We start from the raw sequence: 55,616 nt of genomic DNA on the forward strand, positions 1-55,616 counted from the left end.
CGACCGGCACGGAGTCCGGGTCGTCGCCAAGGTGGCTTCCAATCCGGACGCGACTCCGGCACTTCTCCACGCGTGTCGCGTGGGGCGGCCGGTCCTCGGCGGCGGGCCGGGCTATGCGTGCGGGCGGTGCGTGCGGCTCAGCCGAACTGGCCCACCTGGTAGTCGCCGGCCGGCATCCGCACCATCACGTTCAGCCGGTTGTAGGCGTTGATCAGGGCGATCAGCGACACCAGCGCGGCGAGCTGCTCCTCGTCGAAGTGCTTCGCGGCGTCGGCCCACACCTCGTCCGGGACGCCCCCGGCCGCGTCGGCGACGCGGGTGCCCTCCTCGGCGAGCGCCAGGGCGGCCCGCTCGGCCTCGGTGAAGACCGTCGCCTCCCGCCAGGTCGCCACCAGGTGCAGCCGGGCGTGGCTCTCCCCGGCCGCGACGGCCTCCTTGGTGTGCATGTCGGCACAGAACCCGCACCCGTTGATCTGGCTGGCGCGGATCTTCACCAGCTCCTGCGTGAGGACCGGCACCGACGAGTCGGTCACCACCTTGCCGGCCGCGCCGAGGCGCTTCACGAAGCTGCTCGCCACCGGACTGGCGAAGGGGTTCATGCGCGGTTCCATCTCGGTCTCCTCCGGATCGTGTGGACGCTTCACCACACCGACGGAGGGAGGACGACGAGATGTGACATCAGGCGGATGTGACCTGTGCCACCTCAGTACTGGTTCTGGTTCTCGCTCTGGATCCGCTTCATCTCCTGGACCTGCTGGGACTGGGTGTCGATGATCGACTGGGCCGCGTCCTTGGCCGGCTGGTACTCACCCTGCTCGGTCTCGGTGCGGGCGAGCTCCAGGGAGCCCTCGTGGTGCTCGATCATCAGGGTGAGGAACTGCTGGTCGAAGTCGGCGCCGGTGGCGTCGCGGAGCTGGTCCAGCTCCTCCTGGGTGGCCATGCCGGGCATGTTCCCGCCGGTCGGGCTGGGGCTGGGGCTGCCGGCCGGGCTCTCCGTTCCGGTGGGGCTCTCGGTCCCGGTCGGGCTCTCCGTTCCGGTGGGGCTGGCCTCCGGTACCGGCTCGCCCCAGGAGGTGAGCCACTGGGACATCTGGTCGATCTGGGTCTGGTTCTCCTGCTTGATGTTCTGCGCCAGGGTCTTGACGTCCTGGGACTCGGCCCGCGTCTCGGCGAGGTCCGCCATCTCGATCGCCTGGCGGTGGTACCGAATCATGCCCTGCGAGAACGACACGTCCTGGGCGTCGTGCGCCTGGCCGGCGCCCGTGGGCGAGGGGGACGCGGTCGGACTGCCGGTCGGGGTGGGACCCGAGGTCGAGGCGCTGTCGGTGCCGCAGGACGCCAGCGACAGGGCGGCGACGACGGCGACGGCCACGGCGCCGGACGCGCGGGCCGGGGAACGGTGCGTGCTCATGGTGGTGCGGCTCCTTGGACGGCCCCGGTTCGGGGCGCGGGACGGGGCGGCCGGCCGGGCGGCATCAGCGTACGCAGCGCCCTTGCGCCCCGGCCCGTCCTGGTACGCCACCCGTGTCCCGCGCACCCGGCCGGGTCAGCCGCGGGCCGCCTCCAGCTCGTAGGCGACCTCCAGCAGGGTCCGCTCCTCGCCGTCGCGGCCGGAGAGCATGACACCCACCGGGAGGCCGTCCGGCGTCCGGGCCGGACCCGGGAGCGAGATCGCAGGACTGCCGCACACGTTGTTGATCGGCGTGAACGCCACGTACGTCCTCAGCCGCGTGATCAGTTCCGGGAACGGAACCGACGGCGACAGGTGCCCCAGCCGCGGCGTGGTGTGCGCCAGGACGGGGGAGAGGATCACGTCGTACCGGGCGGCCGAGTCCTCGTAGGCCTCCCGTGCCGCACGGCGCAGACGCCGCACCACGGCCGGGGTCGTGTGCCACTGGCGCAGGTACAGCTCTCGCAGACCGCGGCTGAGGCCGTCCATCCGGCGGCGGTCGAAGCGCCGGTCCATCAGCAGCTTCCCCGTCGCACCCGCCAGGAAGGCCAGCAGGCCCCAGTAGGTGACGAAGTCCTCCTCGAACCGGGCGTCCAGCGGCATCCGGTACTCCTCCACCCGGTGTCCGAGGCCCTCGAGCACCGTGGCGGTCGCGGTGACCGCGGCGCGGGTCGCCTCGTCGGTGACCGTGCCGGTGGGGGAGTCCAGGAGCAGGCCCACGCGCAGCCGCCGCTCCCCGGGGCCCTCGACCCGGCCGACGGGCGGCAGTTTCGCCGCCGGACGGGCCTGCTCGGCGGCGGCCAGGAAGGCCGCGGTGTCGCGCACGGTGCGGGTGACCGCCCCGTCGACGACCACGTCGATCGGCAGGCTGCGGCCCGTCTCGTTGGCGGCCATGCGGCCCCGGGTCGGCTTCAGCCCGACGAGGCCGCAGCAGGCGGCCGGGATGCGGATCGAGCCGCCGCCGTCGTTGGCGTGCGCGATCGGCACCGCGCCGGCCGCGACCAGGGCCGCGCTGCCGCCGGAGGAACCGCCCGCGGAGAACGCGGTGTTCCACGGGTTGCGGACCGGCTCGGCGTCCTCGAACTCGGTGCTGGCGTTGAACCCGAACTCCGGCAGCCGCGTCTTGCCCAGCACGGTCATCCCGGTGGCCGTGAACTGGCGGGTGAACGGGGCGTGCCGGGTGGCCGGACCCGGCACGGCGGCGGCCGTGCCGTTGCCGGTGGGCAGTCCCGCGTAGGTGGTGTTGTCCTTCACCAGCGTGGGGATGCCGGCCAGCGGCCCCCGGGCGCCCGCCCGCGCGGAGGCGATCCCGGCCTCGAAGATCGCCGTCTGCACGGCGTTGAGCCGGCCGTCCACGGCGCGTATCCGCTCCGCCGCGGCCCGCGCCAGTTCCTCCGCGCCCACCTCGCCGGCCTTCAGCCGGGCGAGCAGGCCCACCATGTCGTCCCTGCCGAGCGCGTCGTCGCAGAAGGCGAGCACGGGGGCCGGCGCCCCGTCCTCCGCCGGATCGACTGACGTGTCCGCTGTGGTCATCGGGCTCTCCATCGGTCGGCGCGGGACCCCTGCCTCCGGGGCAGGGCGAGCGTACTCGGATCATGAGAAGGCCCGGAAGTGCCTGGCAGGACGCCTTTTCCGGGGACCGGGAACCACCGGCGCGGTTCCGGCCCTCTGGACCGGCATGCGTGTGACGATGATCCTCCCGGCACTGACCGAGGCGACCAGCCCGCTGTTCCGGCCCGTCAAGTACTCGCTCTTCCCGCCCCTGGGGCTCGCCACCCTGGCCGGCTACCTGGACCCCGACGACGAGGTCACCCTGCTCGACGAGCACGTCGAGCGGATCGACCTGGAGGCCCTGGAGAGTCCGGACCTCCTGGTGGTCCAGCCCTACATCACCTCCGCGCGGCGCGCCTACGAGATCGCCGACCACTTCAGGGCGCGCGGCGTCCACGTCGCCATGGGCGGCCTGCACGTCACCTCGCTGCCCGAGGAGGCGGCCGCGCACGCGGACACCGTGTTCACCGGACCCGGGGAGGACACCTGGCCGGTCTTCCTCGCGGACTTCCGCGAAGGCACGCCCGCGCGCCGCTACGACTCACGGCTGCGCACCCTCGAAGGGCTGCCTCCCGTCCGCCGGGACCTCATCAAGCGCCACCTGTACCTGGTCCCCAACTCCCTCGTGGTCACCCGGGGATGCCCGCACCACTGCGACTTCTGCTACAAGGACGCCTTCTTCGAGGGCGGCAGATCCTTCTACACGCAGGCGGTGGACGACGCCCTGGCGGAGATCGACCGGCTGCCCGGCCGCCACCTCTACTTCCTCGACGACCACCTCTTCGGCAACCGGCGTTTCGCCGAGGCCCTGTTCGACGGGATGGCCGGGACCGGGCGGCTGTGGCAGGCCGCCGCCACCGTCAACTCGGTCCTCAAGCCGGGGCTGTTGGAAAAGGCCGTGGACGCCGGGCTGCGCTCGCTGTTCGTCGGCTTCGAGACGGTCAACGAGGCGAACCTCGCCGAGCGGCGCAAGAACCAGAACATCGGAGCCGACTACGCGGCGGCGGTCCGCCGGCTGCACGACGCCGGCGTGATGGTGAACGCGAGCTTCGTCTTCGGCCTCGACCAGGACGGTCCGGACGTCTTCGACCGCACGGTCGCCTGGGCCGTCGAGCAGGGGATAGAGACGGCCACCTTCCACATCATGACTCCCTACCCGTCCACCGGGCTGTGGCGGCAGATGGAGGGCGAGGGGCGCATCCTGCACCGGGACTGGGACCTGTACGACACCCGGCACGTGGTCCACGAGCCGCGGGGCATGACCGCCCGGCAGCTCGAGGACGGGTACTGGAGGGCCTACCGGGACTTCTACCGCTGGTCGAACATCTGGCGCGGCTCCGCCGCGCAGCCGGGTCGCCCGGAGCGGCTCCGGCACCTCGCCTACGCGGGCGGCTGGAAGAAGTTCGAGCCCGCCTGGGACCTGCTGATCCGCTCCCGCCAGGTGGTCCGCGCGCTTCCCGCGCTGGAACGCACGCTGAGCGCCTTCGGCGGGAGACCGCCCGTCGAAGGCGGCTCGCGGAACGCCCGGGTGAGCGCGTCGGGAGGCGGAAGGCACGTCCACCCGGCCGCGCCGGGCGGAACGGCCGGACGGTAGGTTCCGAGCACCCGGCACCGGCCGGGCGAACCGAGGAAGGGGCGCGGATGACGAAGGTCGACCTGGTCGAGGACGAGGGCCGCTGGACGCTGACACTGGACGACCCGGACCGCCGGAACTGTCTCGACGAGACCATGTGCCGGGAGCTGGGGGAGGCCGTCGCCACCGTGGCCCACGACCCGGACGCCCGCACCCTGGTGGTCACCGGAGCCGGATCCGCCTTCTGCGCCGGGGCCGACCTGCCCGCGCTGTTCGGGGACGCCGGCCGCCCGGTCGCCGAGGTGCGCGAGCACCTGCACCGCGTGTACGAGAGCTTCCTCAGCCTGCGGGCGCTGCGGATCCCGACCGTCGCCGCGGTCCAGGGGCCCGCCGTGGGCGCCGGCTTCAACCTGGCGATGGCCTGCGACGTCCGGGTGGCCGGCCCGGACGCCCGGTTCGCGGCGACGTTCACCCGGATCGGGCTCCACCCGGGCGGCGGCTGCACCTGGTTCCTGGTCGACGCACTGGGAGCACAGAAGGCCCTCGCCCTGTTGCTGGACGGCGGCACGCTCGACGCGCAGACCGCGGTACGGGAAGGGGTGGCGCTGCGCGTCGCCGAGGACCCGGTGGCGGCCGCGCACGACATGGCCGGGCGCTGGGCCGCCGTGGACCCGGCGCTGGTGCGGGACATCAAGCGGGCGGTGGGCATCGCCAGGACCGGTGACTTCGGCGCGACGCTGGAGTTCGAGTCCTGGGCCCAGGCGTCCACCGCCACCGGTGAGGAGATCCAGCGGGCGGTCGAGCGGTTCCGCAAGAACTGAAACGGCGCCCCGGGCGCCGGCCGGGCTGTGCCCCCGTCGGTGCCCGGGGCGGCGGTGCTGGGCGGCGGCACAGTTCTCCCGGAGGCGCCCTTGCCGCCCTTCCCCGGGGCTCGGGACGGTGGCGGACGAACGCATTCCCCGCATCCCGCACGAGAGGTGGAGCACCGTGTTACCCAGCACCCCGCCCTCCAGCACCCCGCCCGCCGGTACCGGGCCCGGCCGTGCCGATCCCCCCGGCACCGGATCGCCGGACGCCGTGTCACCGGACGCCGTGTCACCGGACCCCGCGCCGCTGGGATCTGCCCGGACGTCACTCCTGGCGACCACGTCGCGCGGCCCGGTCGGCCGGATCGTCACCCTGTTCACCGCGCTGCTCATGCTCTGCGCCCTTCCGGCGCCCGCCCTGGCCGGTGACCACGGGGCCGGTAGCCACCGGGCCGCGGGCACCGGAACCCTCCGGCCGGTGATCTTCGTGCACGGCTCGAGCGGATCCGGCGGGCAGTTCGAGACCCAGGCCCGGCGGCTGACCGGCAACGGCTTCCCGGCCCAGCTGATCGAGACCCACGAGTACGACTCGACCTTCGCCACCACCACCCCCGACGCCGTCTACGCCGCCCTGGACCGGCGGATCGACGGGCTGCTGGAGCGCAGCGGCGCCGACCGGGTCGACCTGCTCGCCCACTCGCTGGGCACCCTGCTGATGCAGGCGTATCTGCGCAGTTCGCCGGAACGCGCCGCCAGGGTCGCCCACTACGTCAACCTCGACGGACGGACCTCGCCCGACCTGCCCGGCGGCGTCCCCACCCTCGCCGTCTGGGGCGAGGGCGACCCGGCCCGCGCCGTCGGCGGGGCACGCAACGTGTACCTCCCCGGCCAGGCCCACACCGAGACGGTCACCTCCGAGGAGACCTTCGCCGAGTTCTACCGGTTCTTCCACGGCCAGGAGCCGCGCACCACGCGGATCGTGCCGGAGCTGTCCATCACCCTCGCGGGCCGGGCCCAGCTCTTCCCCTCCAACGTCCCGGTCGAGGGCGTGCGGCTGGAGATCCACCGCGTCGACCCGCTGACGGGGGCGCGGATCGGCAGCAGGCCCGAGGCGGTGCAGGTCCTGGGGGCGGACGGCGCCTGGGGGCCCGTGCGGGCGTGGGGGCAGGCCCACTACGAGTTCGCGCTGGTGTGGGACGAGAAGCACACCCACCACCTGTACTTCCCGCCGTTCCAGCGCTCCGACCACCTCGTGCGGCTGCTCACCGGCCGGCCCGGGGAGGGCATCTCCGGACAGGTGGAGACCGGCGACGGCCACGCGGCGCTCACCGTCACCCGCCAGAAGGAGTGGTGGGGCGACCAGGGCGAGGCGGGGGACACCCTCTCCGTCGAGGGCGTCCAGGTGCTGAACGCGGCGAACGCGCCGCGCACCAAGCGGACGATCGGGATGTTCGTCTTCGACGCGGGCTCGGACAAGGTCACCGATCTCTCCGCGCCGCTGCAGCCGTTCTTCCAGACGCCGTTCCTCACCGGGATGGACGTCTACCTCCCGGCGACCGCGCGCCGGGACCGGCCGCTCACCCTGGTGTCGCGCCCGCGCGGCGAGGGCGGCCGCGTCGACGTGCTGAGGGTGCCGGCCTGGCCGTCGAGCACCGACCGCGTCACGGTCCAGTTCGACGACCACTGATCCGACGCCTCACGCGGCCCCGCCCCGGTCCCGCCCCGGCGGACCACCCGGACAGCGCGGGGCCGCACGAGTCCGCGCTTCCTCACCCTCAACTCCGCGAAGAGAACCATGCGTTGCCGGCCCGGCCGGGCTCGAGCGCCTCCCGGCCGGGCCGCCGTGCGTCCAGTGTTCGGCGAGCGGGCCGACCGACAGGCGCGCGGCGCGGCACGCGGAGACGATCTCGGGCAGGGCCGCGAGCGCCGCCCGCCAGCAGCCGGGGGCGGCCGTCCGGTCGGTGTCGTGCAGGAGCACGGTCCCGCCGCCCCGCAGGTCGGCGGCGACCTGGGCGGACACCGACGCTCCCGTCGCCGTGGGCGTCCAGTCCCGGCCCCAGGCCGTCCACAGCACGGTCCTGAGACCCGCCGTACGGGCGGCGGCCAGACGCCCGGACGTCAGGATGCCGTAGGGCGGCCGGTACCAGCGCGGGCGACGGCCGGTCAGGTCCTGGATCGCGTCGGCCGTACGGAGGAGCCCACGACGGTCGGCCAGCGGGGCGGGCAGCCAAGGGCGCTCGTGGCCCCAGCCGTGCACCCCGAGTTCGTGTCCCCGGCCGACGGTCTCGGCCACCAGGGAGGGATGCCGGACCACGCCGTCCCCCAGGACGAAGAAGGTCGCCCTCACCCCGAGCTCGTCCAGGGCGTCGAGGAACAGGGGGGTGGACAGCGGATCCGGCCCGTCGTCGAAGGTCAGGGCCACATGGTCCGCGCGGCCGATACCGGCCAGACGGGGGAAGCAGGTACGGCGTACCGCGGGCAGCCAGGTGGCGGCCGGGGCGATGTGCGCCGCGGCGCAGGCGAGCGCGGGAACCAGCACCGCCGCCGTGGTCCGGACGGCCGAAGGGCCCGGGGACGCGTTCACAGGTCGTGCTCCTCACGGTCGGGGGCGCCGCCGGTGTCCGGACCGCCCCGGTGACGAGGGCCGGCGGGCGGTGCGCCCTTCCGGCCGGCCGCTCCCGTGTCCCAGCCTCCGGCCGTCGGGAGGGCCCGCGCCAGCCCGAGACTGCCGGCGCCCATGAGCAGCACGCCCATCAGCGCGGGCGCCACACGGGCTCCGAGCGCGATCCGCTCACCGAACAGCACCCACCCCAGGGCCACGCTGGTCAGGGCGTCGCCCAGGGTCAGCGCGGGCTGCGAGGCGGCCAACGTCCCCGCCCGCAGCGCGTACTGGAGCAGCAGGAAGGCGGCGGTCCCGACGACGAGCGTCGCGTACGGGGGCCAGGTGGACATCAGGGCCCCGAGGCCGTCGCCGAGCTTCCCGGTCGTCTCCTTGAGGAGCGCGGCGGTCGCGGCGAAGCACACGGCCGACGCCAGTCCGAGCAGGGCGGCGCGCGGCGCCCCCCGTACCGTGCGGGCGGTCAGCGCCAGACCGGCCGTGACCACCGTGACCGCCAGTGCGGTCGGCAGCCACCGCCCCCCGTGGGCCGTGCTGCGTCCGGCGGTCGGAGAGGCCGCCGCGAGGAACACCGCGAGCCCGGCGGCCAGGGCGAGGAACGCCAGGCAGGTCCTGGGCGCCGGACGCCGCCGGAAGACCAGGGCGCCGACCGCCAGCGTGAAGAGCAACTCGGTGGCCAGCAACGGCTGGACGAGGGCGAGGCCGCCCAGGCTCAGGGCCCAGGCCTGGAACACGGTGGACAGGGCGAGCAGGCCGGCGCCGGCCACCCAGGCGGGCCGCCGCAGCACGCGGAGCAGCCACCGCGCGTCCTGCCGCAGCCCGGTGCCGCCCTCCGGCTCGTCCGCCGCCGCCCGCCGCTGGAGCACCGAGGCTGAGGCGTTCGACAGCGCGGCGAGCAGGGCGAGGACGACGGTGAGCACCCCGGACCGCCGTCACCCGAACACGGACGACAGGCGCCGGAACAGGGCGGGTGCGGCTCCGTGCACCCGGGCCGGAAGCCGCAGCCACCCCGGGACGTAGATCTCGTCCCGCCCCCGGGAGACCGCCGTCCACACGGCGTCCGCGACCCGTTCGGGCGGAACCGGCCGGGGCGCCGACCGGCGGTACGGGGCCCCGCGCCGTTCGAAGAACGGCGTGTCGACGACGCCCGGCACCACATGGCTGATCCCGACCCCGGTGCCGCGCAGTTCGTACCGCAGGGCCTCGGAGAAGGCGCCCAACGCCGCCTTCGCCGCCGAGTACACGGCCTCCGCCCGTACCCCGACCACCCCCGCCAGGGATCCGACGAGGACGACACGCCCACGGCCCTCCCGCACCATGTGGGGCACGACCTGCCGCACCAGACGCAGCGTGGCCAGGAGGTCCGTCTCGACGACCTCCTCGAGGGCGGAGGCGGGCATGGTGACGAACTCCCCGGCCCAGCCGACGCCCGCGCCCGCCACCAGAAGGTCCACCCGCCCCACCCGGTCGAGGGCGAAAGAGGTCAGCCGCTCCTCCGCCCCGGGCGTGGTGAGATCGGCCGGGAAGTACGAGGCCCCGGTCGGCCGTGCGACCTCCCGAAGGCGTGCCGCGTCCCTCCCGTTGAGGACGAGGTCCCACCCTTCGGCCGACAGACGACGCGCCACCGCGGTGCCGATCCCGGAGGAGGCGCCGGTCACCACCGCCGTGTGCGCCCGCCCGGCCGGGGCGGGGCGCTCCGCCGAGGGACGCGGCCACGGCCCACGTATCGAGGTGGACGTGATGTCGCCGGTGCCTGCCTGGGGTGCGTGGGACATGGCTGGACCTCTGTGGTGGGAAGGATGCCCGAGGGTGCCAGGACGCGTCGGCGACCGGGCGCGGGCGATCTCCGAGCGGCCTGGATCTTCTCCGCCAAACCTAGACCAAGTGTCGCATGTGTGGGAATCCGGGCATTCTGCTTCTCGTGCGTACCCCACACCTTTCGCGGCACCGCCGTCCCGCGCCGGAGCGCGAGGCGCTGCGGCTACTGATCCTCAGCGCGGGCATGGGAGCCGGCCACGACACCGTGGCCCACGAACTCGCCCGCCGTGCCCGCGAGCAGGGGCACCAGGTCCAGGTCCTCGACCTGCTGCGGTTGTTGCCTCTCGGGACGGGGGCCGCGCTCCGCGTCTTCTACCAGGCGGTGGTGCGGCACGTCCCCTGGGTCTACGCCGCCCTCTACCGCGTGTTCCTGCGCCCCGGACCGGGGCGCCGTCCCAGCGGCGTCCCCCTCGCCCGTCTGGCCGCCACCCGCCTGACCGGCATCGCGCGGCGGACGGGCGCCGACGTGGTGGTGCCCGTCTTCCATCTGGCCGCACAGCTGACGGGTCACCTCAGGGAACGGGACGCCCTGTCCTGCCCCAGCGTGGTCCTGCTCGTCGACTTCGCCGTCCACCGGCAGTGGCTGCACCCCGGCAACGACCTGTACCTCTGCCTCACCGAACGGGCCGCGCGGGAGGTGCGCGGGAGCGTCGACGTGCCCGTCCGGGTGACCGGACCCGTCGTGGCGCCCGGCTTCCGCGAGCCGGCCGCCGGCGCTCCGCTCTGGCGTCGGCGCTTCGACGACCACGCGCCCGGACGACCGCCCGTCCTGCTCTCGGCCGGCGCCTGGGGAGCCGCCGAGGGCATGGAGACGACCGCACGGCGGCTGGCCCGCGCCGGCTTCCTGCCGGTCGTCCTGTGCGGGCGGAACGAGCGTCTGCGGGAGCGCATGGCCCGCGTGCCCGGCGTACTGGTCCTCGACTGGGTCACCGACATGCCCGGACTGCTCGGCGCGGTCCGCGTGCTGGTCGACAACGCGGCCGGTCAGACCGCCGTGCAGGCCCTGGCCACCGGACTGCCGGTGGTGGCGCACCGACCCCTGCCCGGTCACGGCGAGGCGGGCGTACGGCGCATGGCCCAGCTCGGCGTGGCGGTCCACGCGCCCGACGGCGCGGCCCTGCTGCGCGCGGTGGAGCGGCTGTCGCGGGACGGCGCGGAGCGGGACCGCCTCGTCGCGCGGGGCCGTGCGCTATTCCGGGAGGACGCCCTGGCGCGGGTGGTGTCCGCGGCCCGAGCCGTCACCGCCTGAACGGCCCCCGCGCACAGGCCCGCTGGGTACCCGTCAGCGGGTCCCTGACTGCCGACCCACCCGGGCGGCAGGACGGCCCGGACCGAACGGCCCGCCCGCCCCCTGACGGCGCGCGCCCCTGACGGCGCGCGCCCACCGCCCCCGGACGCGGCGCGGGGGCCGGTCCGCCCGACGGCGGTCCGGCCCCCGGCACCGGGAACCACGGCGGTCAGCCGCGCTTGCGGCGGACGACCATCCAGACGAGGGCGACACCGGCACCGGCCATGACGGCGGTGCGGTAGCGGCCCACGAGCATCGCGGTACGCACCGCGGTGACGGCCTGGGTGGCACCCGTGCGCACCGGGGCGGGCACGGACTGGCCTACCTTGCCGGTGACGCCGGCCGCACGGGTCTTCAGCTCGCCCGCGCGGGCGGAGACCTGCGGGGCGAGCTCGGCGGCCTTCTCCCGCGCCTTGGCCGTGGTGCCCGAGAGGGCGGCCGTGGCGCGCGCGGTCGACGCCTGGGCCGTGCGGCCCAGCTTCTTCCCGCCCTCACCGGCCTGCCCGCCCAGGCCCTTGAGCCCGGAGGTGAACCGTTCCTTCTGCTGCAACCTGCTCACGAGCGGCACTCCGATCACTGTGGGTGGATGATCCGGGGAGGCCCGCCGGCCTGCGCCGAGGGCACCCCCTTCATCCCCTCATGGCCGCGATTGCCGCGCTCACACCCGTCAGGACCGGACACATCGACTCAGTACTGCGGCAGCGCGGGGGCCCTGCGGTGGGCGAGCACGTCCGCGCGGGCCGCCATCAGGTGCCCGCCGAACTCGTCGTTCAGCAGGTAGAACTCGCCCTTGGCGGACTGCTCGAAGAAGATCCGGGCCGCCTCCAGCGGGTCCATCGCGGTGTCGTTCAGCTGAAGCATCTGGGCCCGGTGACCCTCCGCCGCCGCGACGTCGCCGCTGTCCTCGGCGCCGCCCGCCGCCTGGAAGATGTTGGACGCGACGGCCCCGGGCAGCACCGCCTGGACGTGGACGTGGTCCCCGTGGCCCGCCGCCTGGACCTCCAGGCTCAGGCACTCGGTCAGCGCCAGCACCGCGTGCTTGCTGACGATGTACGGCGCCTGCAGCGGCGCGGCGCCCACGCCGCCGACCGAGGAGAGGTTCCAGACCCAGGACTGCCCGGGCTCGGCCATCAGGTGGGGCAGGAAGGCGCGGACGCCGTGGAAGGCCCCGTCGACGTTGACGGACATGACGCGCCGCCAGTTCTCGACCGGGGTGTCCCACAGGTACCCGAACTGCTCGACGCCCGCGTTGTTGACCAGCAGCCGCACCGGACCCGCCTCCGCCAGCGTCCGCTCCGCCAGCCGGGCGACCGCCTCGGCGTCCCGGACGTCGCACTCGACGTCGATCGCCCGGGCCCCGGCCGCCTCCAGTTCCTCGCGCAGCGCGGCTACGGCGCCCGCGTCCACGTCGGCCAGCACCACGGTCATGCCCAGCTCGGTGGCGGCGTAGCGGGCCAGCCCCGCGCCGATCCCCGAACCGGCCCCCGTGATCACGGCGACCCCGCCGCCGAACAGCTCCTGAACGCTCATGCTTCCTCCCCTTGTCCGGTGTCCGCTTCCCCGCGCCCGAACTGTAGATCATGGAAATCGCCGTCCGCCGGACGGGTGAACCGAGGGTGCGGCCGGGCTGTCCGGGGCGCTGCCGGGTAGTCGGCGCCGCGTGCAGACCTTCCTCCCGTACCGGGACTTCCGGCGGTCCGCGCTGGCTCTCGACCGGCGCCGGCTCGGCAAGCAGCGGGTCGAGGCCCTCCAGGTCTTCCGCGCCCTCACGGTGCCGGGGTACGGCTGGCAGCACCACCCGGCGGTCCGCATGTGGACGGGCTACGAGGAGGCCCTGGTCCGCTACGGGCTCGAGGTCTGCCGGGTGTGGCAGGAGCAGGGCCGGCCGGACACCTGCGCCGACTCCCTGACCGCCGAGTACGCCGCGTTCCGTCCGGACGCCCCGCGGGCCCGGGTGCAGAAGGTGCTCGCCGAGGCGGGCGAACTCCCGCCCTGGCTGGGGGACAAGGCCTTCCATCGCAGTCACCGCTCGGCGCTGCTGCGCAAGGATCCGCAGGAGTACGCGGAGCGGTTCCCCGGCGTCCCCGACGACATCCCGTACCTGTGGCCCGGATCCGACCGCGACCCTAAGCGGAATGGATCAACAGGCGCATGACAAAAGGAGAGTGACGGGGCGGCGGGTCCGGCCGCGGCTCTTCGCGATCTTGTTGTGATGTGCGCTACGCGGCTGCTACGTCCTCGTATGCCCTGAAGTGGGGGCCCTTGTGGAGGTAGTTGGTACCTCCATCTACTGCTAGGGTGACAGCTCCTTCGCCGGTTGACGGTGTGTCAAACGGAATGGACCGTGCGGCCGCAGGACCGCTGTCAGGAACGCGACGTGAAGAGAGTCGGATGACGTCTTTGCTCCGGGATCCACTCCTGTGGATCCTGCTGGTGGTGCTCGCGGTCGCCGCAGTCGCGGTCACCCGGGCGCGTCGGACCAACATGGCGCTGCGCGTCCAGGAGGACGCCCTCCGGCGTGAGCTCGGGGCGGAGAAGGCCGAGCGGGCGCTGCTGCGCAACGAGACGACGGCGCTCGAACACCGTCACCGCGAGGCGCTCGCCGAGGTCCGCCAGGAGGCCGAGGAGGAGACCAAGTCCGTCCTCAAGGCCGCGATGCGCACCCTTCAGGTGCTGGCCGACGAGCAGCAGCTGATCATCGACCGCACCCAGAAGAACTACGGCGACGACCCCGGCGTGGTGGCCGACCTGATGGAGATCGACCACGCCAACAGCCAGTTCAACCGCCGCGCCCAGGGCATCGCGGTGCTCTGCGGCGGCTGGCTGGGACGCCGTGAGCACCCGGCCTCGGTCTTCGACGTGGTGCGCAGCGCCCAGGGCCGCGTCCGCCACTTCGACCGGGTGGAGATCAACGCCCAGGTGAACGTGACGGTCGTCAGCAAGGCCGTGGAGCCCCTGGCGGTGGTGCTCGCCGAGCTGCTGGCCAACGCCACCAACTACAGCGCCCCCGAGACGCCGGTCGTGGTCGGCATCCAGGCGGTGCCCAACGGGGTCTGCCTGATCGTCGACGACTACGGCGTCGGCATGAGCCAGGAGGAGAAGGACCGCGCCGCCGCTCTGCTCTCCCCGCAGGGGCCGGTGGACCTGCTCGCGCTGGGCAACCCGCCCAAGTTCGGCTTCGCCGTCTCCGGAGTCCTCGCCGCCCGGTACGGCTTCCGCGTCTCCGTCGACACGCCCTCCCCGTACGGCGGGGTGCGCGCGGTCGTCCTGCTGCCGGGAGACCTCCTGACCTCCGACGACGCCGCCCCCGCCACGGCCGGCGGAGCGCGCGGGAAGACCCCGGTGGTCGCCCCCGGGCGCCAGCGCGACCCCGCCCCCGTAGTCGTCCCGACCGCGGCCACCCGCCCGGTGGGCACCACCGCCGGAGGCCTGCCCAAGCGGCGCCGCGTGGCGGCGGAGCGGACGACGGCGCGCACCCCCCTGACCGACGCCGGCCCGCCCGGGCCGCCGGATCAGCCGCGGCACGACGACCCGGCCGGCGACAGCAACGAGACCACCGCCTCACGGCTCGGGGCCTTCGCCCGGGGCACCGCGCGCGGACGGGACACGACCAACTCGGAAGGATCGGAAGAGCAGTGAACGACCAGCTTTCCTGGGTGCTGGACGACGTCCTGACGGTGCGCGGGGCCCGGCACGCGATCCTCGTCTCCGCCGACGGACTCCTGATGGAGCGGTCAGGCGGCATCGAGCGGGACGACGCGGAGAAGAACGCGGCCGCCATGAGCAGCATGCAGTCCCTCAGCCGCGCCGTCGCGCCCTTCGTCGGCGGCGGCGACGGCACCTGGAAGCAGACGCTCATCGAGTACGACGGCGGCTGGATCTTCCTCATCGCGGCCGGCAGCGGCGCCTACCTCGCCGCCTCCGCCGCACTCGACGTGGACATGGAGACCATGTCCTTCCGGATGCAGAAGCAGGTCGCCGCCCTGGGGAAGGCCATGACCTCGCCGGCGCGCCAGGACGCCGGTGCCGAGGCATGACGAGGCCCCCCGAGGACGACCTGGTGACCGGGGACTTCGTCCGGTCCTACGTCATCACCGGTGGGCGGCGGCTGCCGGCCTCGACGGACCTGTCGCTCCACACCCTGGTCACCCTGGCGCCGGACCGGGAACTGCCCCGGCGGGCCGGCCCCGAGGTCCGCGCCATCTGGGACATCTGCGGCGGCGGCTACCTCTCGGTGGCGGAGGTGGCCGCCCACCTGGGCCTGCCGACCGCCGTCGCCCGGCTGCTGCTGACCGATCTCGCCGAACAAGGGCATCTGCTGCGCCGTGCCGCACCGCCGCCGGCCCAAGCCGTTGACCGAGGGACCCTCGAAGAGGTGCTGCATGGACTCCACGCGCTGTTCGGCTGACCGGCCGGCCGCCACGTACCTCCCGGCCGGCGTCCGGAGGGCCGTCAAGATCGTCGTCGTGGGGCACTTCGGCGTCGGCAAGACGACCTTCATCGGCAGCCTCTCCGAGATCGAGCCGCTGCGCACCGAGGAGCGGATGACCGCTGCCTCGGCCCCCGTCGACGACCTCAGCGGGGCGGGCGCCAAGCAGACCACCACCGTCGCCCTGGACTTCGGCCGCATCACCCTCAGCGAGGAACTGGTCCTCTACCTGTTCGGCACCCCCGGCCAGCAGCGGTTCGTGCAGTTGTGGGAGGACATGACGGTGGGGGCCCTCGGGGCGCTCCTGCTGGTCGACCCGGCGCGCCTGGAGGCCACCTTCCCGGTCATCGACCTGGTGGAGAGCTTCGGCCTGGAGTACGCGGTCGCGGTCAACAGCTTCGACCCGTCGGTCCGTTACGAGGCGAGCGAGATCAGGGAGGCACTCGACCTGCTCCCCGACACGCCCGTCGTCCACTGCGACGCCCGGGACGTCGCCTCCTCCGCCGAGGCGCTCATGGAACTCGTCCGACACCTGCTCAGCCGCACGCGCTGAGCGGGAGCACGCTTCTTCCCCGTCCCGTCCCAGACCCGGTCCGCGAGGACGCCGGGCCGCCGAAGGAACGCACCATGGACTTCACGCCCGCCGCCGACGGCGGCACCACCGCCCGCTGCCCCATGCACGGCGCGGACTTCGCGGCCGCCCCGCACGACGTCTACGACCGGCTGCGCGCCGAGGGCCCGGCCGGCCCGGTGGAACTCGCCCCCGGGGTGGAGGCCACCCTGGTCGTCGGCCACGAGGCCGCGCTGCGGGTACTGCAGAACGACGCCCTCTTCGCCCGCGACTCCCGCCACTGGGGCGCCCTGCGCGAGGGCCGGATCGCCCTGGACAGCCCCGTGCTGCCGATGATGATGTTCCGGCCCAACTGCCTGTTCACCGACGGGGCGGAGCACCTGCGGCTGCGCAAGGCGGTCACCGACAGCCTGGACGCGATCGACGTCCGGCAACTGGCGCGCGACGTGCGGCAGATGGGCGACTTCCTGATCGACCGCTTCAGCGAGCGCGGCCGCGCCGACCTGATCGACGAGTACGCCAAGGTGCTGCCGCTGCTGGTCTTCAACAAGATGTTCGGCTGCTCCGCGGACATCGGCGACCGGCTCACCACCTCGATGGCGGCCATCTTCGAGGGCCGGGACGCCCTCCGCGCCGACCAGGAGCTGACGGCGTGCCTGATGGAGCTGGTGGCCCTCAAGCGCCGCGAGCCGGGCGACGACCTCACCAGCCGCCTGGTGCGGCACCCGGCCGGGCTCACCGACACCGAGCTCAAGGACCAGCTGGTGATGCTGATGGGCGCCGGGGTCGAACCCGAGCGCAACCTCATCGGCAACACCGTGCTGCTGATGCTCTCCCCGCAGGGCTCCGGCCTGCTCATCGAGGAGGCGATGGAACACGTCCTGTGGGACAACCCGCCCATCGCCAACTACGCCACCCACTTCCCCAGGCAGGACGTCGACCTGGCCGGCATCCGTCTCGCGGCGGACAGCCCGGTGGTGATCAGCTTCGCCGGGGCGAACGCGGACCCCTCGCTGCACCACGCCCGCCGCTCCCGCAGCCAGGGCGCCCACCTGTCCTGGGGCGCGGGCCCGCACAAGTGCCCGGCCTCCTCGCCCGCCCAGGTGATCGCCCTCACCGCGGTCGAGAAGCTCTTCAACGAACTCGACGACCTCGCCCTGGAACTGCCCGCCGAGCAGCTCGCCTGGCGGCAGGGGCCCTTCCACCGCGCCCTCGCGGCGCTCCCGGTGCGCTTCGCCCCCTCCCCGGCCGGCCGGGTGGCCGCCGCCACCGGACGCCACCCGCTGCCGGCCGCCGTGCCCGAGCAGACGCCCCAGGCCGTCGGCGAACCGGCCGGGCAGCCCGCCGCACCGGCCCGCAGGAAGGGCTTCTGGGGCACCTTCCTCGACGTCTTCCGTCTCTGAGGCCGCCGGCTCCGAGGCCGCCGGCTCCGCCCGTGAGCAGCAGCGAGTCAGCAGCAGCGAGTGAGGAGAGAAGGTTGAGCACAGTCGCCGGTCGTCCCGTCGCCGGCAGCCCGGCAGGCTGCCCGGCCCACCCGGAAGCGTCCGGCCCGCGTCCGGGCGCGCCCTCGCCCCCGCCCGCACCGGGGGTCCCCCGCCAGGACGGCGCGCGACCGGCCGCCGGCCCGCGCCGGGCGGTCGGTCGGCGCGAGGTGATCGCCCTGGTCCGCCGTCTGCGCTCGCCCGAGGGCCTGCGCGACCCGCTCCCCGTCTACCGTGCCTTCCGGGAACTCGGGGACGTGGTCCCCGCGCCCTGGGGCGGACACTTCGTCACCGGGTTCGACGTGGCCGACGAGGTGCTGCGCGGCCGCGGCTGGCTCGCCCCGGACATCGCGTGGCAGGAACGGCAGCCGGACCCCGCACGCTGGCACGCGCCCGCCACCCGGGAGATGAGCCACACCCTCTCCCGTCTCAACGCGCCCGAGCACACGCTCCGGCGCCGCGCCCTGGGCAACCCCTTCGCCCGCGGCGCCCTGGAGGCCGCGCGGCCCGTCGTCGAGGAGCACGTCGAGACCCTGCTCGACGACCTGGAACGGGAGTCGCGGGCGCACGGCAGGGCCGACTTCGCCGCGGTCGTGGCGGACCGCCTGCCGATCCGGACCGTCGGCGGATGGCTCGGCCTCCCGGAGCGGGACCACGACCGCGTACTCGACTTCACCCACCGTCAGGTCTTCGCCCAGGAACTGCTGCCCACCCGAAGCGAGCTCGCCGTCTCCGAGGCCGCCACCCTGGAGATGCGGGCGTACTTCACCGCCCTGCTCGAGCACCGGCGCGCCCACCCCGGCGAGGACGTGCTCTCCGACTGGATCCGGTTCTGGGACCAGACGCACGCGGGCGACCGCGCCGCGGCCGACCAGGTGCTCTACCACTTGACGATGTTCGTCACCATCGCCTCCCTGGAGACCACCGCGACGCTCCTGTCCACCGTGGTCTCCCTGCTGCTCGCCGACCCGGCGCGGTGGCGATGGCTGCGGGAGCACCCCGAGCACGTCGACGACGCCGTCGAGGAGGCCCTGCGGTACGACCCGCCGATCTGGCTGAACAGCCGGATCGCCGCCGAGGACACCGTCCTCGGGGGAGTGCCCGTCGCCAAGGACGGCCTGGTGCACGTGCTGTTCGGCGCCGCCCACCACGATCCGCGGCGCAACCCCGACCCGGCAGCCTTCGACGTCCTGCGCCGCGGCGCCCATCTCGCGTTCGGCGGCGGCGTGCACTACTGCCTCGGCGCGGGGCTGGCCCGGCTGGAGGCGAGAGTGCTGCTCACCGGACTGCTGAAACGTTTCCCCACCTTGCGGTCGGCCGCCGACGGGCCCGTGTACGTGCCCCGGCTGGTCTTCCGCCGCATCACCTCCCTGGAAGTGACCACATGACGGCCGTCGACCGGTACAAGACCCTGCGCGTGCGGCGCGACGCGGACGTGCTGCACGTCGAACTCCACCTGCCGGAGCGCGGCAACGCCGTCTGCGAGGCGATGCTGGACGACCTGCTGGAGGTCCTCCACCGGCAGGAGCCCTCGGTGCGGGTGCTCGTGCTCTCCGGCGCGGGCGAGGACTTCTGTCTCGGCGGCGACCGCGCGGAGTTCGAGGAGCAGCTGCGGCAGGACCCCGACGGGGCGGGGATACGGATCTCGGGGGACAAGGCACGCCGGGTGTGTCAGGCCCTGTCCCGCAACCCGGCGGTGACGGTCGCCAAGGTGCGGGGGCGCGCCGTCGGCGCGGGATTCGCCCTCGCTCTCGCCTGCGACCTGCGGATCGGGGCGGAGAGCGCCACCTTCCGGCTGCCGGAGGCGGCGCTGGGACTGCCGGTCGCCTGGGGCGGGCTGCTGCCGCGGCTGCTCGACGAGGTCGGCACGGCCCGGGTGCGCGACATGGTGCTGACCGGGCGGCCGGTGGGGGCGGAGGAGGCCCTGCGCTGGTCCGTCCTCCAGCGGGTCGAGCCGGACTCCGCACTCGACGCGGCGGTCGAGGCGTGGGTGCGGCCGGTGCTGCGGCGGCCGCGCGGCGGACTGCGGATGACCAAGGCCCTGCTCGAGGCGCACGGGACGGCCACGCGGATGGCCGACGCGTCCGTGCTGGACGGCGAGCTGATGGCCGCGGCCCTCGTCGCCGCGCGGCACGGCGGGCGGTGACGGCGACCGCCGCGTCCCTGCCCTGGGCCGCCGCGTCCTCGCAACGGGGGCCGCGCGCTCCCGCTGCGGGGTTGCGTGCCCTCGGTGCGGGCCCCGGCCGGAGCTCCCGGGCCGCACCCGCTCCGGCAGCGGCCGGCGGGTTCGCCCGGTCAGCGGTTGCGGCGGGCGATGGAGGAGCTGAGGGCGGTGGCGAAGAGGCACCAGCCCGCGTACGGGAGCAGCGCCGCGGCGGCCCTGCGGTCGCTGCGCGCCACCCGGCGGATCAGCTGGAGGTTGCTCGCGTCCAGCAGCAGCGCCCCCCACACGCCGTCGGCGGGGCTGCGCCGGCCGAAGAACAACCAGGTCCAGGCCGCGTTCAGTGCCAGGTTGGCGCCGAAACGAGCGGCCAGGGCCCGCCTCTCGCGCCCCCGCGCGCGGTTCAGCGCCCGCCCGGCGCTCCACGCGATCGTGCCGTACAGCGGGGTCCACACCGCCGGGAAGGCGGCCGCAGGCGGCTGCCACGACGGTTTGTCCAGCCCGGCGTACCAGTCGTCGGAGGGGCCGGCGGCCCGCGCTCCCACCCAGGCGCTCAGTCCCACGGCGGTGCTCGCGGCCAGGTAGGGCCACCGGTCGGTCGTGGCGCTCCGGGCGCCCTTCGGTGCGTCGCTCATCCGCGCCGGGTACCCCGTCGGCGAGGAACGTGACCGTGCGGGGCACGGAGGGCGTACCCGGCCGCGCTGTGACGCCCGTCGCGCAGGAGGGGCGCACGGCCAGGTGTGTGGCGGGGCGGACCGGTAACGCGTAGGGAATGAACGAGGAACAGCCCAGACTTCCCGCCCGTCAGGCCACCGGCTCGCCGGGTGCTCAGGAGCGCTGGCCTGGCTCTTTCGGGACACCGCCGCGCGTCGCGGCGAACGCCCGCGCGCTCGAGCCCCGCCGGGACGGTGAGGGCAGCCTCGCCCATGTGGTGGAGACCCTCCTCGACAAGGGCCTGGTGCTCAACGCCGACATCATGGTCTCGGTGGCCGGCGTCGAACTCCTCGGCATCCGGCTGCGCGCCGCTCTCGCGTCCTTCGAGACGGCGTCCCGGTACGGCCTGGAGTTCCCCGCCGGAACCGACACCGACACCGCCGCGTGGCGCGAGGCCAAGGAGGAGAAGGAGGCCTGCCCGCAGTGCGACAAGAAGGTGCCCACCAAGCAGCTGCTGGAGGAGTGGTGCCCCTGGTGCGGCTGGCGCAGCGCCCAGGCGCTCGCGACCGCCGAGCAGGGCGGCGACGCCACCGCGCAGCTGGAGCGCACCGACAACCCCGGTGAGTCCGAGCGGCCGGAGAAGGCCCAGCGGCCGGAGAAGACCGAGAAGGCCGACCGGCCGGAGAAGACCGAGAAGGCCGACCGGTCGGAGAAGGCCGGGACGCCGGAGGACTCCGAGGAACCGGACGAGCCCGAGGAACCGGCCAAGCCGGCGCGGCGCGCCCGCACCATGCGCCGCTCCCGGACCACCGGCACCCGCAGCACCGGGACGCGCCGCACCGCCCGGAAGGAGGAGGAGACCGAGTGACCGAGCCGCGGCCCGCGATGAAGCCGACCCGCGACCCCAGGGTCACCCTCGACGACCTGGTCGAGGTGCTGCTGAACAAGGGCGCCGTGCTCCACCTCGACCTCATCGTCGCGGTCGCGGACATTCCCCTCATCGGCGTCAGCCTGCGCGCCGCCATCGCCGGCATGGAGACCATGCTGGAGTACGGCATGCTCCGGCAGTGGGACGAGTCCACCCGCGCCTGGGCGGAACGTTCCGCCGGACGGCGCGACCTCGACCTGCGCGCGGGGGAGGAGCTGGTGACCCGGATGCCCGGTGGCCACCTGCTCGAGGAGGGCGTGTACACCGGGTGGCGACCCGGCGGTGTCCACCTCACCGACCAGCGGCTGGTGGTGCTGCGCCGCGACCCCCGGGAGGTCCTCTTCGAGGCCGGCGTCCGCGACCTGCGCACCGTCCAGTTCGAGACGGAGACCACCGTCGGCGGCGAGCAGCGCACCCGGCTGCGGGTGGCCACCCTCGACGGCCGCACCGCCCTGCTCTCGGCCGCCGACCCGCACGGTCTGCACGAGGCGCTGAGGGGCCTCAACCCCGGCCTGACCGCCCTGCCCGCCGCCCCCGAGGCCGCGCCCGCGGACGAGGTGGAGGAGCATCTCTGGTACCAGGAGCCGCGCCGCAGCGGTCCGCTGTGGCGGGGCGGCAAGGGCCGGCTCGGCCCCACCGGGCTGATGTGGAAGTCGCCGCTGGACGCCCGCCCGGCCCTGGTCGTGCCGCTCGGCGAGATCCTTGGCGCGCACATCGAGCCCGGCCGCAGCCCCGCCGGCGACGGACTGGTCATCGTGCTGGAGACGGTGTCCCAGGGGAGGGTCACCCTCGCGTCCGAACAGCCCCGGCGGTGGGCCGACGCCCTGGCCGCGGCGGCCGCCCCCGACATGCCGCTCGCCCCGGACCTGCCGGACACCCCGGCCCCCGTGGCGTGACGGCGAGCACCGCAGGACAAGGAGACGACAACACATGGCTCTCACGGTCGACGAGAAGAGTCTCAAGCACGGCGTCCTCGCCCTGGTGCTCACCCTGGTCGAGGTGATCCAGGAGGCGCTGGAACGCCAGGCGCTGCGCCGGATGGAGGGCGGGGACCTCACCGAGGAGGAGCTCGAACGCCTCGGCGACGCCCTGCTCGAACTGGACGAGGCGCTGGAGGAGATCAAGGAGGACCACGGCATCACCACCTCCGTGGCCGATCTCCACCGCGGCCTCGACGAGGTGGTGGACGACGTGGTGGACAAGCTGGTCAACCCGGCGCGCTGGGCGGAGGAGGCGGGCCGATGAACGACTCCGCCCTCTACGTCTACGCCCTCCTGCCCGACGTCCCCGGCGACCCGGCCGACGGCGTGACCGGTCTCGACGACCGCACGCTGCGCGTCGTGCGCGCCCCCGGCACGGGCCTCGCCGCACTGGTGCACGACGGCCCGGCCGAGCCCTTCGAGGGCGGCGACGAGACCGTGCGCCGCTGGGTGGTCGAACAGGACCGCGCGGTGGTCGCCGTCTGGGAGAGGACCGGCGCCGTCCTGCCGATGACCTTCAACGTGCTGGTCGCGCCGGGCGCGGAGGCCGGTGCCGAGGAGCGGCTGTGCGCCTGGCTCGGCGAACGGGCGGAGGAACTCTCCGGCCGTCTGCGCGAACTGGACGGCCGCGCCGAACTGCGCGTCGAGCTCACGGTGGACCGCGAGGCGGCCACCGGGGACGACGAGCGGGCCCGCGCGCTGGAGGCCGAGATGGCCGACCGCTCGCCCGGCATGCGCCGGCTGCTCGCCAAGAAGCTGGAGGGTCTGCGCAAGGAGGCGTCCGAGCGGCTGGCGGACAGCATCCACGCCGACGTCCGCCGCCGCCTCGCCGCGGTGGTCGAGGACATCCGGGACCGCACCCGCAGCGTCCGCGACCCCCGCGAGGCGGAGGTGATGTCGGCGGCCCTGCTGGTGCCCGCGACCGAGATCGAGACCGTCGGCACGGTGCTGGCCGACGTCCAGGACAGCCACCCCGCGGTGCGGGTGCGCTTCCTGGGCCCCTGGCCGCCGTACTCCTTCACCGAACTGCCCGCCGGCCCCGGCGCCGCGGAGGACATGACACCGGCGGGATAGCGTGCCGGGCATGAGCGACGCCCCGTCCCCCCGTCCCGCCCCGCCCTCCCGCACCTCCCCGTCCGGCCCCGCCCGCGCCCGCGAACTCGGCCTGCCCTGCGGGCCGTTCCCCGTCGGCCCGCACAACGCGATCACCGACGTGGCCGGGGTGCGGGTGGGGCACACCACGCTGTGGGAGCCGCCCCGCGTGCACAGCGGCGTCACCGCGGTCGTGCCCGACGGCGTCGGACCGGAGAACCCGCTGCCCGCCGGGCTGTTCGCGGGCAACGGCTACGGCAAGCTGATCGGCGCGACGCAGATCGCCGAACTGGGGGCGATCGAGACCCCGGTGCTGCTCACCTCGACGCTCTCCGCGTTCCGGGTCGCCGACGCGCTGGTCGGGTGGGTGCTGGAGCAGCCCGGCCGCGAACAGGTGCGCAGCCTCAACCCCGTGGTGGGGGAGTGCAACGACGGACTGCTCTCGGACATCCGCTCCCGTCCGGTGCGCGAGGAACACGTCCGGGCCGCGCTGGACGGGGCGGCCGGCGGGCCGGTGGCCGAGGGATGCGTCGGCGCCGGCACCGGGACCACGGCACTGGGTTTCAAGGCGGGCGTCGGGACGTCCTCCCGCGTGGTGCCCGTGGGCGGGCAGGACGCCGTGGTGGGAATTCTGGTGCAGGCCAACTTCGGCGGCACGCTGCGGGTGCTGGGACGTGAGGTGACACCCGCCGACGTCGGGGTGCCCGCCCGGCCCCCCGAGCCGGACACGGGCTCGTGCATGGTGGTGACCGCCACCGACGCGCCGCTGGACGCCCGGCAGCTGGCCCGCGTGGCGCGCCGGTCGGTGTACGCCCTGGGGCGGGTCGGCGCGTCGTTCAGCCACGGCAGCGGCGACTACGGCCTGGCCTTCGGGACGCGGACACCGCACGGGCCGGTGCCGGACACCGCACTCGACCCCCTGTTCCGGGCGGTGCTCGACGCCGTGGAGGAGGCGGTGCTCAACGCGCTGCTGGCCGCGCGGACCACCCTCGGCGTCCGCGGCGACGTGCTGCACCCGCTGCCCGGGCAGGCGCTGCGGGAACACCTGGGCGGGTTTCGAACAAAGGCGGAGTGACCCCTTCGGGGCATTGCGGGCGCGGAGCCGGTCGGCTTGACTGGGCGGCGCGCGGCCCGACCCGCCGCGCGGCCGGGGGAGGGCACCCATGGAGAACACCACAGCACGGCGCCACGCCTTACCGGGCCGGAGCCGCCGCCGGGCCGGACTCGCCGCCCTGATCGGCATCCTGCTGCTGGTCGGCGCGGGCACCGGGCTCGGCTTCGGCGCCGGGGGCGACCGCGACACGTCCTCCTCCGCCGCCGCGGCGCGCGACCCGCTGCCCTTCGACCTGCCGTCCACCGAGCGGCTGCGCTCGAGCGACCGGCTGGTGTTCGCGCACTACTTCACGCCCTACCCGCTCTCCCTGGACAACCGCCCCGCCGACGAGGACTACTACGCGCGCAACTACCTCACCGCAGACGGCGAGAGCGGCAAGCACGCCGCGTACGGCGGCCTGCTCCGCGACCGGCCGCTCCCGGTCGAACCGGCCTCGGGCGACTGGCGTTCGGCGCACTACCGCCAGGAGGTCCGCACCGCCGTGGCCGCCGGGATCGACGGCTTCAGCGTCGACCTGCTCTCCCTGGAAGGGCCCAACTGGGAGCGCGTCCAGCTGCTGATGCGGGCCGCCCGCGAGGAGGACCCGGGCTTCCGCATCATGCTGATGCCCGACATGAAGTCCCTCGACGCCGACCCGGCAACCCTCGCCCGCGCCCTCGCCGAGCTGGGAGCGGCGCCCAACGCGCACCGGCTCGACGACGGCCGGCTCGTGGTGTCCCCGTTCAAGGCGGAGGAGAAGCCGGCCGGCTGGTGGCGCGAGGTGCTGGACACCCTGCGCACCCGGCACGGGGTCCGCACCGCCTTCGTCCCCGTCTTCCTCGACCTGACCTCGCACGCCGACGAGTTCGCCCCGCTCGCGCACGGCTTCTCCACCTGGGGCAGCCGCAGCCACACCGCCCTCGGCCACTACTCGGAGCACGCGGAACTGGCCCGCAGGCACGGCAAGCTCTGGATGCAGCCCGTGGCGGTGCAGGACGCCCGGCCCAACCAGGGCGTGTACGACGAGGCGGGCAACACCGAGACGCTGCGCGGGAGCTGGAACCACGCCATCGAGGACGGCGCCGACTGGGTGCAGCTGACCACCTGGAACGACTACTCGGAGAGCACCCAGTTCGCGCCCTCGCTGCACAACGGGCACACCTACCTCGACGTGAGCTCCTACTACCTCGCCCGGTTCAAGACCGGCTCCTGGCCGCGCGTCGTCCGCGACACGGTCTACCTCACGCACCGCGTCCAGCCGCACGACGCCCGGGCCGCCGACCAGCCCGAGCTCATGCGGTCGCGCCCCGGCTCGGCCCCCGCCCGGGACACCGTGGAGGTGCTCACCTTCCTGACCCGCCCCGGGGCGGTGGACGTCACGGTCGGCGACCTGCACGAGCGGTTCACCATGGAGGCGGGGGTGCGGGCGGAGCTGCTGCCCCTGCGGCCCGGGCGCACCGCCGCGGAGGTCACCCGCGGCGGGAGAACGACCACCGAGGCCGTCACCCGGTTCGCCGTCACCACCTCTCCCGAGGTCCAGGACCTCCAGTACTACGGGGTCACCGGAGGGCGCCCGGCCGAGCGGCCGTGAGCGCGGCCTGCGGTGAACCCGGAAGGTGACCGCCCTCACCTAGAGAAATAATCATTTTGCCTAAAGGTATTAGGCGGCCTAGCCTCGGTGGCGTGCGACAGATATCCGAGACCGACATCCGCAACAGCTTCGTGAACTGCTCCAAGGGCGAGGCCAAGCGCCTCGGGCTGCCCCGGGACCTGGCGGAGCGGCCCTGGGAGGACCTGGACTTCCTCGGCTGGCGGGATCCGGGCGCCCCCGACCGCGCCTACCTGGTCGCCGAGCGGGAGGGCGGCGGGCTGCTCGGCCTGTCCCTGCGGGCGGTCTCCGCGGGCGCCGCGCGAGGCTTCACCGCCCGGTCCCTGTGCTCGCTGTGCCTGACCACCCACGTCCGCGGGGACGTCGTGCTGATGTCCGCCCGCCGCACCGGTGAGGCCGGGCGGCAGGGCAACACCGTCGGCCAGTACCTCTGCGCAGACCTGGCCTGTTCGCTCTACCTGCGCGGGCTGAAGGAGAGCGCGGCCGGACGCGGCTTCGAGGAGAGCCTGGGGCTGGAGGGCAAGGTCGCCCGCATGCGGGACAACCTCGACGCCTTCCTCCGCATGGTCACCGCCTGACCGCGGGCCTCGACGAGGAATCGGCCGCGGCCGACAGGCACTCGGCAGGACAGCCTCGTCGGAGGGAGCGGAAAGCGGCGATTGCGGTTCCCCGAACCACCTCCCAGGCTGCCGCTGTTCGCCCCTGCTCCCGGAAGTTCCACTCCTGTTGGGCCCGACCGGGCGTTGCTTCCGGAGGAGACGGCACTGAGAAGACACACCGTGCGGCGGTCGACGGGGGTCGTCGCGTTCGCCCTGACGGTCCAACTGCTGAGTGGCTGCGCCATCGACAAGGGTGACGCCCTCGCCGAGGAGTTCGAAGAGGACTGGCGCGGAACCCCCGACGTCGCGCGGGTCGACACCCACGGGCAGAAAACCCTCCCCTTCCTGGGGGACGCGCGGGGCACACTCGTGCTGGAGGACCACACCCCGGCGGACCGCGTGTCCGAACTGACCGGCGAGCTGCGGGACTACCTCGCCGCGAACGGCTCCTACACCGGAAGCATCCAGGCCGACGACATCACCTTCTCCGTGGTCGAGGACAAGGGCGTCGACATCACGGTCGTGGCCCTATGGAAGTCGCCGGCGGCCGACGACCGCGTCGTCGCGGGTGAGATCACCGACTCGCCCCGGATCAGCGGCCACGCATGGGGCGCCTACGTCGAGACGGCCGAACCCGCCGACGCCGTGAGGGTCGCCGACGCACTGGTCTCCGAGGGCAGCGGCTACCGGGCCTCCCCCGTGACCTATCTGACGGTGTACACGACGCTCGGAGTGACACCGGAGGTCCGCGTCTTTCCGGGGGAGGAACCCGGCGACCTCGACGAGGCACTGGCCGCCTACCAGGCCGTGGCCGCCGAGCAGTCCGTCGTCCGCGCGACGCTGGACCACGGGAGCGTGTACCTCTCCATGGCGGCCGGGGCGGACCTGGAGGCCGCCCGGGACCTCGCCCGCGAGGCGGCGCCGTCCCTGCGGAGCGTCGAGGTCGCCCCCGGCATCGGTACGGCCACGGCCACGGCCACTGCCACCGGGGAGGCTCCGCCTCCGTGAACCGTAGCTGAGGCGAACACCTCGACCACGTCCTGGGCGTAGCCGTCCAGCGAGCTGTGGCGCTCGCCTGTCCGTCCGGCCTCCCGACCGCCCGACCCTTGGGTCAGGTGGGAGGTCCGTCCGCGGTCGGCGGTGTCTGCCGGGCCGGTCGTCCCGCGTGACGGACACTGAGGGGCATGTCCGACATCGCTCCCCACCATCCCCTTTCCCGCCGGTTCGCCCCGCGCCCCGAGAGCGTGGGGGAGGCCCGGAGGTTCGTGCGGAAGGTCCTCGGCCAGGACGCCGGGGAGACCCGCGAGGTCGCCGAGCTGCTGGTGGACGAGCTGGTGAGCAACGCGGTGCTGCACGCCAGGAGCGTGGTCGAGGTGACGATCCGGGCACGGGAGGACCGGACCGAGGTCAGGGTGAGCGACGAGCGGCCTGGCCTCGGCCTGATGCCGCAGCAGGAGTTCCACCCCTTCGCGGCCACCGGGCAGGGACTCTCCCTGGTCCAGCGGCTGGCCACCCGCTACGGCGTGGAGTCCGGCGGGGGCCGCAAGACGGTGTGGTTCGAGGTCGGCCCCGCGAGTACGCCGCCGGTCCACTCCGGCTGGGGGACCACCGCCCAGGACCCGGGGTCGCGCAGGACCGTCACCCTGATCGACCTGCCGGGCTCCCTCTACACGGCGTCCCACCGCAACCGGCACGAGCTGCTGCGGGAACTGACGCTCGCCGCCTTCGGCGGCGACACCCTCGGCGTCCGCCCCGAGGACCTGGCCGTCGCCCACGACGCCAACCACATGATCAGCGTCTGGGTGACCGCGGCGCTCGACCGGCAGCCGCCCTCCGAGGTCGGCACCAGCACCCTCACCCTGTCGGTGCCGGCCGACGCCTCGCCGTCCGTGCTGGTCCTGCGCCAGGTGCTCGACCAGGCCGAGGAGGCGGCCCGCGACGGACGGATGCTGGCCCGCCCCGCCGTTCCGGCGGTCCGCGCCCTGCGGAGCTGGCTCTTCGGCCAGATCGCCGGGCAGCTGGCCGGCGGCCACCCGACCGCCTGGACGGTCATCCCGCGCGACCCGAAGCCGGGTCCGCTGGAGACGGTGCCCTTCGACCCGGTCCAGGTGCGCGACAGCAGGACCCCGACCGTCGCCGCCGACGAGGAGAACCGGATCGTCGCGGTGAACGCGGCGGCCGCCGGGATGCTGGGCTGGGAGCCGGGCGAACTGGTGGGGCGCCGACTGCTCACGATCATCCCCGAGCACCTGCGGCAGCGGCACAAGGAGGCGTTCACCTCGCTGCTGTTCACCGGACGGGCCCGGATCCTGGGCCGGTCCGTCCCGCTGCCCGCGCTGCACCGGGACGGACGGCAGGTGCCGATCCGTCTGGTCATCCAGACCCAGCACACCGCCGACGGCCGCACCCTGTTCGTGGCCCATCTGATCCCGAGGGCCGGAGAGGCCGCCTCGGGGGTGCGCGAGCGGGCCGGGGAGGAGACGGAGGCCCAGCAGCCGCACCCCGAGGCCCGCCCCGTCGTCACCCCCGAGGCCCAGCCGGAGGACGCCCAGCCGGAGGACGCTCGGCCGGAGGACCCGCGGGCCGCCGCCCCCGTGGGCAGCGAGGCGATGGCGCGCCTGGCGATGATCGTGGACACCGGGCGGGCCGTCACCGACTCCTCCGACCCCGACGGCGGGCTGCGCGAGGTGTGCCGGATCCTCACCGGACGGTTCGCCGACTGGTGCGTGATCGACCTGTTCGGCCTGGACGGAACGGGGGAGCGGGTCGGTGTGGTGCGCCGGGACCGCCACGGACGACCGGCGGCGGGTTTCGAGGGCGCCCTCCCGCCGCTCTCGGAGAGCGCGCGCGGGCCACTGGCCCGGGTACTGCGCGGCGCGGGTCCCCTGCTGCTCCCGGGGAGCGGGGCCGACGAGCCGCCGGGCCAGGTCGGCAGCCCCCTGGACGCCCGCCACCGGGCCCTGTTCGAGACGCTGGGGGCGGACAGCGCGGTGGTGGCCGCGCTCCGGGCCCGCCGTGACGTGCTGGGCGCGATCACCCTCGCCCGCACCACCCCCCACCGGCCGTTCACCGAGGCCGACCTCGCTTTCGTCGACGACCTGGCGCACGGCATCGCGGTCGGCCTGGACAACACCCGCCTCTACGAGGAGACCCGCGGCATCGCCGAGCAGTTGCAGCGCTCGCTGCTGCCGGTCCTGCCCGAGCTGCCCCACCTGGAGGTCGCCGCCCGCTACGTCCCGTCCTCCGTCACCGCGGAGGTCGGCGGCGACTGGTACGACTGCTTCGTGCTGCCTCGCGGCGACTTGGCGGTGACCATCGGCGACGTCGCCGGGCACGACCTCGCGGCGGCCGTCGCCATGAGCCAGTTGCGCTCGATGCTCCGGGGCATCGCCGTCGACCGGGAGGAGCCGCCCGGCGAGGTGGTGCGACGCCTGGACATCGCCAACCACACCCTCTACCGGGAGGCCACCGCGACCTGCGTGTACGGACTGGTCCGCGGGCCCGAGCAGGGGCCGTGGGAGTTCGTCCACTCGGCGGCAGGGCACCTGCCCCCGCTGATCACCACCGAGGACGGCGAGACCCGCTACCTGGAGGAGGGCACCGGCCTGATGCTGGGCACCGGCTTCGACATGCCCCGCCCGGCCACGGCCGTGGCGCTGCCTCCCCGGGCCACCGTGCTGCTCTACACCGACGGGCTCGTCGAACGCCGGGACGAGGGACTCGAGCAGTCCCTCGCGCGGCTGCGCCGGCACACGGCCGACCTGGCGCGCGAACCGCTGGACGTGTTCCTGGACGAGCTGCTGATCCGGCTCGGCGCGGACGGGGCGGACGACATCGCCCTGCTGGCCCTGCGCCCCGTCCCACCGGAGCGCTGAGGCCCCCTGACGTCCCTCCGGCCGCCGACCGGCGTGCGCCGCCCGCGTGCCTCCCGCGCGGCGCGGCGCACACCCTCGGCGGCGGGACCGGCCTCAGCTGCCCGGACGGGCGGGCTCGATCAGCGTCTCCGCGCCGATCACGGTGAACCCGGCGGCCAGGAAGGCGCGCAGCGAACGGGCGTTGCCGGGCGCGACCGCGGCGAACACCGGCGCGTTCACCGGCAGCAGGGTGAGCGCGTCGGCCAGCAGGGACCTGCCGTACCCGCGCGAGTGCTCCGCGGCCGGGGAGAGCTCGACGCTCAGCTCGGTGCGCCCCGCCGGCCCCTCCGCCAGGGTGACCAGACCCCGCTCGTCGCCGAACACCCGCACGTCGCGCCGCAGTGCGCGGGCGTGCCGCACCCGGGGATGCTCGGCCAGCCCGTTCAACGGGCCGAGCCGGGCCGGTCCTCCGGACCCGCGGGCGACCATGACGGCGTCGACGGTGCCGACGCGGCCGGAAGGCCCCGCCACCGCGCGCAGGAAGTCCGGCGCCAGCGACCCGCCGAAGCCGTCGGGGCCCAGGGCCTCCACCCGCTCGGCCGACAGTGAGGTCGCCACCACCGCGTGGCCGGTGAAGGCCACCGAGCACTCCGGGCCGTGCGGCGGCCGGGGCAGCACGGTGACGGCGCCGTCCGCCTCGGGGAAGCGGCCCTCCGCGGCGTCGAGCAGCAGTCCCAGCAGCGGGTGCGGCGGCGCCAACTCCTCCCGCCGGGCATCCAGGAAGTCCAGCAGCGCGGCGTCGAACCGCTCGGGCTGCTCCAGGTTGGGGAGATGGCCCGCGTCGGGGACGACGACGAGGTGGGAGTCGTCCACCAGCTTGCGCATCGCCTCCGCCTCCGCCACCGGGGTGTAGGTGTCCTCCTCGCCGACCATCAGCAGCACCGGCACCCGGGCCTCGCGCAGCGAGTCGCGGTAGTCGGGCCGCTCGGCCCGCGCCCGCAGCGCCGCCGCGGCGCCCGCGGGAACGGTGGCGCGCATCATCCCGCTCACGTGCGCGGCGACCTCGGGCATCGAGGTCACGTGGCCCGGCGTGATCATGCGGTCCAGCACCTCGGCGGCGTACCCGTCCATGCCCTCGGCGAGCAGCCGGTCGGCCAGCGTGTTGCGCCAGGTTCGCCCTTCCTCGGTCTCCGCGACGGGCGAGGTGTCGGCGAGCACCAGCGCGGCGGTGCGCTCAGGGTGGAGGCGGTGGAACTCCATGGCGATCTGACCGCCCATCGACAGCCCCGCCACCACCGCCCGCGGCACTCCGGCGAGCCGGAGCAGCGCGGCCAGGTCGTCGGCGTAGTCCCGCCACTCGGTCACCCCCGGGGCCACGCCGCTCGCGCCGTAGCCGCGCAGGTCGGGCAGGATCACCCGGTACCCGGCCGCGACCAGGGCCGCGGCCTGCGGGCGCCACATGCTCCGGTCGAAGGGATGGCCGTGAACGAGGAGCACCGGGACGCCGTCCGCGGGGCCCAGGTCGTCGTGGACCAGCGTCACGCCCGGGCGGACCACGGCCCGCCCGGCGCGCACCTCCTCGCGTCCTGCCGGGCTTCCTGGACCGGCGGGACGACCGGCGCCCCCCGCCCTCGATCCGGTGCCGGCGGTCTCCGACGGACGGTTCATGCGCTTCCCCCTGGCTCGGTGTCCCGCGGCCGGTGCCGACCGCCGGCGTCCATCGTCCAAGATCGCCCGCGGCGGGCCAAGCGGTTTCCGGACGTTGAGGGGCGGGCCGACCGGACCGCGGCGGGTTTCCCGGGCCGGACTACCGCGAGCCCGTGTCCGGGTCCACCGCCGTGAGCGACACCGTGCCGTCCTCGGCCACCGACCAGCCCGGGTTGTGGCAGATCTCCCAGCGGTGACCGTCCGGGTCGGCGAAGTAGCCGTGGTAGCCGCCGAAGGCGGCCCGCTGCGCCGGCTTGAGCACCTCGGCTCCGGCCGCCCCGGCCCGCGTCATCGCCTCGTCCACCTCGGCCGGCGACTCCACGTTCCGCGCCAGCGTGAACGGCGTCCCGGCCGTCGCCGGACTGCCCACGTCGGCCGCCAGGTCGGCCAGCGGGAACAGGGCCAGGGCGAGGCCCGCGCCCACCTGGTAGAAGACCACCTCGCCGAGGTCGAGCAGCGGGGACCAGCCCAGTCCCTCGCTGTAGAAGCGGCGGCTCACGGCCAGGTCGCCCACGCCCAGCGTCACCAGACTCAACTGCTGCTGTGTCGTCATGACTTCACGCTAGCCGTCCCCACCGGCCAGGCGGCCAGGTGGCCGTGCGGCACGCCGGGGTACCCGGGTGCGGCCGGAGGGCGGCCCCCGGCGGAAGGATGGCGACGATGTTCCCCGACTTCACCGAGACCCGGATCGACACCTGCGAGGCCTCGATCTTCCTGCGCCACGGGGGACAGGGCCCGCCCGTCCTCCTCCTGCACGGGCATCCGCGGACCTCGGCGACCTGGCACCGGGTGGCGCCGCTCCTCGCCGACCGCGGCTTCACCGTCGTCTGCCCGGACCTCCGGGGCTACGGACGCTCCCGGGGGCCGGCCCCCACGCCCGACCACAGCGCCCATTCCAAGCGCGCCATGGCGGCCGATCTCGTCGCCGTGATGCGGGAGTTGGGACACGAGCGGTTCCAGGTCGCCGGGCACGACCGCGGTTCGTACGTCGCCCTGCGGCTCGCCCTGGACCACCCGGCGGCGGTGACCCGCGTGGGTCTGCTGGACTGCCTGCCGATCTCCGAGCATCTCGACCGCGCCGGGGCGCGGTTCGCCACCCGGTGGTGGCACTGGTTCTTCTTCGCGCAGCCGGAGATCCCCGAACGGGTCATCACCGCCGACCCCGACAGCTGGTACCGCGGCGACCCCGAGGCGATGGGCCCGGAGAACCACGCCGAACGGCTGGCCGCCGTGCGCCGGCCGGAGGTGGTGCGCGCCATGCTCGAGGACTACCGGGCGGGCCTCACCGTGGACCGCGCCCACGAGGAGGCCGACCGCGCGGCCGGGCGGCGGGTGCGGTGCCCCGCGCTGGTCCTGTGGTCGCTCCGCGACGACCTCGAGGAGCTGTACGGCGACCCGCTGGAGATCTGGCGGCACTGGGCCGACGACGTCCGCGGTCAGGGGATCGACTCCGGCCACCACATGGCCGAGGAGGCGCCCCGCGAACTCGCCGACGCCCTCACCGGCTTCTTCGCCGAGCGGGACGACGGAGCGGCGGGCGCCCCCTGAGCCGCCAGGACGCGGCGCTCCCGGCGGGCGCGGCCGCCCCCTGAGCCGCTAGGACACGGCGCCCTCGCCGCCGTGCAGGTGCACCCGCTCAGCGTTGTGGTCGAGGACGGTGAGGATCTCCACCGGGGCCTCGTGCGCCCGGAAGGCGTGCGGGGTCATGGTGGAGAACTCTGCGGCGTCCCCCGCCTGCACCAGGATCGTCCGGTCGCCCAGGTGCAGGCGGGCGGTGCCGGAGAGCACCGTGAACCACTCGTGGCCCGGGTGCACCTTCAGGCTGTCCGGCAGGAGGGGGAGCTCGGGGGTGATCCGCATCTTCGCCACCGTCACGCCGTGCACCGAGGCCTCCCGCGACAGCAGCCACACGGTCATCCCCGGCGTGTGCGTGGGCTGCGGCCGGATCACCACGTCCTCGTCGGACGGCGACTCGACCAGCTGGTCGAGCGTGGTGTCCAGGGCACGGGCGATCGGGACCAGCTGGTCGAGGGAGATCCGGCGGTGACCGGTCTCGATCCGGCTCAGGCTCGAAGGGCTGAGGTGGGCGCGGGCGGCAAGGGCGTCGAGGGACCAGCCGCGGGCGTGCCGCAGACTGCGGATCCGCTGCCTGATCAGACTGTCCAGGTCGACTTCTTGCGTCATGAGCAAGAGTGTATGCCTCTCGCGCAGGATGCGCCTACGGTGGTCGTATGACGCACCACCACGCACCCGACCCGGGCCACGGCCACCACCATGCTCACCCCGGGCACGCCCCGCGGCACGGCGAGCACGGGCACGACGGACACCACGGCCACGGGGGCGACGCCGCCCACGCCGAACTGCTGGAGCTGGAGGCCCGCACCTTCACACCCGCGCTGGAGGAGGTGCTGGAGCGGGCCGTCACCGCCCACGGCGTCGCCGACCCCCGCCACGTCGTCGACCTGGGCAGCGGCCCGGGCGTGGGCACCCTGGCGCTGGCCCGTCGGTTCCCCGCGGCGCGGGTCACCGCCGTCGACCTGTCCCCGCAGATGCTGGAGCGCGTCCTCGCCGGGGCCGGCGAGGCGGGGCTCTCCGAGCGGGTGCGGGCGGTGCGGGCCGACCTCGACGCCGCGCTGCCCGACCTCGGTCCGCTCGACGTCGTGTGGGCCTCCTCGTCCCTGCACCACGTCGCCGATCCCGCCGCCCTGCTCGCGCGCGTGGGCGAGGCGGTCGTCCCGGGCGGTCTGCTGATCGTCGTCGAGTCCGACGGGATGCCGCGGTTCCTGCCCACCGACGCGGGCGTGGGCCGTCCCGGCCTGGAGGACCGCTGCCGGGAGGTGGCCGCGAAGGCGGGCTGGAACGCCTACCCCGACTGGAGCGACGCCATGGAGCGGGCCGGGTTCGGCCCCGTCGAACGGTGGACCGTCACCGCGGAGGGCGCGCCCGGGGCGGAGGCCGCCGGCTACGCCCGGCTGGTGCTCGAGCGGGTCCGCGGCGCGCTGGAGGACCAGCTCGCACCCGACGACCTGGAGGCCCTGGAGCGCCTGCTGTCCCCCGGTGATCCGGCCTTCGTGGGCAGCCGCCAGGACGTCGTCCCCCGTTCGGTCCGCACCGTCTGGGCCGCCCGCCGGAACTGACGGCGCGGAACCGTATCCGCCGGGTCCTGCGTGGAGGGGGGTGATGAACGATCACGATCCCCGAGGAACGGAGAGAACGATCCCCGCATCACAGCACTCCCTTTTCCGGCGCTCCACCACCCGGCGCACCCTGCTGGCGGCGGGCGCGGCCACCGCCGTGGCCCTGGCCGCCGCCCGCCCGGCGGCGGCCGCCCAGGCGCCCGGCGACGCCGTCGCCCGACTCGACGAACTCGAACAGCGGCACGGCGCCCGCGTCGGGGTCTACGCGCGGAACATGAGGACCGGCGCCACGGTGCGGCACCGGTCCGACGAGCGGTTCCCCATGCTGTCGGTCTTCAAGACGCTGGCCGCCGCCGCGGTACTGCGCGACCGCGACACCGACGGCGCCTTCCTGGACCGCCGGATCCGCTACACCGAGGCCCAGCTCGTCGAGAACTCGGACGTCTGCCGGGCCAACCTCGCCACCGGGATGACCATCCGCGAGCTGTGCGCCGCGGCCGTCCAGTGGAGCGACAACACCGCCGGCAACCTGCTGCTCCGGCAGATCGGCGGCCCCCACGGCATCACCCGCTTCGCCCGCTCCCTGGGCGACCCGGTGACCCGCCTGGACCGCTGGGAGCCGGAGCTCAACTCCGGCGAGCCGTGGCGGCGGACCGACACCACCACCCCGGGCGCGATCGCGGCGACCTACGCCCGCCTCGTCCTGGGCGACGCGCTCGGGCGCGGCGACCAGGAACAGCTCACCACCTGGCTGCTGGGCAACAGGACGGGGGACAAGCGCCTGCGGAAGGGCCTGCCGCCGGAGTGGACCGTCGCCGACAAGACGGGCGCCTCGGCCACCTACGCCTCGCTCAACGACGTCGCGGTGGTGTGGACCGAGGACGGCACGCCCCTGGTGATGGCCGTCCTGACCACCAAGCCGGAACGGGACGCCACCCGCCAGGACCTCCTGCTCGAGGAGACGGCCCGAGTCCTCGCCGACGCCCTGCGCTGACCGTCGGCGCCCCCGGATCCCGGCGGCCCGCCGACCGGGAGCGCCCCGGGACCCCGGCGGTCGTCCCCCGTACGGCGGCGGCCCCGGGCCCCGGCCCGGGCGGCGGTGCAGACTGGCCGCATGGACAGCTCGCCGTCGCCCGGGGCGCCGCGCTCCCGGCGGTTCGACGGGCGGCGGGCGGACAGCGTGGCCGCCGCCCGCGGCTTCGTGCGGTCCGTCCTCGAGGCGGCGGGCACCCCGCCGGAGCCCCTGGACACCGCGTGCCTGCTGGTCAGCGAGCTGGCGACGAACAGCTTTCTGCACGCCCGCACCGAGGTGGAGGTGACGGTCCGTGCCGGCGAGGAGCGGATCCGCCTGGAGGTCGCCGACCGCAGACCCGACCTCATGCCGGTGCCCCGCACGTGTCCCCCCAACGCGGGCACCGGGCGGGGGCTGGGCGTGGTCACCGAACTCGCCGACCGGTTCGGCGCCGACCGGGGCGGCGAGGAGAAACGGGTCTGGTGCGAACTGCTGCTGCGGGAGGGGAGGCCCGGCGCGCCCTCCCGGTGGCCCCCGGCCCGCCCGCTCGCCGGCCCCGACACCCTCCCCGTGGTGCTCATCGACCTGCCCGGCGCGCTGCACGTCACCTCCGAGCACCACCGGCACGCCGTCCTGCGCGAACTGGCCCTCGCCGGGACCATCGGCGACCGGCTGGGCGTCGACCCGGAGGAACTGCGCGCCGCCCGCGACACCTGCAACGTGCTCGGCGCGGCCGCCCAGGCCGCCCTCGGCGACCGGCGCAGCGTCACCGGGATCCGCACCGTCACCCTCTCCCTGCCCGCGGGCAGCGGCCCCGCAGTCCGGCTGCTGCGCCGGGTCCTGGAGAGCGCCGAGGAGGCCAGCCGCGACGAACTCCTGCTGACCCGCCCCGGCCTGCCGCAGAGCCAGGCCCTGCAGGACTGGTTCTTCGGGCAGATCACCGCTCAGCTGGACGGAGCCCTGCCGACCGCCTGGACGGTGGTGCCCCGCGACCCCTCGGCCAGCCCGCTGGACCTGGTGCCCTGGGACGAGGAGGAGGTCCACACCAGCCGCCTGGCCACCGTCGTCGTCGACGACGACAACCTGATCGTCGCCGTCAACGCGCCCGCCGCCGACCTCCTCGGCTGGGACCGCGACGCCCTCGTCGGCCGGTACCTGACCACACTCATCCCCGACCACCTGCGGCAACGCCACCTGGCCGCCTTCCACTCGCTGCTGCTGACCGGACAGCCCCGCATCCTCGGGCGGCCGGTGCCGCTGCCGGCACTGCACCGGGACGGTCACCTGGTGCCGGTGCGGCTGCTGATCCAGGCGCAGGAGATGGCGGACGGCCACACCGTGTTCATCGGCCAGATGGTGCCCCGCTCCACCGCCTTCGGGCCGGACCCCCGCCCTTCCCACCGCAGGCCGGCCGTCCGGTCGACAGGCGTGCCCGAACCGCCGGTTCCGTCGCACCGGGGCGCCCCGGAGGAGACGCCGGACCTCCCCGAGGCCGGCCGCCGCCCGGCCGCCGCGGCGGCCGCGATGGCCGCCATGGACCGGCTCAGCCTGCTCGCCGACGTCGGCCGCGAACTCGCGGACGCGTCGGAACTCGGGCAGGGACTGCACGCCGTGTCCGCCCACCTGGTCAGGCGCCTGGCCGACTGGTGCGTCATCGACCTCCTCGACGGCGAGACCGTGGAGCGCGTCGGCGTCATGCACCGCGACCGCACCAGGGCGGAGGAAGGCGGCCTCGAAGGCCGCCTCCCGCCCCTCTCGGAGAGCGCACGCGGCCCCCTCGCCCGCACCCTGCGGGGCGCCGGGCCCCTGCTGCTCGACGGGCGGATCCCGCCCCACCCCGGGGAGTGCGGTCTGGACTCCGGCTACCGGTCGCTCTTCGAGCAGTTCGCCTGCGCCGGCGCCGTCGTCGCCCCGCTGCGGGCCCGCCGGCAGATCTTCGGGGCCCTCACCCTGGCCCGCGAGGACCCCTCGGACCCGTTCGTCGAGAGCGATCTCGCCTTCGTCGACGACCTGGCACGCGCCGTGGCCCTCGCCGTCGAGAACCAGCGTCTGTACGACGGGACCCGCTACGTCGCCGAACGGCTCCAGCGCGACCTGCTGCCCGCCCTCCCGCGGATGCCCGGGCTGCGACTCGACGCGAGCTACGCGACCTCGTCCGTCACCACCCGGATCGGCGGCGACTGGTACGACTGCTTCCGGCTCCCCGACGGCGACCTCGCACTGATCATCGGTGACATCGCCGGACACGACCTGGAAGCGGCGATCACCATGAGCCAGCTGCGCAGCATGCTGCGGGGCATCGCCCTGGACCGGCAGGAGCCCGCCGAGGAGGTGCTGCGCCGGCTCGACCTGGCCGACCGGAGCCTGCGGTCCGCCACGACCGCCACCTGCGTGTACGGCAGGATGCGGGAACTGCGGCCCGGGGACTGGGAGTTCCACTTCTCCTCCGCGGGTCACCTGCCGCCCCTCCTGGTGGATCCCGAACGGGGCGCGCGCCTGCTGGAAGGCGGCACCGGGCCGATGCTCGGCACCGGACACGACCTGCCCCGTGAAGGGGCCTCGGTGCGGGTGCCCCAGGGGGCGACGCTCCTGCTCTTCACCGACGGCCTGGCCGAGCGGCGGGGCGAGGACATCGACGACTCCCTGCGGCGGCTCCACGACCAGGCCCTCGCCCTCGCCCACGAGCCGCTGGGCACCCTCTGCGACGAACTGCTGATCCGTCTGGGCGCCGACGCCACCGACGACATCGCCCTGCTGGCCGTACGGCCCGGGCAGACGGACGACGCCGACGGCGAGCGCGATTGACCGCGCCCAGGCCGGTTACTCCGCCAGCATGAACACGCCCAGCACCACACCCGCGCCGGGCGAGCCCGGCAGCCGTCGGCCCGTCGCCCTGGTCACCGGGGCCTCACGCGGCATCGGTTTCGAACTCGCCCGCCAGTTCGCCGCGCACGGCTACGACCTGCTGATCAACGCCGAGGACGAGGCCCTCGAGGACGCCGCGGCCCGGCTGCGGGAGACCGGCGCCGACGTGCGCACCGTCCGCGCCGACCTCCGGGACCCGCGGGGAGTCGCCCAGGTGGTGGCAGCCGCGGCACCTTTCGCCGTGGACGTCGCCGCGCTGAACGCCGGCGTCGGCCGCGGCGGCGCCTTCGTGGACACCGAACCGGACGACGACCGCGAGGTCATCGACCTGAACGTCACCTCCACCGTCCTGCTCGCCAAACCGCTGCTCCGGCGGATGCTGGAGCGCGGGGAGGGGCGCCTGCTGTTCACCTCGTCGATCGCCTCCCTGTCGCCCGGTTCCTTCCAGTCCGTCTACAACGCGTCGAAGTCCTTCGTGCAGTCCTTCGCCCAGGCGTTGCAGGAGGAGCTGAAGGACACCGGCGTGACCGTCACCTCCTTCATGCCGGGCCCCACCGACACCGACTTCTTCCGGCGCGCCGGGATGGAGGACACCAGGATCGGCGCCATGGAGAAGGACGACCCCGCCGAGGTGGCCCGCCAGGCCTTCGAGGCGGTCACCAAGGGCCGGAGGAAGCTGGTCACCGGCTCCGCCCAGACCAAGGCGCAGGGGACCGTGCAGAAGGTCGTGCCGGACAAGGTGAAGGGCCTCCTCCACCGGAAGATGGCGGAGCCGGGGACGGGCGAGGACGACTCGCAGTAGTCCCGCCGGTCGGCCCCGGCCCCGGTCACGCGGCGGTCGCGCGCGGTCGCGCCGGGCCGTGCTCAGGCGTGACGCCGGTCCAGCACCGCCTCGACGTCGGCGAGGTCGACGAACTTGAAGCCGGTGGCCTCCCGGTCGGCGTCCTCCGGGGACGCGTGGCCGTCCTGCACCACCAGGAGGCCGTGCGGGAAGCGGCGGCCCAACGGGGCGTCGAGGACGGCCGCGCCGTCGCACTCCTCGGAGCCGTCCAGCCCGTCCGACGCCACCACACGGAAGCCGCCCGCGTACCGGCCCCGCTCGTACACGGCGAAGGTGTCGTCGCCCTGGCTGGAGGCAAGGAGCCGGGCTCCGCCGCCCTCGCCGGCGGGCAGCAACGTCAGGCCCTCGACGTCGGCGGTGAGGCGGGTGCCGCCCACACCGGGGTCCGCGCCGGCCACGACGCACTCGTCGCTCTCCTCGTCGTACACCGCGGGCACGCCGAACTCCCGCACGGTGTCCAGCAGTTCCGGCCGGCCGCGCAGCCCCGACGGGATGCGCCAGATGCCGACGTCCTCCTGCCCCGCGTACACGGTGCCGGTCGCGGGATCCACCACCATCCCCTCGACCTGCGGCAGGTCGCCGGGATCGCCGCACGGCGACCAGGAACCCCCGCCGGGCAGGCGGAACGACGAGGGAAGCGCGACGGTCCGCACCTTCCGGTAGGTGACGGAGCCGGCGGACGTGACGCGAAGCTCCAGCAGCGCCACCTCGGTGGTCCCCGCCCGGCTCACCACGGCGTAGGACCGGCCTGTGCGCCGGTCGGTGAAGGCGGCCAGACCGTAGGCGGTGCGCTCCTCGTTCACCTCCTCCTGCGAGGCGGTGAAGATCCGCGGGGCCGCCGCGTCGGTGACGTCCGTCAGCGGGGCGGCGGTACGGCCGCCGTCGATCCGGTAGAACCGCAGCCGGTCGGTACCGCGGTCACTGGTCACGGCGACGTCCGCCCGGCCGGAGGGCAGCCGCAGACCCCGCACCAGGTCGACGTTGTTGAACCGGCCCGGCGCGTCCTCGGGCCCCGGGGCCGGGGGCGCCGGAACGGCCTGCACCTGCCGGGCGTCGAGGTCGTAGACCCGCAGACCGCCCTCCTTCACCGCGGCGACGACCAGACTGCGGTCCGGGTCGGCCGGGTTCCGCCAGATAGCCGGGTCGTCGGCGTCCGCGTTGCCACCCTCGGCGTCGTCGAAGACCGCGGCGGTCTCCGCGCGGGGCGTCACGCCGGGGAGCTCCCCGGCCGGCCCGCCCGAGGCGCCGGCCGACGGGGCCAGGGCCAGGGTGCTCGCCACCACCGCCACGGCGGCGGTCAGGACGCGTGTGCTGCTGGTACCGGTCTTCACAAGCCGCTCCTGGGGGACTGCGTTCGTCGTCTGGGTCGGACAGCCGGAGCGTGCCTGTCCACCGTGCGCGGGAGAAGACCGCGGTCCGTCCGAGGGGCGACGGGCGGGTGAACGCCAGGATCAGGGGAGCCGGCGGACCGGACGGAGGAACGCGGCCCACGCGGCGGGGTCGAGGGCGAGCGGGGTCCGGCGCACGTCCTTGGAGTCCCGCACGAACACGGCGTGGGGGAGGGCCGCGACCTCGACGCAGTTGTCCCCGCCGCTTCCGCTGTAGCTGCTTCGCACCCAGGACAGTTCGGCGCTCATGGCGCTCCTCGCATCCGCTTCAACCGGTCCACCGTGTCGGCACGGTTCAGTGCCTGGGTCCGCATCCTTCCATAGCGGTGCTGCATGGCACTGACCAGCTTGCGCGAGGTGAACAGCATGCTGCTGTCATGGCCCTCCACGTAACCGATCCATTCGTGTTCCGGGGTCTCGGCCAGGTACATCTGACCGTCCACGCCCGCGTGGTCCTCCTGACGAAGCGGCATCAGGAGGATCTCCACGTTGCGACGGTGGCTCTGCGCGAGCAGATTGTCGATGACTTCCGCCGTGACCTCCTCGCCGCCCAGGCGGCGTTCGAGTACCGCCTGCTCCACGATGAACGAGAAGGCGGTGTTCGGGCGCTCGGCCAGGAGGCGCTGGCGTTCGAGGCGGGCCGCCACCTGCTGCTGCAGTTGCTCCTCGGACAGTGGAGGCAGACGCCGCTCGAAGATGGCGCGGATGTAGCCCTCGGGCTGCAACAGCCCCGGCACCGCGCGGCACTCGTAGGCGAAGAGGCACACCGCCTCCTCCTCGATCGCCGCCCAGTGCTGGAACCAGGACGCGAGCCCCGGACGCCGCGTGAGGCTCCGCGCGGCGGCCCGCAGGACCTTGCCCGCCGTCGCGCCGAGAGCGTCCTCCGCCCGGTCGGGCAGGTCCTGCGGCGGGTACCGCTTCCCCTGCTCGATCTTGGCGATGTACACGGCCGAGTACCCCACCAGGGAGGCGAACTCCTCCTGCGTGCCGCCGCCTTCCTCCCGCAACGCCTTGAGGACCGCGCCGAAGGTCTTGAGCCCGTCGGACGCCTCGGCCCGGCTGCGCACGGCCTCACCGCCGCGTTCCGCTGTCACACCGACATGCTCACGGATCGTCACCGCCCGCGTCCAAGGAATCGGCTGATACAACCCTCCCTGTACCAGTGGCGTACCTGGCCCGGCCGGGAACCCGGGCCGCAGGGTGGGGTCATGACCGTTCCGCCGGCCGAGGAGGCCGTCACCGTGGGTGAGCTCGTCCAGCGTTTCAGCTCCACGCGCCGTGGCGCGCGGCTGGCCCGCAGGCTCGCCGCGCACCAGCTCCACACCTGGGGCGTGCCCTACGACAGCGAGGGCTCGGACGCCGTCGTCCTCGTGGTCGCCGAGCTGGCCGCCAACGCGGTGCTCCACGGCCGGGTGCCCGGGCGGGACTTCGCGTTGCGGCTGGTGTACGACGCGGCGGCCGCCCGGGTCCGCGTGGAGCTGTCCGACACCCGCCCCCGCATGCCACGGGCGGACCGCGGAGGGCCGCTGGACGAGGCGGGGCGCGGCCTGCTGCTGGTCGCGGCGCTCGCCCGCGCGTGGGGCGTCGCGCCGCGCCGGGGGCCGGGCAAGACCGTGTGGGCGGAGGTCGACCTGCCCGGGGTCAGGCCTCGAGCTCGGCCTTCAGCCAGGCCTTGACCTCCGGGGTCACCTCGTCCGTGATGTCACGGTAACCGTGGTGCTTGGTCAGGTACTTGGCCACGTACGGGCAGATCGGGACCAGGTGCATGCCGCTCGCGCGCACGTGCTCCAGCGCCTCCCGGACCAGTACCGAGGCCAGGCCGCGGCCCGCGTAGGCGTCCTCGACCACCGTGTGGAAGAAGACCCGCTGGTTCCCGTGGTCGCGGAACTCGGTGAAACCGGCGACCGCGCCCTCCACCAGGATCTCGTAGCGGTGGGCCTCGAGGGCGAGGCGGACCTGGGTGGTCTCGTCGGGGGCGGGCGGGTTCTCGGGCACGGGGTTCCTTCGCGGCTGGAGACGGATGTTGGGCAGGGCAGGCGCGGGCAGCCGGTCGCCCGGATAGCCCTCCACGACGCCGAACCGGTCGGAGTGCGCCTCCCACGCGGCCCGGGCCTCGGCGATCTCCTCGTGCGAACGCCCCACGAAATTCCACCACATGACGATCTCCTCGCCGAACGGCGGGCCGCCCAGCAGGATCACCCGGGCGGGCTCGTCGGCGCTCGGGTTGGCGATGTCGACGGTGGCCCGACCCGGCGGCAGGTAGCCCAGCTCCGCGGGCGCCAGACGGTTCCCGCCGGGGAAGGTCAGCGCGCCGGTGTCCAGCAGCAGGCCGTGCTCGTAGCTCTCGTCCACCGGCAGGCTGACGGTGGCCCCGGGGGAGAGGATCAGCTCGGCGCCCAGCAGCGGGGTGAAGGTGGGGACCGGCGAGACCGAGCCGAGCAGCGAGCCCAGGAAGACCCGCGCCTCGCCCGCGGAGCCGGGCAGGGTCACCGGCTCCGGCACGTGGTGCCGGAAGTCGCGCGGCGCGTCCCGGTGCTCGGCCGGCAGCGCCACCCAGAGCTGCACGCCGTGCAGGACCGTGGTCGACGGGGTCGACACCTCGGTGTGGGCGATGCCGTGGCCGCCCGTCATCAGGTTGATCTCGCCGGGGCGGACCATGGCGTGACTGCCCAGGCTGTCCCGGTGCTCGATCTCTCCGGTGAACAGCCAGCTCACCGTCTGGAGCCCGATGTGCGGGTGCGGGGCGACGTCCATGCCGCCGCTCTCGGCGACGTCGTCCGGGCCGTAGTGGTCCGCGAAGCACCAGGCGCCGATCAGCGAGCGGGCCCGCTGCGGCAGCGTGCGCCGTACCGTCATCGCCCGCGGCCCGCCCAGCGGCACCGAGCGCGGGGTCAGGATCTCCACCCGGGCCGAGGAGGCCGGGGAGGACGTGCACAGCACCTCCGGTGGGTGCACCTCGGTGTTGCTCATCCGCCCCGCCTCGCTTCCGCCCGGTGATCGTCCCGTCCGGTCCCATCGTATGCCCGGCACCGCCCTCGCCGGCGAGGCGCGTCCCTCTGACCAGCACCGTCACGGCCGAGGACGGCTCCCGCCGGTCAGCCGGCCGTGGACAGGCACCGGTGTACCAGCTCCAGGGACCGCCTCGTCACCGTCTCCAGGGGCGCGCCCCGCTCGACGGCGGACAGTGCGGAGTGCAGCATCCCGGCGATCAGGTCCGCGGTCAGCTCGGGCTCGGGGACGCCGATCTCCTCGACCGAGGCGCGGAACGGGGCCACCTGCCGCAGGTGGAGCTCCATCAGGCGGGCCCGGCAGGCGGGCGGGAGGTCGGCGCCCATCAGCGCCGCGGCCGGCCGGTGGGCGCCCTCCGCGCCCAGCCGCAGACTCTCCCGGAAGTAGGCCTCGGCGCGCTCCACCGGACCCGTCGCGTCCGCCATCGCCCTGGCCAGGGCCTCGTCGGACCGGCGGAACGCCTCCTCGACCACGGTGGCCAGCAGGGCGGCCGAGGAGTCGAAGTACTGGTACACGCTGGAGCGGGCCAGTCCGGCACGGGCGCCGACCGCCGCGGGGGTCACGGCGGCGGCGCCCTCCTGCACCAGCATCTCGACGGCTGCCTGCACCAACGCCTCGCGCTGGCGGGCGCGGTGCTCGGCGACGGTGGCGGCGTTGATCTTCGGCATACGGGCGGACTCCGGGGTGGCGGACGGTCCGGGTGCCGAGAGCCGGCCCGCCCTCCCGGTCAGGACAGGCGGCCGTCGACCATCTCGTGCACCCGGTCGGCGGCGTCCATTATCGCCGTGTCGTGGGTGACCATGACGGTCGCCGTCCCGTGCGCCCGGGTCTGCTCGGCGATCAGCCGCACGGCCTCCGCCGACCGTGCCCGGTCGAGCGCCGAGGTGGGCTCGTCGACCAGGAGCACCGCGGGGGAGGTCATCAGAGCCCGGGCCAGACCGGCCCGCTGACGTTCACCGCCGGACAGCTGGTGCGGCCGGGCGCCGGCGCGGTGCGCGAGGCCGACCGCCTCGATCAGCTCGTCCGCCCGTGCGCGGGCCGCCGCGTCGAGGCGGCCGTCGATGTGCAGCGGCAGCAGCAACTGCTCCCGCACGGTGAGTGAGTTGAGCAGGTTGGACTGCTGGAAGACGAAGCCGATGTGCCGGCGGCGGGCCTCGGTGCGCCGCTTGTCCGTCAAGGACGTCAGCTCGGCGCCCGCCACGGTGACGGTGCCGGACGTGGGGCGCTGAAGCCCGCCGGCGACGGCGAGGAGGCTGGACTTGCCCGAACCGGAGGGCCCCACGACGGCGACGAACTCCCCGGGTGCGACGCGCAGGGTGACCTGGTCGAGGGCGGTGACGGCCGTGTCGCCGTCGCCGTGGACCAGGGTGACGTCGCACAGGCTCAGGCCGGAGGCCGAGGCGGCGGCTTCGGAAGCGGTGTCGGCGGCGGGGACGGTCATCGGGTGGCTCCCAGGGCGGTCAGGGGGTCGACGGCGGTGATACGGCGGACGGCGACGGCGGCGCCCGCGGCGCCGAGGACGATCAGCAGGGCGGCGGAGGTGGCGACGGCGGAGGCGGACAGCGAGAAGGGCGCCTTGCCGATCATCGCGCTGCCCAGGGCCAGTCCCACGGCCGTGCCCGCCGCGGTGGCGGCCACCAGGACCACGACCACCTGGGCGAGGGCATCGCGCAGGATGTAGCGCGTGGGCGCGCCGAGCGCCTTCAGCAGAGCGATCTCCGCCTTGCGCTGCACCGTCCACACGGTGAAGAACGCCCCGATCACCAGGGCGGAGATGGCGTACAGGAAGCCCTTGATCAGGGCCATGGTGCTCGACTCGGCCGCGTATCCGGGAGAGGCGTCGAAGGCCTTCTCCTTGGTGTCGGCGCGGGTGCCGGTGGCGTGCTCCACCTTGCTCACGTCGGCGTCCGGGGCCAGCGTCAGCGCCACGGCGGTGGCCTGGCGGGCCGCCGCCTCGGGAAGCTCCCCGGGCAGGCCGTAGTGCAGGTGCCGCCACGTGTCCAGATCGGCGTAGACGACGCCGATGTGGCCGTACGACACCGGCTCGTCGACCAGTCCGACGACCTTCAGGCGGACCTCGCTGCGGTCCGCGGTGAGCACGTCACCGATCCGCACGCCCAGGTCGGCGATCTCCTGGGTGATGACGATGCCGCCACCACCGTCCGCGAAGGACCTGCCCTCGGTGGGCTCCGGCGCCATGGCGGACTCCGGCGTCATGCCGAACACCGCGAGGTTGACCTGTTCGCCCTTCTCCGCGCCCTCGGTGACCTGGGCGTTGACGAGGGTGTTGCCGAACGGCTCGGCCCGTTCCACCCCGGGAGCGGCCGACCAGGACTCCCAGTCCTCGGCCTCCACGGTCGAACGGGAGAACTGCTCACTGGTCGCCTTCGCGTCGAAGGCCAGGTGGGACACGGGCAGGGCGCGCAGGCCGGAGATGCCGGCGTCGGCCAGCCCGGAGGCCAGTCCGGACAGCAGGACGCCGAGCACGGCGATGAGGGCGACCACGGCCCCCATCAGGGCGAAACGACCGCGGGCGAAGCGCAGGTCGCGTAGGGCGAGGAACACGGGGATCTCCACGGAGCAGGAGGCGACGGGCAGCGTCGCACCACGGCAGGCGCACACAGCGCTTTGCCGGAACTTGACGACAGCAGTGTCAGCATCATAGACGCTCTTCTCGACACCGGTGTCGGCAACCCGTCGCCCCTCCTTCCTGGGGTCCTCCCGGGGGCCTCGCGTCAGGACAGCAGCTCGACGTACCCCTCGGTCCCGTGGACGCGGATGCGCTGCCCGTCACGGATCAGGCGGGTGGCCCCCTCCACCCCGACGACGGCCGGAAGTCCGTACTCCCGGGCGATCACCGCGCCGTGGGTCATCCGGCCGCCCACCTCCGTCACCAGGCCCGCGATCCCCACGAACAGGGGCGACCAGCTGGGGTCGGTGAAGGGGGTGACCAGGATGTCGCCCGCCGCGAGATCGGCGTCCGCGAGATCGAGGACCACGCGCGCCCTCCCCTCCACGGCACCGGCGGACACCGGCAGACCCACCAGGGCGCCGGCCGGGACGTCGTCGCGCCGGTACGCCCCGGTGAGGGCGTCCCCGTCGGAGGTGAGCACCCGGGGCGGCGTCAGCGCGTGGTACGAGCGGAACTCCTCCGCGCGCCGCCGGACGAGCCCTTCCTCCACCCGGTGGGTCCGCACGGCTTCGTGAAACTCCTGGAAGGTGAGGTGGAAGACGTCCTGGGGGTCCGCGACCACACCCGCGCGGGCCAGCCGCACCGCCTCCGCCAGCAGGGCCCGCTTGTAGAGGAAGTAGCGGCAGACGATGTCGTACTTCGGATACTCCCGGTACCCGATGAAGTTCCTGACCCGGGCGATCATCCGCTCCGTCTCCTCGGCCCTGCGGTCACCGTCGGGCAGCGCCCGCAGCCGCGCCAGGACCTCCTGCTCCTTCCGCAGGGCCGCCAGCCGCCCCTCCTCGAAGCGCCGGGCGGCGGCGCCGGGTCCGAAGTTCCTGACGTTGTCCAGGATCGCCGGCACCAGCGCGGTGGGGCGCTCGCGCCACCGCGGCCTGGTGATGTCGATCTCCCCGACACACCGCATGCCGTACCGGTCCAGGTAGCTCTCCAGGGCCTCGCGCGCCTGCCTGCCGCCGGGGAGCCTCTCCAGTTCCGGCAGGAAGTCGTCGCCCTCGACGCCCTGGAGGAAGGCCACCACCTCGGGGTGCGGACGGATCGCGTCCGCGACGTCGAGCAGTGCCAGCCCCATCTCCGAGGTGATGTTGCCCGGGGCCGACAGGGTCAGCGTGTCGGCCGCGTTCTTCTCGCCCAGCCACTCCTCCAGCTTCTCGTCGAGCCACCAGGTGGCCCCCAAGCCCGCCATCAGCGCCTGATGGCTCAGCGGATCCCGGACCACCCTCCGGTGCTCCTCGAACGTCTCCAGCAGGAAGTCGAAGAGGGCCGTCCCGGTCCTCGACGCCAGGTCGCGTTCCAGCGCCGCGAGGGAGGCCCGGCTGCGCTCGACCAGTTCGGTGACGACGGAAGGGTCGGGCGCGACGGACTCCGGCGCGCCGGGCGGGGGCGCAGCGCCGGCCGGCGGTCCCGCCGACGGCTCGTCCGGCAGCGAGGGGACGAAGCCGTCCCGCTCCAGGACGGTCTCCAGGGCGTCCCTGACCAGCGGATCGCCCTTCCCCATCGCGTCCAGCAGAGCGGCACGGCCCGCGGGCGAGGCCAGCCGCGGGGTGACGTCGACGAACAGCCTTCCGCCGGCCTCGTGCATCGGCACGAGCGCCGTCAGCCGCCACATCGAGTGCCCCAGGGCCTTCATGGGGTCGGTCATCATCTGACCGTGACCGACCGAGACGTAGACGTGGTTCCCGTCGTCACCGGCCTCGGGGACCGGGAAGAGCGTGGTGACCGGGCGGCTCTGCACGACGGCGAACTCGCCCTCCGCCAGGCACCATTCGATGTCCTGCGGGCATCCGAAGCCCGCCTCGATCCGGCGTCCGAGCTCCACCAGGCGCACCACCTGCGCGTCCGTCAGGGACGGCTCCGCCCGGCGCCGCGGATCGGCCTCCACCTCCCGGGTGCCGCCGTCCGCCAGGGCGCGCACCTCGCGCCGCTTCGCGCCGACCGTCCTCGTGACGATGCGGCCGCCGCGCACCGTGAAGGCGTCCGGGTCCACCAGGCCGGAGACCAGGGCCTCGCCCAGGCCGAGGACCGCCTCCACGGTGGAGACCTTCCGGTTCCCGGTGACGGGGTCGGCCGTGAACAGGACACCGGACGCCTCCGGGACGACCATCCGCTGCACGACCACCGCCATGTCGACCGCGCGGTGGTCGATGCCGTTGCGCCGCCGGTAGGCCACGGCCCGTTCGGTGAACAGCGAGGCCCAGCACCGGCCGACGTGCCGCAGCACGTCGGCCGGGCCGAGGACGTTCAGGTAGGTGTCCTGCTGGCCCGCGAAGGAGGCCGTCGGCAGGTCCTCGGCCGTCGCGCTGGACCGCACGGCGTAGGCGGCCCCCTCGCCGTGCCGGGCGAGCGCCCGCGTGATCTCCGCCGCGACGTCGTCCGGGACGCCCGCCTCCTCGACGGCCTCGCGGATCTCCCCGGCCAGCGCCGCCGACGCGGCCCGGTCGTCCGGGGCGACGGACGAGAGCCGGTCGATGCGCTCGCCGATCGACGGCTCCCGCTCCACGACCAGCCGGAAGGCGCCCGTCGTCACGCAGAAGCCGTCCGGTACCCGGACACCCTCCATCCGCGCCAGCACGCCCAGGTGCGCGCCCTTCCCCCCGACGGCCGGAGCCATGGCCGCGTCCACGGCCCGTAGGTCCAGCACGTACTGCTCGGTCACTGCGACACCTCCAGGACCGCCCTGTTCCGCACGGCGGTCGTCGATCGGACCACGGATTCTGGGGCCTGACCGGGGTCTTGCGGCAAGCCCCCCGGTGCGCTATACGTTGAGCATGGCAAGGAGAGCGCTCTCCTTGCCTTTCTGTTTTCGCCACCACCGGTCGTCACCGGTGACCACCACCCGAAGAGCCCTGCGCGCCGCACGGGCGCGCGGCGGCCCCCCAGGAGAAGGACGGCGCATGCGGACCATCGGTGTGGAGCAGCGCCGGGCCCGGCTGGGGCGGCGGCACCTGCTGACGCCCGACGGCCGGGCCACGGATCCGGCGGAGGCCGCCCGCGCCATGGTGGCGCTGCACGGCACCGACCCGACGTCGGTGCACCTGTCCTGCTGGGTGCGGACCACCGGCTGCGGCGTCGCCGAGGTGGAGCGGGCGCTCTACGAGGAGCGGACGCTGATCCGGCTGCTGGCGATGCGCCGCACCGTCTTCGTCACCACCCTCGACCTGGCCGCGGTCCTGCAGAGCGCCAGCTCCGTGGAGGTCGCGGCGAGGGAGCGCCGCAAACTCGTCAAGATGCTCGCCGAGTCCGGCATCCCCGACGGCACGGAACCCGGCGCCGCCCGCTGGCTGACCGGCGCGGAGGAGGCGGCGCTCGCCTCGCTGGACAAGCGCGGCGAGGCCACGGCGACCGAACTCGCCGCGGACGACCCGCGGCTGGCCGAGCGGGTGGTGCTCGGCCGCGGCAGCCGCAACGAGGCCCGGCAGAGCGTGGCCGCCCGGCTGCTGCTCCTGCTGGCCGCCGACGGCCGGGCGGTGCGCGGCAGACCCCGCGGATCGTGGACCTCCCACCAGTACCGCTGGTCACCGCTGACCCGGTGGTGCCCGCAGGGGCTCGCCGAGATCCCCGAGGCGGAGGCCGAGAGGGAACTCGCCCGGCTGTACCTGCGGTCCTTCGGCCCCGCCCCCGCCGAGGACCTCCAGTGGTGGACCGGCTGGACGCGCACGCGCACCCGGCGGGCGCTGGCCGGCCTGGACCTGGTGGAGGTGGACCTCGACGGCTCGCCGGGGCTGCTGCTCGCCGACGACCAGGAGGACGTGCCGGAACCCGAGCCCTGGGCGGCCCTGTTGCCCGCGCTCGATCCCACGCCCATGGGCTGGCAGCGCCGTGAGTGGTTCCTCGGCCCGCACGGCCCCAAGCTGTTCGACCGAGCGGGCAACGGCGGACCCTCCGTGTGGTGGAACGGCCGCGTCGTCGGCGGGTGGACCACCGACGAGGACGGCCGGGTCGTCCACCGCTTCCTGGAGGACGTCGGCGCCGAGGCCCGCGCCGCGGTGGGCGCGGAGGCCGACCGCCTCACCGCCCTCCTCGACGGCACCCGCCTCGCCCCGCGCACCCGCGGCCGCACCTGGCTGGAGCAGGAGCTGGCGGACGCCGCCGGCTGACGAGCGTCAGGGGAAGGCCCGGGGGAGAGGCGCCGTCTTCCTGACGTTCCGTCATGAGCACCTGCGCATACGTCAGTTGACCCCCGCGTGCGGGCAGCGCCCCGCCGGGGCGGGGGCGGACCGCCGGGCGTAGAGTTCGATCTCCGCGGCCCGACCGGTCGGATCGTCGCACCGGTCGGGGGCGGCAGACCGTCGTTCTCCGGCCCGATCCGGCCGCCGTCCGAGAGGGACCATGCGCCCCACAGCACCCCGCACCGCCGTCGCCCGCTCGGCCGCCGTGCTCACCCTGACCCTCCTCGGGACCACGGCGTGCGGCGCCGCGTCCGAGCCCGCCGCCGAGGTCCCCGCGGCGTCCGGCTCCCCGGCCGCCGCCACACCCGAGGTGCTCAGCACCCTGGCCGACCTCACCGACCAGTACGAGGGCGGCAACGCGCGCAGGGCGATGGAACAACTCCAGGGGGACCCGGACGTCCGCTTCACCGACGCGAGCGGCGAGGGAAGACCGGTGGAGAACCCCGAGCAGTGGAAGATCTGCGCGGCCCACCAGCTCGGCGGCGACTCCCGGGTGGTGTTCGAGTTCGACGTGGTCCTCCACGACGAGACGTGCTGACCGGGGCGCGTCCGCCGCGGCCGGCTCAGACCGTCAGGCCCGCCGCGACGGTCGCGCCCAGCTCCCAGCACGCCTCGGTCCCGGCCCTGCCCGGCTCCCCGGTGACGGTCACCGGCTCGGCCGCGCGTCGCCAGCCCAGACCGGTGGTGATCGACTCGATGCCCCGCGCGGCGCCGGTCACGTCGTTGTTCCCGTGCAGGTAGTAGCCGAACGGGCGGCCCCGGGTGGCGTCGAGACAGGGGTAGTAGACCTGGTCGAAGAAGTGCTTGAGCGCGCCCGACATGTACCCGAGGTTGGCGGGCGTGCCGAGGACGTAGCCGTCGGCCTCCAGGACGTCGGAGGCGGTGGCCGCCAGCGCCGCCCGGCGGACGACCCTGACGTCCTCGATCTCCGGATCGGTCGCCCCGGAGACGACCGCTTCGAACATCGCCTGACAGCTCGGCGAGGGCGTGTGATGGACGATCAGCAAGGTGGGCACGGCACCATTGTCCTCCCGTCGGGCCGGTGCGACGATGCCGCCATGACCGACGCCGACGGAAGCACCCCCCGCCCGCGCCCCGAAGCCCTCTTCGACGCGCTGGGCGCCGACTACGAGAAGGCGTTCGCCGGAGCAGAGGCGCACCACGCCTCGCTGGACTGGCTGCTCGGCCGGCTGGCGCCCGGCAGCAAGGTCCTGGACGTGGGCAGCGGCACCGGGCGGCCCACCGCCGAGGTCCTCGCCGCGGCGGGCCACGACGTGCTGGGCCTCGACGTCTCGCCGGTGATGGTGGAGCTCGCCTCCCGGCAGGTCCCCGGCGCCCGGTTCCGCCTCGCCGACGTCCGCGAGGCGCCGCTGGAGGAGGAGGCGTTCGACGCCGTCACGGTGTACTTCTCCCTGCTCCAGATGACCCGTGACGAACAGACGGCCCTGGTGGCGCGGGCCGCCCGCGCGGTGCGGCCGGGCGGAGCCGTGGTGCTGGCGACGGTGCCGGTGGACGCGGACGACGTCCCGCACGTGTTCATGGGCCACCCGGTCCGGGTGAGCAGCTTCGCGGCGGACGGCTTCACCGCACTGGCCCGGCAGGCCGGGCTCACCGTCCTGGAGGAGCGGTCCGTGCTGTTCACCCCGGCCCACCCCGAGGGGGAACCGGAACCGCACCTGTACCTGCACTGCGTGCGGGAGGCGTAATTCCTTTCCCGGCCGGCGCCACGGATGGAAGCATGCCGGGCATGACCACCACTCCTCCTTCCGCTCCCGTGGCCGCCGGTTCGCCCGCACTCGACTCGCTGGAAGGGCTGGCGCTCGGCGACGCCTTCGGCGAGCGATGGTTCCCGCGCTTCCACGGCGGGCAGCACATGGCGGCCGCGGCCCTGCGGGAGCGCAGGACGCCCGAGGGCCCCGTCCCCTGGCGCTGGACCGACGACACGGCGCTGGCACTCGCCCTGTTCGGGGTCGTGCGGAGCACCGGGGCCGTCCACCAGGAGCTGCTGGCCGAGGCGTTCGGCGTGATCTATCTGGACGACCAGTACCGGGGTTACGGCTACGGCATGCACCAGCTCCTTCCCCGGCTGGCCGAGCGGCCCGACCGGTGGCGTGCCGAGGCACGCGCCATGTTCGACGGCCGGGGCAGTCTGGGCAACGGGGCGGCGATGCGGGTCGCCCCGCTGGGCGCCTGGTTCCACGACGACGTCGAGGAGGCCGCCGAGCAGGCGGTGCTCTCGGCGGAGGTGACGCACACCCACCCCGAGGCGGTGGCCGGAGCGGTCGCGGTCGCGGTGGCCGCCGCGCTGTTCGCCGCGAGCCGGGGCAGGGCGGCCCCCGAGCCGTCCCGGCTCCTGGCCGAGGTGGTGGAGCGGACCCCGGACGGCGCGGTGCGCGACGGACTGCTCGAGGCCGCCCGGCTCCCCGCGGGCACCTCCGCGGCCGACGCCGCGGAGATCCTGGGCAGCGGGGAGAAGATCTCCGCCGCCGACACCGTCCCCTTCGCCGTCTGGTCCGCGACCCGGCACGCCGACGACCTGACCGAGGCGCTGTGGCACACCGCGGAGGGATTCGGCGACGTCGACACGACCTGCGCCGTCGTGGGCGGCATCGTCGCGGCCCGCACCGGGGTGGGCGACGCTCCCGCCGACTGGCGGGGCAGACGCGAGCCCCTGCCCGCGTGGGTGTACGAAGGTGACGAGGAGCGGGCCGACGGGGCCGCCGAGGCCGACAGGAACGGGAAGGGACGTACGTCATGAGCCGCACGAGCCGCACCATGCTGGCGGGCCGGATGAACTTCACGACCAGGACGTTCGCCGTCCAGGAGGTGCCCGTCCCGGACCCCGGCCCCGGCGAGGTGCGGGTGCGGGTGCGCGCCGCGGGCGTGTGCCTCTCCGACGTCCACCTCGTCGACGGCCGGCTGCGCCCCATGCTGCTCCAGGGCGACGAGGTCACCCTCGGGCACGAGGTGGCCGGCGAGGTGGACCTGCTCGGCGACGGCGTCACCGGGACCGCGCCGGGCGCACGGGTGATCGTCGGCGCGGGCAAGCGGGTCGGCGACGTGGTGTGGACGATGGGCGTCGACTACGACGGCGGCTGGGCCGAGTACGTGGTGGCGCCGGCCGAGGTGCTGGTGCCGATCCCCGACACCCTCCCCTTCGAGCAGGCGGCGATCATCCCCGACGCGGTGTCCACCCCGTGGGGCGCCGTCGAGTGGACCGGGCAGGTCAAGGCGGGCGAGGCGGTCGGCGTCTGGGGTGTCGGCGGCCTGGGCGCGCACGGCGTGCAGCTGCTGCGGTTCATGGGCGCGGCGCCGATCGTCGCCGTGGACCCCGTGGAGGCGGCCCGCGAACGGGCCCTGGAGTTCGGCGCGGACCTCGCGCTGGATCCGCAGGACCCGGACCTCGCCGCCAGGATCGCCGCCGCCACCGGCGGAGCGTGCCTGGACGTCGCGTTCGACTTCGCCGGCGTCGCGCCGGTGCGGAGCCAGGCTCTGGAGGCTCTGGGGGCGGGCGGCCGACTGGTGCTGGTGGGCATCAGCGGCGGCCCGCTCACCGTGGAGAGCGACGGGCTGTTCCAGTACGGGCGCAAGCAGATCCTGGGGCACTACGGCTCGGAGCCGCGGCACGTGGTGGACCTGGTGCGGCTGAACGCGCTGGGACGCCTGGACTTCTCACGCTCCGTCAGCGGGGCGCTCCCGCTGGAGGACGCGGCCAAGGCGGTGGAGCGCCTGGAGTCCAAGCAGGGCAACCCCATCCGCCTGGTGCTCATTCCCTAGGCCACACGTGCTCCATCGGTCCCCGCCCACCGGCCCAGGCGTCGATCATCTCCCCGAGCGGCCGGTAGATGTCCCGCTCCAGCCAGGCGAGGTGCCCGGCGTCGAACTTCCGGGGCACCGCCTCCACCCACATGATCAGGTAGAGGTGGGCGCGGTAGAGGGCCATCCGGTTGCGGGCGGCCGCGTCGAAGGTGACGGTGCCGCCCGCGGCGCGGTAGCCCTCCCAGAACGGCTCGTCGCGGGTGATGTCGTGGTAGAGGCCCAGCGAGACGAACTCGGCCACCGGGTCGCCCCACAGGGCCCGTTCGGCGTCGATCAGCGCGGTGATCCGCGGCCGGCCGGCGTCGGGAGCGCCCTGCGGCGCGAGCTCGGCGAGGATGTTGCCGTCCCACAGGTCCCAGTGCACCAGCCGGGGCACGGTCACCTCGTCGAGCGACCCGCTCTCGGCGGTGAGCACCTCCCGGA

The 55,616-nt window shown here is 74.5% G+C and carries 53 protein-coding genes and 2 pseudogenes (1 of these 55 running past the window's edge); 32 read left to right on the forward strand and 23 right to left on the reverse strand.

Translation table 11 applies throughout. The features are described 5' to 3' along the window. Positions 1-137: 137 nt before the first annotated feature. The 3 genes from ABT026_RS25660 to ABT026_RS25670 form a co-directional block, all read right to left on the reverse strand. Positions 138-611 carry a carboxymuconolactone decarboxylase family protein gene (locus tag ABT026_RS25660; RefSeq protein ID WP_351117503.1) on the reverse strand — a complete coding sequence of 158 codons (474 nt, stop codon included), beginning with the start codon at positions 609-611 and terminating at the stop codon, positions 138-140. 92 nt (positions 612-703) lie between these two features. Beyond that, positions 704-1,411 carry a DUF305 domain-containing protein gene (locus ABT026_RS25665; RefSeq protein ID WP_351117504.1) on the reverse strand — a complete coding sequence of 236 codons (708 nt, stop codon included), beginning with the start codon at positions 1,409-1,411 and terminating at the stop codon, positions 704-706. A gap of 135 nt (positions 1,412-1,546) precedes the next feature. Continuing rightward, entirely contained in the window at positions 1,547-2,983 is a 1,437-nt protein-coding gene (locus ABT026_RS25670) for an amidase (protein WP_351117505.1), read from the reverse strand. A 145-nt stretch (positions 2,984-3,128) separates the two neighbouring features. Here ABT026_RS25670 and ABT026_RS25675 point away from each other — a divergent pair, with 145 nt between their 5' ends. From ABT026_RS25675 to ABT026_RS25685, 3 genes are all read left to right on the forward strand, one after another. Next, complete coding sequence (locus tag ABT026_RS25675) at positions 3,129-4,595, forward strand: B12-binding domain-containing radical SAM protein (RefSeq protein WP_351117506.1); 1,467 nt, start codon at positions 3,129-3,131, stop codon at positions 4,593-4,595. A 47-nt stretch (positions 4,596-4,642) separates the two neighbouring features. After that, positions 4,643-5,395, forward strand: a complete 753-nt coding sequence (locus ABT026_RS25680; RefSeq protein ID WP_351117507.1) for an enoyl-CoA hydratase — start codon at positions 4,643-4,645, stop codon at positions 5,393-5,395. 166 nt (positions 5,396-5,561) lie between these two features. Next, the gene (locus tag ABT026_RS25685) at positions 5,562-7,067 is read left to right on the forward strand and encodes an alpha/beta fold hydrolase (RefSeq protein ID WP_351117508.1); all 1,506 of its coding nucleotides are present in this window, start codon (positions 5,562-5,564) and stop codon (positions 7,065-7,067) included. Positions 7,068-7,076: 9 nt separating this feature from the next. On the opposite strand, the gene ABT026_RS25690 is transcribed toward ABT026_RS25685, so the two are convergent. The 3 genes from ABT026_RS25690 to ABT026_RS25700 are packed head-to-tail and all read right to left on the reverse strand — an operon-like array spanning position 7,077 to position 9,772. Further along, complete coding sequence (locus tag ABT026_RS25690) at positions 7,077-7,964, reverse strand: polysaccharide deacetylase family protein (protein WP_351117509.1); 888 nt, start codon at positions 7,962-7,964, stop codon at positions 7,077-7,079. Continuing rightward, positions 7,961-8,917, reverse strand: a complete 957-nt coding sequence (locus ABT026_RS25695; RefSeq protein WP_351117510.1) for a DMT family transporter — start codon at positions 8,915-8,917, stop codon at positions 7,961-7,963. The genes ABT026_RS25690 and ABT026_RS25695 overlap by 4 nt, the downstream gene beginning before the upstream one ends. Before the next feature lie 12 nt (positions 8,918-8,929). Further along, positions 8,930-9,772 carry an SDR family NAD(P)-dependent oxidoreductase gene (locus ABT026_RS25700; protein ID WP_351117511.1) on the reverse strand — a complete coding sequence of 281 codons (843 nt, stop codon included), beginning with the start codon at positions 9,770-9,772 and terminating at the stop codon, positions 8,930-8,932. 227 nt (positions 9,773-9,999) lie between these two features. Between ABT026_RS25700 and ABT026_RS25705 the strand changes: the two genes are divergently transcribed. After that, positions 10,000-11,064 carry an MGDG synthase family glycosyltransferase gene (locus ABT026_RS25705; RefSeq protein WP_351117582.1) on the forward strand — a complete coding sequence of 355 codons (1,065 nt, stop codon included), beginning with the start codon at positions 10,000-10,002 and terminating at the stop codon, positions 11,062-11,064. Between the two features lie 208 nt (positions 11,065-11,272). Here ABT026_RS25705 and ABT026_RS25710 read toward each other — a convergent pair whose 3' ends face one another. Next, positions 11,273-11,662 (reverse strand): hypothetical protein, encoded by a 390-nt coding sequence (locus ABT026_RS25710; protein WP_351117512.1) that lies wholly within the window; start codon positions 11,660-11,662, stop codon positions 11,273-11,275. A 128-nt stretch (positions 11,663-11,790) separates the two neighbouring features. Further along, a complete protein-coding gene (locus tag ABT026_RS25715) occupies positions 11,791-12,633 on the reverse strand; it encodes an SDR family NAD(P)-dependent oxidoreductase (RefSeq protein ID WP_351117513.1) in 843 nt (280 codons plus the stop codon). A gap of 130 nt (positions 12,634-12,763) precedes the next feature. Between ABT026_RS25715 and ABT026_RS25720 the strand changes: the two genes are divergently transcribed. The 8 genes from ABT026_RS25720 (at position 12,764) to ABT026_RS25755 (ending at position 19,730) form a co-directional block, all read left to right on the forward strand. Continuing rightward, the gene (locus ABT026_RS25720) at positions 12,764-13,258 is read left to right on the forward strand and encodes an MSMEG_6728 family protein (RefSeq protein ID WP_351117514.1); all 495 of its coding nucleotides are present in this window, start codon (positions 12,764-12,766) and stop codon (positions 13,256-13,258) included. A 236-nt stretch (positions 13,259-13,494) separates the two neighbouring features. After that, positions 13,495-14,742 carry an ATP-binding protein gene (locus tag ABT026_RS25725; protein WP_351117515.1) on the forward strand — a complete coding sequence of 416 codons (1,248 nt, stop codon included), beginning with the start codon at positions 13,495-13,497 and terminating at the stop codon, positions 14,740-14,742. Further along, the gene (locus tag ABT026_RS25730) at positions 14,739-15,140 is read left to right on the forward strand and encodes a roadblock/LC7 domain-containing protein (RefSeq protein ID WP_351117516.1); all 402 of its coding nucleotides are present in this window, start codon (positions 14,739-14,741) and stop codon (positions 15,138-15,140) included. Before ABT026_RS25725 ends, ABT026_RS25730 begins: the two co-directional genes overlap by 4 nt. Continuing rightward, positions 15,137-15,511 (forward strand): DUF742 domain-containing protein, encoded by a 375-nt coding sequence (locus ABT026_RS25735; protein ID WP_351117517.1) that lies wholly within the window; start codon positions 15,137-15,139, stop codon positions 15,509-15,511. Before ABT026_RS25730 ends, ABT026_RS25735 begins: the two co-directional genes overlap by 4 nt. Further along, a complete protein-coding gene (locus ABT026_RS25740) occupies positions 15,486-16,085 on the forward strand; it encodes a GTP-binding protein (RefSeq protein ID WP_351117518.1) in 600 nt (199 codons plus the stop codon). Before ABT026_RS25735 ends, ABT026_RS25740 begins: the two co-directional genes overlap by 26 nt. Before the next feature lie 74 nt (positions 16,086-16,159). Beyond that, positions 16,160-17,506 carry a cytochrome P450 family protein gene (locus ABT026_RS25745; RefSeq protein WP_351117519.1) on the forward strand — a complete coding sequence of 449 codons (1,347 nt, stop codon included), beginning with the start codon at positions 16,160-16,162 and terminating at the stop codon, positions 17,504-17,506. Positions 17,507-17,763: 257 nt separating this feature from the next. Then, entirely contained in the window at positions 17,764-18,972 is a 1,209-nt protein-coding gene (locus ABT026_RS25750; RefSeq protein WP_502968056.1) for a cytochrome P450, read from the forward strand. Then, positions 18,969-19,730, forward strand: a complete 762-nt coding sequence (locus ABT026_RS25755) for an enoyl-CoA hydratase/isomerase family protein (protein WP_351117520.1) — start codon at positions 18,969-18,971, stop codon at positions 19,728-19,730. The genes ABT026_RS25750 and ABT026_RS25755 overlap by 4 nt, the downstream gene beginning before the upstream one ends. 149 nt (positions 19,731-19,879) lie before the next feature. Here ABT026_RS25755 and ABT026_RS25760 read toward each other — a convergent pair whose 3' ends face one another. After that, the gene (locus ABT026_RS25760; RefSeq protein WP_351117521.1) at positions 19,880-20,380 is read right to left on the reverse strand and encodes a TspO/MBR family protein; all 501 of its coding nucleotides are present in this window, start codon (positions 20,378-20,380) and stop codon (positions 19,880-19,882) included. A gap of 137 nt (positions 20,381-20,517) precedes the next feature. Here ABT026_RS25760 and ABT026_RS25765 point away from each other — a divergent pair, with 137 nt between their 5' ends. The 9 genes from ABT026_RS25765 (at position 20,518) to ABT026_RS25805 (ending at position 30,575) form a co-directional block, all read left to right on the forward strand. After that, the gene (locus ABT026_RS25765) at positions 20,518-21,267 is read left to right on the forward strand and encodes a gas vesicle protein (RefSeq protein ID WP_351117522.1); all 750 of its coding nucleotides are present in this window, start codon (positions 20,518-20,520) and stop codon (positions 21,265-21,267) included. Beyond that, a complete protein-coding gene (locus ABT026_RS25770) occupies positions 21,264-22,223 on the forward strand; it encodes a gas vesicle protein (protein WP_351117524.1) in 960 nt (319 codons plus the stop codon). Before ABT026_RS25765 ends, ABT026_RS25770 begins: the two co-directional genes overlap by 4 nt. Before the next feature lie 34 nt (positions 22,224-22,257). Then, positions 22,258-22,572 carry a gas vesicle protein K gene (locus tag ABT026_RS25775; RefSeq protein ID WP_108953034.1) on the forward strand — a complete coding sequence of 105 codons (315 nt, stop codon included), beginning with the start codon at positions 22,258-22,260 and terminating at the stop codon, positions 22,570-22,572. Next, positions 22,569-23,381, forward strand: a complete 813-nt coding sequence (locus ABT026_RS25780) for a GvpL/GvpF family gas vesicle protein (RefSeq protein ID WP_351117525.1) — start codon at positions 22,569-22,571, stop codon at positions 23,379-23,381. The genes ABT026_RS25775 and ABT026_RS25780 overlap by 4 nt, the downstream gene beginning before the upstream one ends. A 10-nt stretch (positions 23,382-23,391) precedes the next feature. Beyond that, positions 23,392-24,474 carry a P1 family peptidase gene (locus tag ABT026_RS25785; RefSeq protein WP_351117526.1) on the forward strand — a complete coding sequence of 361 codons (1,083 nt, stop codon included), beginning with the start codon at positions 23,392-23,394 and terminating at the stop codon, positions 24,472-24,474. An 88-nt stretch (positions 24,475-24,562) separates the two neighbouring features. Next, positions 24,563-26,083, forward strand: a complete 1,521-nt coding sequence (locus ABT026_RS25790) for a glycoside hydrolase family 71 protein (protein ID WP_351117527.1) — start codon at positions 24,563-24,565, stop codon at positions 26,081-26,083. Between the two features lie 92 nt (positions 26,084-26,175). Next, positions 26,176-26,679, forward strand: a complete 504-nt coding sequence (locus ABT026_RS25795) for an FBP domain-containing protein (protein WP_351117528.1) — start codon at positions 26,176-26,178, stop codon at positions 26,677-26,679. A gap of 201 nt (positions 26,680-26,880) precedes the next feature. Then, positions 26,881-27,708: a hypothetical protein gene (locus tag ABT026_RS25800; RefSeq protein WP_351117529.1), complete on the forward strand. Its 828-nt coding sequence runs from the start codon at positions 26,881-26,883 to the stop codon at positions 27,706-27,708. Positions 27,709-27,884: 176 nt separating this feature from the next. After that, positions 27,885-30,575 (forward strand): SpoIIE family protein phosphatase, encoded by a 2,691-nt coding sequence (locus ABT026_RS25805; protein ID WP_351117530.1) that lies wholly within the window; start codon positions 27,885-27,887, stop codon positions 30,573-30,575. Between the two features lie 756 nt (positions 30,576-31,331). Here ABT026_RS25805 and ABT026_RS25810 read toward each other — a convergent pair. Next, positions 31,332-32,111 (reverse strand): annotated as a pseudogene (locus ABT026_RS25810) (alpha/beta fold hydrolase); the annotation flags it as partial. A 250-nt stretch (positions 32,112-32,361) separates the two neighbouring features. Beyond that, a complete protein-coding gene (locus tag ABT026_RS25815; RefSeq protein ID WP_351117531.1) occupies positions 32,362-32,814 on the reverse strand; it encodes a VOC family protein in 453 nt (150 codons plus the stop codon). A gap of 107 nt (positions 32,815-32,921) precedes the next feature. On the opposite strand from ABT026_RS25815, the gene ABT026_RS25820 reads away from it, so the two are divergent. After that, positions 32,922-33,809, forward strand: a complete 888-nt coding sequence (locus ABT026_RS25820) for an alpha/beta fold hydrolase (protein WP_351117532.1) — start codon at positions 32,922-32,924, stop codon at positions 33,807-33,809. Positions 33,810-33,857: 48 nt separating this feature from the next. Here ABT026_RS25820 and ABT026_RS25825 read toward each other — a convergent pair whose 3' ends face one another. Further along, positions 33,858-34,445, reverse strand: a complete 588-nt coding sequence (locus ABT026_RS25825) for a helix-turn-helix domain-containing protein (protein ID WP_351117533.1) — start codon at positions 34,443-34,445, stop codon at positions 33,858-33,860. A 47-nt stretch (positions 34,446-34,492) separates the two neighbouring features. On the opposite strand from ABT026_RS25825, the gene ABT026_RS25830 reads away from it, so the two are divergent. From ABT026_RS25830 to ABT026_RS25845, 4 genes are all read left to right on the forward strand, one after another. Next, on the forward strand, positions 34,493-35,398 hold the full coding sequence (locus ABT026_RS25830; RefSeq protein WP_351117534.1) for a class I SAM-dependent methyltransferase: 906 nt from the start codon (positions 34,493-34,495) through the stop codon (positions 35,396-35,398). Positions 35,399-35,441: 43 nt separating this feature from the next. After that, entirely contained in the window at positions 35,442-36,392 is a 951-nt protein-coding gene (gene bla, locus ABT026_RS25835; RefSeq protein WP_351117535.1) for a class A beta-lactamase, read from the forward strand. A 120-nt stretch (positions 36,393-36,512) separates the two neighbouring features. Continuing rightward, positions 36,513-39,215: a SpoIIE family protein phosphatase gene (locus tag ABT026_RS25840; protein WP_351117536.1), complete on the forward strand. Its 2,703-nt coding sequence runs from the start codon at positions 36,513-36,515 to the stop codon at positions 39,213-39,215. Between the two features lie 28 nt (positions 39,216-39,243). Next, a complete protein-coding gene (locus ABT026_RS25845; protein ID WP_351117537.1) occupies positions 39,244-40,077 on the forward strand; it encodes an SDR family NAD(P)-dependent oxidoreductase in 834 nt (277 codons plus the stop codon). 62 nt (positions 40,078-40,139) lie between these two features. Here the strand turns inward: ABT026_RS25845 and ABT026_RS25850 are convergent, their stop codons facing one another. The 3 genes from ABT026_RS25850 to ABT026_RS25860 form a co-directional block, all read right to left on the reverse strand. Then, on the reverse strand, positions 40,140-41,447 hold the full coding sequence (locus tag ABT026_RS25850; protein ID WP_351117538.1) for a phytase: 1,308 nt from the start codon (positions 41,445-41,447) through the stop codon (positions 40,140-40,142). 120 nt (positions 41,448-41,567) lie between these two features. Beyond that, positions 41,568-41,753 (reverse strand): DUF397 domain-containing protein, encoded by a 186-nt coding sequence (locus ABT026_RS25855; protein WP_351117539.1) that lies wholly within the window; start codon positions 41,751-41,753, stop codon positions 41,568-41,570. Next, complete coding sequence (locus ABT026_RS25860; protein ID WP_351117540.1) at positions 41,750-42,598, reverse strand: helix-turn-helix domain-containing protein; 849 nt, start codon at positions 42,596-42,598, stop codon at positions 41,750-41,752. Before ABT026_RS25860 ends, ABT026_RS25855 begins: the two co-directional genes overlap by 4 nt. Before the next feature lie 114 nt (positions 42,599-42,712). Here ABT026_RS25860 and ABT026_RS25865 point away from each other — a divergent pair, with 114 nt between their 5' ends. Beyond that, complete coding sequence (locus ABT026_RS25865; RefSeq protein WP_351117541.1) at positions 42,713-43,180, forward strand: ATP-binding protein; 468 nt, start codon at positions 42,713-42,715, stop codon at positions 43,178-43,180. Here ABT026_RS25865 and ABT026_RS25870 read toward each other — a convergent pair. From ABT026_RS25870 to rph, 6 genes and pseudogenes are all read right to left on the reverse strand, one after another. Then, on the reverse strand, positions 43,146-43,499 hold the full coding sequence (locus tag ABT026_RS25870) for a GNAT family N-acetyltransferase (RefSeq protein ID WP_351117584.1): 354 nt from the start codon (positions 43,497-43,499) through the stop codon (positions 43,146-43,148). The two genes, ABT026_RS25865 and ABT026_RS25870, sit on opposite strands and share 35 nt — an antisense overlap. Beyond that, positions 43,500-44,474: pseudogene (locus ABT026_RS25875) on the reverse strand (pirin family protein); the annotation flags it as partial. 125 nt (positions 44,475-44,599) lie between these two features. Continuing rightward, positions 44,600-45,181: a TetR/AcrR family transcriptional regulator gene (locus tag ABT026_RS25880; protein WP_351117542.1), complete on the reverse strand. Its 582-nt coding sequence runs from the start codon at positions 45,179-45,181 to the stop codon at positions 44,600-44,602. A 59-nt stretch (positions 45,182-45,240) separates the two neighbouring features. Then, positions 45,241-45,954 (reverse strand): ABC transporter ATP-binding protein, encoded by a 714-nt coding sequence (locus tag ABT026_RS25885; protein WP_351117543.1) that lies wholly within the window; start codon positions 45,952-45,954, stop codon positions 45,241-45,243. Further along, the gene (locus ABT026_RS25890; protein ID WP_351117585.1) at positions 45,951-47,078 is read right to left on the reverse strand and encodes an ABC transporter permease; all 1,128 of its coding nucleotides are present in this window, start codon (positions 47,076-47,078) and stop codon (positions 45,951-45,953) included. The genes ABT026_RS25885 and ABT026_RS25890 overlap by 4 nt, the downstream gene beginning before the upstream one ends. Positions 47,079-47,248: 170 nt before the next feature. After that, complete coding sequence (gene rph / locus ABT026_RS25895; RefSeq protein ID WP_351117544.1) at positions 47,249-49,861, reverse strand: rifamycin-inactivating phosphotransferase; 2,613 nt, start codon at positions 49,859-49,861, stop codon at positions 47,249-47,251. A 238-nt stretch (positions 49,862-50,099) separates the two neighbouring features. On the opposite strand from rph, the gene ABT026_RS25900 reads away from it, so the two are divergent. Both ABT026_RS25900 and ABT026_RS25905 read left to right on the forward strand, forming a co-directional pair. Continuing rightward, positions 50,100-51,302 carry a winged helix DNA-binding domain-containing protein gene (locus ABT026_RS25900; protein WP_351117545.1) on the forward strand — a complete coding sequence of 401 codons (1,203 nt, stop codon included), beginning with the start codon at positions 50,100-50,102 and terminating at the stop codon, positions 51,300-51,302. Between the two features lie 232 nt (positions 51,303-51,534). Then, positions 51,535-51,912, forward strand: coding sequence for a hypothetical protein (locus ABT026_RS25905; protein WP_351117546.1), 378 nt, complete (start codon positions 51,535-51,537; stop codon positions 51,910-51,912). Between the two features lie 25 nt (positions 51,913-51,937). Here the strand turns inward: ABT026_RS25905 and ABT026_RS25910 are convergent, their stop codons facing one another. After that, positions 51,938-52,390 carry a flavodoxin family protein gene (locus ABT026_RS25910; protein WP_108953053.1) on the reverse strand — a complete coding sequence of 151 codons (453 nt, stop codon included), beginning with the start codon at positions 52,388-52,390 and terminating at the stop codon, positions 51,938-51,940. A gap of 42 nt (positions 52,391-52,432) precedes the next feature. Here ABT026_RS25910 and ABT026_RS25915 point away from each other — a divergent pair, with 42 nt between their 5' ends. Genes ABT026_RS25915 through ABT026_RS25925 form a run of 3 tightly spaced genes read left to right on the forward strand, consistent with a single transcriptional unit; the run spans position 52,433 to position 55,151 of the window. Further along, the gene (locus tag ABT026_RS25915) at positions 52,433-53,080 is read left to right on the forward strand and encodes a class I SAM-dependent methyltransferase (RefSeq protein WP_351117547.1); all 648 of its coding nucleotides are present in this window, start codon (positions 52,433-52,435) and stop codon (positions 53,078-53,080) included. A 41-nt stretch (positions 53,081-53,121) separates the two neighbouring features. Then, positions 53,122-54,132, forward strand: coding sequence for an ADP-ribosylglycohydrolase family protein (locus ABT026_RS25920; protein WP_351117548.1), 1,011 nt, complete (start codon positions 53,122-53,124; stop codon positions 54,130-54,132). After that, the gene (locus ABT026_RS25925) at positions 54,129-55,151 is read left to right on the forward strand and encodes a zinc-binding dehydrogenase (RefSeq protein ID WP_351117549.1); all 1,023 of its coding nucleotides are present in this window, start codon (positions 54,129-54,131) and stop codon (positions 55,149-55,151) included. Before ABT026_RS25920 ends, ABT026_RS25925 begins: the two co-directional genes overlap by 4 nt. Here the strand turns inward: ABT026_RS25925 and ABT026_RS25930 are convergent. Further along, on the reverse strand, positions 55,141-55,616 hold the 3' portion of the coding sequence (locus ABT026_RS25930) for a phosphotransferase family protein (protein ID WP_351117550.1). Its footprint extends 589 nt past the window's final position; the window shows 476 of its 1,065 coding nt (coding positions 590-1,065); the start codon falls outside the window, past its right edge — the gene reads right to left on this strand; its stop codon occupies positions 55,141-55,143. The two genes, ABT026_RS25925 and ABT026_RS25930, sit on opposite strands and share 11 nt — an antisense overlap.

This window comes from Streptomyces sp. NPDC002734 (genome assembly GCF_040295685.1).
GTDB lineage: Bacteria > Actinomycetota > Actinomycetes > Streptomycetales > Streptomycetaceae > Streptomyces.

What these genes read in the sequence shown, in the direction of transcription:
- ABT026_RS25825 (WP_351117533.1), bottom strand. Translation starts at nt 34,445, where the DNA reads ATGACGCAAGAAGTCGACCTGGACAGTCTGATCAGGCAGCGGATCCGC.
- ABT026_RS25845 (WP_351117537.1), top strand. Translation starts at nt 39,244, where the DNA reads ATGAACACGCCCAGCACCACACCCGCGCCGGGCGAGCCCGGCAGCCGT.
- ABT026_RS25745 (WP_351117519.1), top strand. Translation starts at nt 16,160, where the DNA reads ATGGACTTCACGCCCGCCGCCGACGGCGGCACCACCGCCCGCTGCCCC.
- ABT026_RS25660 (WP_351117503.1), bottom strand. Translation starts at nt 611, where the DNA reads ATGGAACCGCGCATGAACCCCTTCGCCAGTCCGGTGGCGAGCAGCTTC.
- ABT026_RS25880 (WP_351117542.1), bottom strand. Translation starts at nt 45,181, where the DNA reads ATGCCGAAGATCAACGCCGCCACCGTCGCCGAGCACCGCGCCCGCCAG.
- ABT026_RS25900 (WP_351117545.1), top strand. Translation starts at nt 50,100, where the DNA reads ATGCGGACCATCGGTGTGGAGCAGCGCCGGGCCCGGCTGGGGCGGCGG.
- ABT026_RS25905 (WP_351117546.1), top strand. Translation starts at nt 51,535, where the DNA reads ATGCGCCCCACAGCACCCCGCACCGCCGTCGCCCGCTCGGCCGCCGTG.
- ABT026_RS25830 (WP_351117534.1), top strand. Translation starts at nt 34,493, where the DNA reads ATGACGCACCACCACGCACCCGACCCGGGCCACGGCCACCACCATGCT.
- ABT026_RS25705 (WP_351117582.1), top strand. Translation starts at nt 10,000, where the DNA reads ATGGGAGCCGGCCACGACACCGTGGCCCACGAACTCGCCCGCCGTGCC.
- ABT026_RS25920 (WP_351117548.1), top strand. Translation starts at nt 53,122, where the DNA reads ATGACCACCACTCCTCCTTCCGCTCCCGTGGCCGCCGGTTCGCCCGCA.
- ABT026_RS25715 (WP_351117513.1), bottom strand. Translation starts at nt 12,633, where the DNA reads ATGAGCGTTCAGGAGCTGTTCGGCGGCGGGGTCGCCGTGATCACGGGG.
- ABT026_RS25915 (WP_351117547.1), top strand. Translation starts at nt 52,433, where the DNA reads ATGACCGACGCCGACGGAAGCACCCCCCGCCCGCGCCCCGAAGCCCTC.
- ABT026_RS25670 (WP_351117505.1), bottom strand. Translation starts at nt 2,983, where the DNA reads ATGACCACAGCGGACACGTCAGTCGATCCGGCGGAGGACGGGGCGCCG.
- ABT026_RS25925 (WP_351117549.1), top strand. Translation starts at nt 54,129, where the DNA reads ATGAGCCGCACGAGCCGCACCATGCTGGCGGGCCGGATGAACTTCACG.
- ABT026_RS25840 (WP_351117536.1), top strand. Translation starts at nt 36,513, where the DNA reads ATGGACAGCTCGCCGTCGCCCGGGGCGCCGCGCTCCCGGCGGTTCGAC.
- ABT026_RS25740 (WP_351117518.1), top strand. Translation starts at nt 15,486, where the DNA reads ATGGACTCCACGCGCTGTTCGGCTGACCGGCCGGCCGCCACGTACCTC.
- ABT026_RS25760 (WP_351117521.1), bottom strand. Translation starts at nt 20,380, where the DNA reads ATGAGCGACGCACCGAAGGGCGCCCGGAGCGCCACGACCGACCGGTGG.
- ABT026_RS25790 (WP_351117527.1), top strand. Translation starts at nt 24,563, where the DNA reads ATGGAGAACACCACAGCACGGCGCCACGCCTTACCGGGCCGGAGCCGC.
- ABT026_RS25775 (WP_108953034.1), top strand. Translation starts at nt 22,258, where the DNA reads ATGGCTCTCACGGTCGACGAGAAGAGTCTCAAGCACGGCGTCCTCGCC.
- bla (WP_351117535.1), top strand. Translation starts at nt 35,442, where the DNA reads ATGAACGATCACGATCCCCGAGGAACGGAGAGAACGATCCCCGCATCA.
- ABT026_RS25755 (WP_351117520.1), top strand. Translation starts at nt 18,969, where the DNA reads ATGACGGCCGTCGACCGGTACAAGACCCTGCGCGTGCGGCGCGACGCG.
- ABT026_RS25725 (WP_351117515.1), top strand. Translation starts at nt 13,495, where the DNA reads ATGACGTCTTTGCTCCGGGATCCACTCCTGTGGATCCTGCTGGTGGTG.
- ABT026_RS25780 (WP_351117525.1), top strand. Translation starts at nt 22,569, where the DNA reads ATGAACGACTCCGCCCTCTACGTCTACGCCCTCCTGCCCGACGTCCCC.
- ABT026_RS25855 (WP_351117539.1), bottom strand. Translation starts at nt 41,753, where the DNA reads ATGAGCGCCGAACTGTCCTGGGTGCGAAGCAGCTACAGCGGAAGCGGC.
- ABT026_RS25815 (WP_351117531.1), bottom strand. Translation starts at nt 32,814, where the DNA reads ATGACGACACAGCAGCAGTTGAGTCTGGTGACGCTGGGCGTGGGCGAC.
- ABT026_RS25865 (WP_351117541.1), top strand. Translation starts at nt 42,713, where the DNA reads ATGACCGTTCCGCCGGCCGAGGAGGCCGTCACCGTGGGTGAGCTCGTC.
- ABT026_RS25885 (WP_351117543.1), bottom strand. Translation starts at nt 45,954, where the DNA reads ATGACCGTCCCCGCCGCCGACACCGCTTCCGAAGCCGCCGCCTCGGCC.
- ABT026_RS25665 (WP_351117504.1), bottom strand. Translation starts at nt 1,411, where the DNA reads ATGAGCACGCACCGTTCCCCGGCCCGCGCGTCCGGCGCCGTGGCCGTC.
- ABT026_RS25805 (WP_351117530.1), top strand. Translation starts at nt 27,885, where the DNA reads ATGTCCGACATCGCTCCCCACCATCCCCTTTCCCGCCGGTTCGCCCCG.
- ABT026_RS25675 (WP_351117506.1), top strand. Translation starts at nt 3,129, where the DNA reads ATGCGTGTGACGATGATCCTCCCGGCACTGACCGAGGCGACCAGCCCG.
- ABT026_RS25700 (WP_351117511.1), bottom strand. Translation starts at nt 9,772, where the DNA reads ATGTCCCACGCACCCCAGGCAGGCACCGGCGACATCACGTCCACCTCG.
- ABT026_RS25820 (WP_351117532.1), top strand. Translation starts at nt 32,922, where the DNA reads ATGTTCCCCGACTTCACCGAGACCCGGATCGACACCTGCGAGGCCTCG.
- ABT026_RS25765 (WP_351117522.1), top strand. Translation starts at nt 20,518, where the DNA reads ATGAACGAGGAACAGCCCAGACTTCCCGCCCGTCAGGCCACCGGCTCG.
- ABT026_RS25785 (WP_351117526.1), top strand. Translation starts at nt 23,392, where the DNA reads ATGAGCGACGCCCCGTCCCCCCGTCCCGCCCCGCCCTCCCGCACCTCC.
- ABT026_RS25680 (WP_351117507.1), top strand. Translation starts at nt 4,643, where the DNA reads ATGACGAAGGTCGACCTGGTCGAGGACGAGGGCCGCTGGACGCTGACA.
- ABT026_RS25735 (WP_351117517.1), top strand. Translation starts at nt 15,137, where the DNA reads ATGACGAGGCCCCCCGAGGACGACCTGGTGACCGGGGACTTCGTCCGG.